Source organism: Streptomyces sp. NBC_01384 (assembly GCF_045040035.1).
GTDB lineage: Bacteria > Actinomycetota > Actinomycetes > Streptomycetales > Streptomycetaceae > Streptomyces.
Genome location: NZ_CP109559.1, coordinates 10,191,839 through 10,249,509, shown reverse-complemented (window position 1 = coordinate 10,249,509; position 57,671 = coordinate 10,191,839). Strand labels below are relative to the sequence as shown.

General features: G+C 73.5%; 20 protein-coding genes and 2 pseudogenes (2 of these 22 running past the window's edge). 13 read left to right on the top strand and 9 right to left on the bottom strand.

Translation table 11 applies throughout. The features are described 5' to 3' along the window. Both OG747_RS46670 and OG747_RS46665 read right to left on the bottom strand, forming a co-directional pair. On the bottom strand, positions 1 to 279 hold the start of the coding sequence (locus OG747_RS46670) for an activator-dependent family glycosyltransferase (protein ID WP_405876724.1). The gene continues 1,089 nt to the left of window position 1, outside the view; the window shows 279 of its 1,368 coding nt (coding positions 1–279); it begins with the start codon at positions 277 to 279; its stop codon lies off the left edge, out of view. 62 nt (positions 280 to 341) lie between these two features. Next, on the bottom strand, positions 342 to 539 hold the full coding sequence (locus OG747_RS46665) for a ferredoxin (protein ID WP_405876726.1): 198 nt from the start codon (positions 537 to 539) through the stop codon (positions 342 to 344). Positions 540 to 894: 355 nt separating this feature from the next. On the opposite strand from OG747_RS46665, the gene OG747_RS46660 reads away from it, so the two are divergent. From OG747_RS46660 to OG747_RS46650, 3 genes are all read left to right on the top strand, one after another. Then, on the top strand, positions 895 to 2,160 hold the full coding sequence (locus OG747_RS46660) for a cytochrome P450 (RefSeq protein ID WP_405876728.1): 1,266 nt from the start codon (positions 895 to 897) through the stop codon (positions 2,158 to 2,160). A 65-nt stretch (positions 2,161 to 2,225) separates the two neighbouring features. After that, positions 2,226 to 3,446, top strand: coding sequence for a cytochrome P450 (locus OG747_RS46655; RefSeq protein ID WP_405876730.1), 1,221 nt, complete (start codon positions 2,226 to 2,228; stop codon positions 3,444 to 3,446). Between the two features lie 63 nt (positions 3,447 to 3,509). Then, positions 3,510 to 4,910, top strand: coding sequence for an acyltransferase (locus tag OG747_RS46650; RefSeq protein ID WP_405876732.1), 1,401 nt, complete (start codon positions 3,510 to 3,512; stop codon positions 4,908 to 4,910). A 114-nt stretch (positions 4,911 to 5,024) separates the two neighbouring features. On the opposite strand, the gene OG747_RS46645 is transcribed toward OG747_RS46650, so the two are convergent. The 3 genes from OG747_RS46645 to OG747_RS46635 form a co-directional block, all read right to left on the bottom strand. Further along, positions 5,025 to 14,600, bottom strand: a complete 9,576-nt coding sequence (locus tag OG747_RS46645) for a type I polyketide synthase (RefSeq protein WP_405885385.1) — start codon at positions 14,598 to 14,600, stop codon at positions 5,025 to 5,027. 70 nt (positions 14,601 to 14,670) lie between these two features. Next, on the bottom strand, positions 14,671 to 24,843 hold the full coding sequence (locus OG747_RS46640) for a type I polyketide synthase (protein WP_405876734.1): 10,173 nt from the start codon (positions 24,841 to 24,843) through the stop codon (positions 14,671 to 14,673). A 243-nt stretch (positions 24,844 to 25,086) separates the two neighbouring features. After that, positions 25,087 to 27,108, bottom strand: a complete 2,022-nt coding sequence (locus OG747_RS46635) for a transposase (RefSeq protein ID WP_405876736.1) — start codon at positions 27,106 to 27,108, stop codon at positions 25,087 to 25,089. A 141-nt stretch (positions 27,109 to 27,249) separates the two neighbouring features. Between OG747_RS46635 and OG747_RS46630 the strand changes: the two are divergent. Further along, positions 27,250 to 27,660, top strand: a pseudogene (locus OG747_RS46630) (transposase); the annotation flags it as partial. A gap of 65 nt (positions 27,661 to 27,725) precedes the next feature. On the opposite strand, the pseudogene OG747_RS46625 reads toward OG747_RS46630, so the two are convergent. Continuing rightward, positions 27,726 to 27,926 (bottom strand): annotated as a pseudogene (locus tag OG747_RS46625) (ISAzo13 family transposase); the annotation flags it as partial. Between the two features lie 78 nt (positions 27,927 to 28,004). Then, entirely contained in the window at positions 28,005 to 28,865 is an 861-nt protein-coding gene (locus tag OG747_RS46620; protein ID WP_405876738.1) for a 1,4-dihydroxy-6-naphthoate synthase, read from the bottom strand. A gap of 316 nt (positions 28,866 to 29,181) precedes the next feature. Here OG747_RS46620 and mqnE point away from each other — a divergent pair, with 316 nt between their 5' ends. From mqnE to OG747_RS46575, 9 genes are all read left to right on the top strand, one after another. After that, positions 29,182 to 30,345: an aminofutalosine synthase MqnE gene (gene mqnE / locus OG747_RS46615; RefSeq protein ID WP_405876740.1), complete on the top strand. Its 1,164-nt coding sequence runs from the start codon at positions 29,182 to 29,184 to the stop codon at positions 30,343 to 30,345. A gap of 76 nt (positions 30,346 to 30,421) precedes the next feature. After that, entirely contained in the window at positions 30,422 to 30,724 is a 303-nt protein-coding gene (locus OG747_RS46610; protein ID WP_405876742.1) for a ferredoxin, read from the top strand. A 153-nt stretch (positions 30,725 to 30,877) separates the two neighbouring features. Then, positions 30,878 to 31,642 (top strand): thioesterase II family protein, encoded by a 765-nt coding sequence (locus OG747_RS46605; protein ID WP_405876744.1) that lies wholly within the window; start codon positions 30,878 to 30,880, stop codon positions 31,640 to 31,642. 157 nt (positions 31,643 to 31,799) lie between these two features. Further along, a complete protein-coding gene (locus tag OG747_RS46600; RefSeq protein WP_405876746.1) occupies positions 31,800 to 32,702 on the top strand; it encodes a menaquinone biosynthetic enzyme MqnA/MqnD family protein in 903 nt (300 codons plus the stop codon). 67 nt (positions 32,703 to 32,769) lie between these two features. Next, a complete protein-coding gene (gene mqnC / locus OG747_RS46595) occupies positions 32,770 to 33,975 on the top strand; it encodes a cyclic dehypoxanthinyl futalosine synthase (RefSeq protein ID WP_405885394.1) in 1,206 nt (401 codons plus the stop codon). Positions 33,976 to 34,061: 86 nt separating this feature from the next. Beyond that, complete coding sequence (locus OG747_RS46590) at positions 34,062 to 35,063, top strand: ATP-binding cassette domain-containing protein (protein WP_405876748.1); 1,002 nt, start codon at positions 34,062 to 34,064, stop codon at positions 35,061 to 35,063. Beyond that, positions 35,063 to 35,920 (top strand): ABC transporter permease, encoded by an 858-nt coding sequence (locus OG747_RS46585; RefSeq protein ID WP_405876750.1) that lies wholly within the window; start codon positions 35,063 to 35,065, stop codon positions 35,918 to 35,920. Before OG747_RS46590 ends, OG747_RS46585 begins: the two co-directional genes overlap by 1 nt. 29 nt (positions 35,921 to 35,949) lie before the next feature. Next, positions 35,950 to 40,059 carry an AMP-binding protein gene (locus OG747_RS46580; protein ID WP_405885395.1) on the top strand — a complete coding sequence of 1,370 codons (4,110 nt, stop codon included), beginning with the start codon at positions 35,950 to 35,952 and terminating at the stop codon, positions 40,057 to 40,059. 89 nt (positions 40,060 to 40,148) lie between these two features. Further along, the gene (locus tag OG747_RS46575; protein WP_405876752.1) at positions 40,149 to 41,180 is read left to right on the top strand and encodes a ketoacyl-ACP synthase III family protein; all 1,032 of its coding nucleotides are present in this window, start codon (positions 40,149 to 40,151) and stop codon (positions 41,178 to 41,180) included. Between the two features lie 81 nt (positions 41,181 to 41,261). On the opposite strand, the gene OG747_RS46570 is transcribed toward OG747_RS46575, so the two are convergent. Then, on the bottom strand, positions 41,262 to 52,307 hold the full coding sequence (locus OG747_RS46570; protein ID WP_405876754.1) for a type I polyketide synthase: 11,046 nt from the start codon (positions 52,305 to 52,307) through the stop codon (positions 41,262 to 41,264). 57 nt (positions 52,308 to 52,364) lie between these two features. Beyond that, positions 52,365 to 57,671, bottom strand: partial view of a type I polyketide synthase gene (locus OG747_RS46565; protein ID WP_405876756.1) — the 3' portion only. Its footprint extends 5,040 nt past the window's final position; only the last 5,307 of its 10,347 coding nucleotides appear in the window; the start codon falls outside the window, past its right edge — the gene reads right to left on this strand; the stop codon is at positions 52,365 to 52,367.

Below are 57,671 nucleotides of genomic sequence, written 5' to 3'. Positions count from 1 at the left end.
GCGCTCGCGCAGGGTGGGCCAGTCGACCTGGCCGGGGCCCAGACGGCTCCAGTTGGCGACGTCGGCGTCCTGGGAGTCGCGGGAACCCGCCATGTCCGCGTGCAGGGCGTGGTCGCTGCCCACGGGGGCGGCCACCAGGCCGGCCGCGGTGACGGCGGGGGTCATCGACGGGGAGCCGGCCACCAGAACGTCGTGACCGGCCGTCACAAAGGCCCAGGCCAGCGGCACCATGGTGTACAGGTGAGACTTCTCCGACAGGCCGGCGAACAGAACGCGCATGGCATCCTCTCGTTCGGGGGAGGTCCGCGGCCGGGCCGCGTTGAGGTGTCAGTCCTCCCGGATCAGTCCTCCCGGAGGGTGATGGCACCCAGCGGGCAGGAGTCGTGGGCTTCGCGGATCGCCTCGTGGTGGCCGCTTCCCGGCTGCTCGATCAGGAGCAGGGCGCGGCCGTCCTCCTCGTCCTGGTCGAAGACCTCGGGTGCGATCAGCACGCACTGGCCCGCTCCCATGCACTTGTCGTGGTCGATCGCGATGTCCATGCCGGCCTTCTGCGTCGTGGGCGGTACGGGTCGTGGGCGGTACGGGTCGTGGGCGGTACGGTGCGTGCCCCGCTGCCGGGGCGCGTGCCCATCTTGGGCCGGGTGCGGGCCCGCCCGGGTCCCCGGCCGCCGCTGTCTGGGATTTCCTCCAGAGATTTCGGCCCGCCGCCGTGACCTCGCACCGGCCTGCGGCGGGCGGTACTCGGTGAATCCCTAGACTGCGCCGCCGTCTCTGGCCCCCCGCGCACGCCCCGTGCTGGAGTGGCGCGAGTGCCGGGCCCCGCCGGGGTGCCGGTCCCACGCGGTGGGCCGCGGGCCGCGGTCGCGGCCGGGCCGCACGAAAGGGGAATCACTGGTGGCGGAGCAAGGCACCTCCGACGTTCCCGACGCGCCGCGGGGAGCGGCGGATCCGCCGGTGTCCGATGCGCCGGGGCCCGGTGTGCCGGGGCCCGGCTCCGGCAGCATTCCGACGGTGGAGCCGGACGGCGGGGCGACGCTGCTCGCCTGGACCGCGCGGATGCGGGACGCATGCCCGGTGTGGCGGGACGAGACGGGCAACGTGCACGTCTTCCGGCACGAGGACGTCCAGCGGATCCTCGCCGACCCGGCGACCTTCTCCTCCGACACCGTGGGCCGCCTCTCGGGCGGTGAACGCCAGGCCCCGCGCGGCACCCTGCTGCTGCTGGACCCGCCCCTGCACGGCAAGATGCGCCGCCTGGTCAGCCGCGCCTTCACACCGGGGCTGATCTCCGGTCTCGAACCGTGGATCACCGGCCTGACCGCCGACCTGCTGGACGCGGCCGGCTTTGACCGCTTCGACCTGGTGGACACGCTCGCCAACCCGCTGCCGGTCACGGTCATCGCGCGGATGCTCGGCGTGCCCACGGCCGACCGGGACCTGTTCCAGGGCTGGGCGGACCAGCTGCTGTCGACAAACCCGGAGGACCCCGAGAGCGTCCGGCGCATGGAGGAGACCGGCCACACCATCTCGGCGTACCTGCAGAACTTCATCGACGACCGGCGCGGAAAGCCGCAGGACGACCTGCTGGGCACCCTGGTGGGCGCGGAACTCGACGACGAGCGCCTCGACGACGAGGACATCGCGAGCTTCGCCACCCTGCTGCTGCTCGCCGGGCACATCACCACCTCGGTGCTGCTGGGCAACACGCTGATGTGCCTGGACCAGGATCCGCAGCTGTTCGAGCGGGTCCGCGAGGACCGCTCGCTGGTGCCCGCCGTGATCGAGGAGACCCTGCGGCTGCGCCCGCCGTTCACCCGGATCGAGCGCGTCACCACGGCCGCCACCGAACTCGCCGGAACCAGCATCGCCCCCGGCACCCTGGTGCACCTGTGGCTGCTGTCGGCCAACCTCGACGAGCGGGTCTTCAAGGACGCGGCCGCCTTTCGCCCGGAGCGCACCAACGCCCGCCAGGCGGCCTTCGGCCACGGCATCCACTACTGCATCGGGGCACCGCTGGCACGCCTGGAGGGGCGCATCGCCCTGAACGCGCTCCTCGACCGGTTCGCACGGATCGAGGTCGACCCCGATGCCCGGCTGACCTACCACGGCACCAACGTCTTCGGCGCGCGGCACCTGCCGCTGGTCGTCAAGCGCGCCTGATCCCACCAGTCAACAGCCTTCGCCCACGGCACCCACGGCGCCGCCGGCACACCAACGGAGTGACGATGAAGACCAGGCCCGACGCACCCGTGATCCCGACGGACCGCGGCAAGTGCCCCTTCGACCCGCCCGCGGCGTACGCCCGGCTGCGCGAGGAGGCCCCGGTCAGCCCCCTCACCTTCCAGGTCGCCCCCAAGGACCCGACGGGCTGGCTGGTCACCCGCCACGACCTGGTACGGCAGATCCTGGCCGACGACCGCTTCAGCCACCGCAACGAGCTGCTCGCCCATGTGGTCGCACCGCCGTTCCCGATGACCGAGTACGCGCCCCAGCCCTCCCCGCCCGGCTCGTTCGCGAAGACGGACGCGCCCGAGCACTCCAAGTACCGGCGTCTGCTGGCCGGGCACTTCACCGTCCGCCGCATCCAGCACTTCGAGCCCGAGCTGGCCCGCATCATCGACCAGGTCCTCGACGAGATGGAGGCGAAGGGCTCGCCGGCCGACCTGGTGACGGACTTCGCCGAGGTCATCAGCGTCCGCTCGGTGTGCGCCCTGATGGGTGTCTCCGCCGAGCTGATGGCAGAGGTCTCGGAGCACTTCGCCACGATGATGAAACTGACGTACACCCTCGAGGAGTTCATCCACTGCATCGAGTCGCTGGACGCGGCGGTGCGGCCCATGGTCCGCGAGCGGCTGGCGGAGAAGGGCGACGACTTCTTCGGACAGCTGGCGGCCACCGGGGAACTCACCGAGGAGGAGCTGGTCAACCTCTCCGTCCTCACCCTGGGCGGCTCCCTCGACACGACGCCCAACATGCTGTGCCTGAGCACGTTCGCGCTGCTGGAGCAGCCCGAGCAGCTGGCCCTGCTGCGCAGCCGCCCGGAGCTGTACGAGGCCGGGGCCGTCGACGAGCTGATGCGCTATCTGACGATCTCGCAGCTGGGGTCGAGCCGTTGCGCGCTGGAGAACGTCGAGATCGGCGGCGTCACCGTCAAGGCCGGGCAGACCGTCGTGCTGTCGCTGCCTGCCGCCAACCGCGACCCCGCGGTCTTCGCCGACCCCGACAAGCTCGACGTCACCCGCATCCCGCGCAAGCACCTGGCGCTCGGCTTCGGCGCGCACCAGTGCCTGGGCCAGCACCTGGCCCGCGCCACCCTCAGGACCGGTCTGCGCAAGCTGTTCGAGCGGTTCCCGACGCTGCGGCTGGCGGTTCCCGCGGACGAGGTGCCGCTGCGCGACCGTGCCGTGCACTACGGGGTCGACCGGCTGCTCGTCGCCTGGGACTGACCGGCCGGGGCAACGACCACGACCGTGACGATCCGAGGACCTGAAAACCTGAGGAGAACGACCGTGACAACATTCCGGCGCGTCGTGGAGAGCCGGGAGGAGCGGTCCTTCCTGGTCCGCGCCGGCCGGGCCGGACGGGCCGGACGGGCCGACAACGCCCGTGTCCGGCTCAGCGGCTACGACCTGCTGACCGGCCCCTGGTACACACCGCTGACCTTCTTCTACCGCGAGACGCTGGACGGGGCTCAGCTGCGCGCCTCGCTGGCGCGCACGCTGCGCCGCTACCCGCCACTGGCCGGCCGTCTCGTCCGGGACCGGGACGGCGGGCTGAGCGCCCTGTGCAACGACGCGGGGGTCCGCTTCATCGAGGCGGTGTCACCAGAGCCCATGCGGGAGTACGGGCCCCAGCTGCGCACCGAGCCGGTGATCGGCCATCTGCTGCGCGAGGTCAGCGCGTTCCGCGTCATCGACCGGGACACCCCGCTGCTGAAGATCCGGCTGACACAGATGCGCGGCGGCGGCTCCGTCCTCGGCGTGATGATCAACCACAGTCTCGCGGACGGCGCGAACACCCTCGCGTTCCTGGAGAGCTGGTCGCGCGAGCACCGCGGGTTGCCGTACCCCGAACCGTGCCACGACCGGAGCCTGCTCGACGCGCTGGGCCAGGAGTCCGCCGACCCCGCGATCGTGGACGCGCGCGCGTTCGTCGGCGTCTCCCGGCTGCGCCTGCTGACCACGAACATCAAGGTCGGCCTGAACAAGCTCGCGACCGTCGCCACCCGCTTCGAGGCCGCCGAACTCGCCGCCATGAAACGGACCGCGCAAAAGCAGCTGACCGACACGGGCTCCTGGGTGTCCACCAACGACGTCCTGACCGCGCACATCTGGCAGGTCCTCGGCGAGCTGCGCGCCCGCCCCGACGACGCCGCCGAATGGCTCGGGATGATCATCGGAGCGCAGTCCCGGCTCGGTGCCGCGCTGCCCGCCGAGTACTGGGGCAACTGTGTCAGCAACAGCTGGACGCGGACCTCGGCAGCGGCGCTGCGCACCCGTCCGCTCGGCCGGCTCGCCCAGGACGTACGGGCCTGTCTGGACGCCAACACCGCCGACAAGCTCCGCGACGAGATCGCCTTCCTCAACTCCTACCGCAGGGCGGGCGTGTCACGGCACGTCATGTCGGTACGCGCCCCGGACGTCTTCGAGACGGCGGTCTCGATCAACAACTGGTCGCAGTTCCCGCTCTACCGCATCGACCTGGGCGCCGGCACACCGTTCTGGTACGAGTTCCCCGACCTCCCGGTGCCGACCGTGCACATCGCGCCGACGCCCGCCGAGGACGGGGGCCGGGACGTCTATCTGTGCCTGGCACAGGAGCACGCGGCCGCGGTGAGGAGTCCGGCGTGGCTGGAGCGGCTGCACGCCTACGGCACGCTTCACGGGAAACCCGCGCCCGTGGGTGAGTGACCGGGCCGCCGAAAGGGGCCACGGGCGGCGCTGGTGCCGCCCGTGGCCCCTTCGCGTGACGGCCGGTCTTCCCGATACGGCCGGTCTTCCCCGCCGTCACGAACGATCTTCCCGTTACGGCTGGTCCAGTTGCCGGCTGATGAAGTCGAACAGCTCCTCGTCCGTGGCGTCGTCCAGCTGGTCGGCCACGGACGCCCCCGCGTCCGGGGCGAACCCCGCACTCTCGTCCGCGTTCTCGACCTCCGAAAGGAGCGCCCTGAGCCGCGTCTTGAGGAGGGTCCTGATGTCGCGGTCGGGCCCGCCCTTCATGATCTTCGCGACCGTGCTGTCGACCTCCGCCAGCAGCACCGCGGCGGACTCCTGCCCGTCCCCGAAGAGTTCACCGGCCAGGTGGCGGGCGAGGTCGGCGGGCGTGGGGTGGTCGAAGACGAGGGTGGTCGCCAGCCGCAGGCCGGTGTCGCTGTTCAGCCGGTCGCGCAGCTCGACCGCGGTCAGGGAGTCGAAGCCCATCTCACGGAAGGCCCTGGCGGGTTCGATGCCCGCCACCCCGGTGAACCCGAGGGCCGCGGCGGCGACGGACCGCACATGGTCCTGGAGCAGCCGGACCCGCTCGTCGGCGGGCGCGGCGGCCAGTTCCTCCACCAAGGCGTACGAGGTGCCCCGCTCCCCCGGCGACGCGTCGGCCGCATCCGCGGTCCGCGCCTCCGGAAGGGCGGACAACAGCGGGCTGGGCCGGCTGCTGGTGAACGCGGGAAGGAACCTCTCCCAGTCCACGTCGGCCACCACCACCGTGCTGTCCCCGAGGTCCAGGGCACGTCCCAGTCCGCTCAGCGCACGGTCGGGGTCCATCACCCGCAGGCCCCGCCGGCCCAGTGCGACGGCGCCCTCGTCGGACACCATGCCTCCCCCGCCCCAGGGGCCCCAGGCGACGGCGGTACCGGCGAGCCCGCTCGCCCGGCGGCGCTCGACGAGGGCGTCCAGGTGGGCGTTGGCCGCGGCGTAGGCCGCCTGGCCACCGCTGCCCCACACACCGGCGATCGAGGAGAACACCACGAACGCCGACAGGGCCCTGTGCCCTGTCCTGTCCCGGGTGAGGGCGTCGAGATGGTCGGCACCGACGGCCTTGGCCTTCAGGACGGACGCGACGCGTTCCGGTGTCATCGCGTCGATCACGTCGTCGTCGAGGACGCCCGCGGCATGGAACACGGCCCGCACCGGGTGCCGCTCCACGACGCGGGCGAGGGCGTCGGCGTCGGCGGTGTCGCAGGTCTCGACGACGACGCGCGCGCCCATGTCCCCGATCTCGTCGACGAGTTCGGACGCACCTGGTGCGTCCGGGCCGCGACGGCTGGTCAGGACGAGGTCCTTGGCACCGCGCCGCACCAGCCAGCGGGCGAGGCGCCCGCCGAGCGCGCCGGTACCGCCCGTCACCAGCACGCAGTCCGGAGCACGCCAGCCGACGGCCGACGGCCCGAACTCCGATGGACTGCCGGGGACAGGAACGGAAACGGGAACGGGAGCGTGGGAGAGGCGGCGGGCGAAGAGCCCGGATTCCCGTACCGCGATCTGGTCCTCGCCCGAGTCCAGCACGGACGCGAGGCCCGCCAGAATGCTCCGGCCCGCGCGGCTCGGCAGGTCGAGGAGGCCGCCCCACCGGGCGGGGTGCTCAAGGGCGGCGACCCGGCCGAAGCCCCACAGGGCGGCCTGTGCCGGTTCGAGGGTCGCGTCGCCGTCATGTCCGACCGCGACCGCACCACATGTGAGCAGCCACAGCGGAGCGGTCAGCCCCGCGTCGCCCAGCGCTTGTACGAGGGTCAGCGCGGCGGCCGTACCGGGCAGGCGGGACAGCACACCGGCGACCGGTTCGCCCATGGCGGCGTCCGACAGGGCACGGGCCAGCCCCGCCCGATCCACCTGAGGCGCATACGTCACCCGCTCGATCCCGGGAACGAACTCCTCGATGCCGTCGAGCGAGTCGGTCCCCGGCGGCTGCAGCAGGAGCCAGCGTCCCGGTACGCCGACGGAGGCCGGCGGTGCGCTCAGACGCTCCCAGCCGACGCGGTAGCGCCAGCCGTCCACGACGGATCGCTCGGCCGCACCACGCCGCCATGCGGACAGCGCCGGCACGACGGCGTCCAACTCCGCCTCGCCCACACCCAGGACATCGGCCAGACCCTGCGCGTCGCCGCGCTCCACGGCCTCCCAGAAGCTCGCGTCCACGGGGTCGGCGGACGGGATGACCGCGACGGGAGCGCCCGGCTCGGGCCAGTACCACTCGTGCTGGAAGGCATACGTCGGCAGCGCGACAAACCGGGCACCGCAACCGGCGAACAGGGCGGGCCAGTCGACGGGAACCCCGTGCACGAACACGGCCGACACGGCCGACACGGCCGTATCCGCCTCCGGCCGGTCCTTACGCAGAACGGGAACACACAGGTGGTCCTGCGTGTCGCTCAGACAGGCACGCGCCATGGCGGTGAGGGTGCCGTCCGGGCCGACCTCCACGAACCGCGTCACACCACCGTGCCCGGCCAGCCACTCGATCCCGTCGGCGAACCGGACGGCCTCACGCACATGCCGCACCCAGTACTCCGGGGACTCCAACTCTCCTGCGGCAGCCGCCTGTCCGGTCACATTCGACACCACGGCCAGATGCGCCGGCGCATAGGCCACGCTCTCCGCGACCCTGCGGAACTCCTCCAGCATCGGTTCCATCAGCGGCGAGTGGAAGGCGTGGCTGACGCGCAGGCGTGAGGTACGGCGGCCGGACGCGGACAGCTCCTCCGCGACCGCCGACACCACCGACTCCACACCCGAAATCACCACCGACCGCGGCCCGTTCACCGCCGCAATCGACACCTCCGCCCCACGGCCCTCCAGCAGCGGCGTGACCTCGTCCTCGGAAGCCTCCACCGCGAACATCGCACCACCGGGCGGCAGTTGCTGCATCAGACGCCCGCGTGCCGACACCAGACGGCACGCGTCTTCGAGGGACAGCACCCCGGCCACATGCGCGGCAGCCAGCTCACCGATGGAGTGACCCACCACGAAGTCGGGGCGCACACCCCATGACTCGACGAGGCGGAACAGGGCCACTTCGATCGCGAACAGGGCGGGCTGGGTCCACGCGGTGTTGTTCAGCAGCTCGGCATCCGCGCCGAAGACCACCTCCCGCAGGGGACGGTCCAACTCGGCGTCCAGATGCGCGCAGACGACGTCGAAGGCATCAGCGAACACGGGCAAGGACTCGTACAGTTCACGGCCCATACCGAGGCGCTGCGCGCCCTGGCCGGAGAAGAGGAAGGCGAGCTTGCCGTCGCCGTGGGACGTTCCCGTCACCGTGAGGGGATCCGTTTGGCCATCCGCCAAGGCCCGCAGGTGCGCGACCAGTTCGTCGTGGTCGTGGCCGAGCACCACCGCGCGCTGCTCGAACGTCGAACGGCTCACTGCCAGGGACAGACCCACGTCAGCGGGGTCGAGATCAGGCTGCGCCTCGATGTGGGCCAGCAGCCGAGCGGCCTGCGCACGGAGTGCCTCGGAACCACGGCCCGACACGATCCAGGGGGCGACGGGGAGCGGCAGCCGGGGCACCTCGGTCGCGGCTTCTTCGACCACCGGGTCCGGCACCTGCTCCAGCACCACATGCGCGTTCGTGCCACTCAGGCCGAACGAGGACACACCCGCACGCCGGGGACGCCCCGACTCCGGCCACGCGGTCGGCTCCGTCAGCAGCCGCACCTCACCCGCGGCCCAGTCCACATGCGAGGAAGGCTCATCGACATGGAGGGTCGCCGGCAGCACACCATGCCGCATCGCCTCCACCATCTTGATCACACCCGCCACCCCCGCGGCGGCCTGGGTGTGACCGATGTTCGACTTCACCGAACCCAGCCACAACGGCCGCTCCCCCGGCCGGTCCTTCCCGTACGTCGCCAGCAGCGCCTGCGCCTCGATCGGATCACCCAGCGCGGTACCCGTGCCATGCGCCTCGACCGCGTCCACATCCCTGGCGGAGAGACCGGCACTGCTGAGGGCGGCCCGGATGACCCGCTGCTGCGAGGGGCCGTTCGGCGCGGTCAGACCGTTGGACGCGCCGTCCTGGTTGACGGCAGAGCCCCGCACCACAGCCAGGACCGGGTGACCGTTACGGCGCGCGTCCGACAACCGCTCCACCAGCAGCACACCGACACCCTCACCCCACCCCGTCCCGTCCGCACCCTCCGCAAAAGCCTTGCACCGGCCATCAGTTGCAAGCCCGCCCTGACGGCTGAACTCCACAAACGCACCCGGCGTCGACATCACCGTCACCCCACCGGCCAACGCGAGATCACACTCACCCGACCGCAACGCCGAGACAGCCAGATGCAGAGCCACCAACGACGACGAACACGCGGTGTCGACGGTCACGGCGGGCCCCTCCAGGCCCAGCACATACGACACACGCCCCGAGAACACACTCGCCGCGTTCCCCGTCCCGATGTACCCGCCGAAATCCGCATCCGACGCCGCCAGCAACGCCGGATAGTCCTGACCGTTCGTCCCCGCGAACACACCCGTCCGACTGCCCCGCAACGAACGAGGATCGATACCCGCCCGCTCCACCGCCTCCCACGACGACTCCAGCAACAAACGCTGCTGCGGATCCATCGCCAACGCCTCACGCGGCGACACACCGAAGAAACCCGCATCGAACGAGCCGACGTCCTTGAGGAAGCCGCCGCGGCGGGTGTACGCCGTGCCCTGACGCCGGGACTCGGCATCCAGGCCATAGAGCGAACCGAGGCCGTCCCAGCCGCGGTCGTCGGGGAAGTCGGCGATGCCCTCGCGCCCCTCGGACAGCAGGTTCCAGAACGCCTCCGGGGAGTCCACCCCACCTGGGAAGCGGCACGCCATCCCCACAATCACGACCGGGTCGCCCGACACCGCCACCGCGGCCCCCGAGGACACCTCCGTGACCACGCCACTCAACTCGCCGTACAGGAACTCCGCCAGAGCGACCGGAGTCGGATAGTCGAACACCACGGTGGCCGGCAGGGACAGACCACACTCCGCACCCAGGGCATTGCGCAGCTCGACCGCGATCAGCGAGTCGACCCCCAGGTCACGGAAGGCGGAGTCGGCGGGAACCGACTCCGGGCCGGAGTGACCGAGGACCGCCGCCGCGCGGGCACGGACCAGGTCCAGAGCGGCCTGGGTGCCCGCCTCGCGCGGCAGGGAGCCCAGGCTGTCGGTGCGGTCCGTCGGCGGCACCGGACGGGCGGGACGGGACGGGGCTGCCTCGGGCAGCTCCGCCAGGAGTGCGCTCGGCCGGGTCGCGGTGAAGGCCGGTGCGAACCGGCTCCAGTCGATGTCCGCGACGAACTCGCCGGCCACGCCCGAGTCCAGGGCCGTCGCGAGGGCGGCCAGGGCCAGGTCGGGGTCCAGCGGTGCCACAGCGCCCCGGCTGCGACGTCGGCCGCCGGTGGCCTCGGCGGCCATGCCGCCGCCGGCCCACGGGCCCCAGGCGAGGGAGGTGGCGGGCAGCCCCTCGGCACGGCGGCGCTCGGCGAGCGCGTCGAGAACGGCGTTGGCGGCGGCGTACGCGCTCTGTCCGGCGCTGCCCAGGACACCGGCGAGCGACGAGAACGTCACGAAGGCCGACAGGTCCTGGCCTCGTGTCAGTTCGTCGAGGTGCAGGGCGGCTTCGGCCTTGGCCCGCATGACGTGCCGTATGCGCTGGGGGTCGGTCCCGCGCAGGACACCGTCGTCGAGTACGCCCGCGGTGTGGAAGACGGCGTCGACGCGGTGGTGCGCGAGGAGTTCGGCGACCTCTTCCCTGACGGACACGTCCACGGCGGCGACGGTGACGCGGGCGCCCATCGCGGAGAGCTCGGTTTCGAGTTCCGCGGCTCCGGGCGCCTTGGGTCCGCGCCTGCTCACCAGAACGATGTCCTCGGCGCCGCGCTCGACCGCCCAGCGTGCCACGCGGGCGCCGATGGCGCCCGTGCCGCCGGTGATCAGGACGGTTCCCCGCGGCTGCCACGGCTGTGGCGGGGTGGGCCGGGTCCTCGACAGCCTGCGGCCGAAGACACCGGTGCCGCGGACCGCCACCTGGTCCTCCTCGCCGGGCGGCGCGGTGAGGACGGCGGCGAGCCGTCCGAGCGCCCGTTGGTCGAGGTCGTCCGGCAGGTCGACGAGTCCGCCCCACAGATCGGGGTGTTCGAGCGCCGCCACCCGGCCGAGGCCCCATACCGCGGCCTGCTCGGGCGAGGTGACCGCGTCGCTGCGGCCGACGGAGACGGCCCCGCGCGTCAGCGACCACACCGGAGCCACCGGACCCGCCGGACCGCCGAGGCCGATGTCCGTGAGCGCCTGGACCAGCGTGGCCGTGGCCGCTGCCGTCGCCGCCCGGTCCTGAGCCAGCGGGAGCAGGGACACCACAGCCGTGACGGGACCGAACTCGTCCTGTGTGTCCTTGAGTTGATCGGCCAGGACGGCACGGTCGGCATGGCCTGTACGGTCTGTACGTTCCGTACCGGAGGCCAAGTCCGCGACCTCGATCTGCCGCAGCTCGGCCCCCTGCGCCTCCAGCTCACCGAGTACGGCGCGGATCGTGGCGTCGGCCCGCTCATCGCGCGCTTGCGGGACGACCACCAGCCAGCGGCCCGGCGGCGGTGCGCTCCCGGCGCCGGTGGCCTGCGCCAGGGGTTTCCACGTGACGCTGTAGCGCCAGGAGTCGGTGACGTGCCGGTCGCTGCGCTTCCGGTACCAGCGCGAGAGCGCCGGGACGACCGCGTCCAGGGCGTCGGGAGCCAGGGCGAGATCTTCGGCAAGGGTGTCGATGTCCTGCCGCTCGACCGCCTCCCAGAACTCCGTGTCGACGAGGGCCGAGGCGAACGCCGGGTCCGTGCCGGGCTTCGGCCCCGGCGCGGACGGGTCGAGCCAGAAGCGCCGGCGTTGGAAGGCGTACGTCGGGAGTTCCACGGCGGCGGCGCCGGTCCCGGCGAAGAGCGCCCTCCAGTCGACGAAGGCGCCGTCCACGTGCAACCGGCCCAGCCCGCGCAGGACGGAAGCCGGCTCGGACCGGTTCTTGTGCAGGACGGGGACGCACACGTACTCCCGCGCGTCGCTCAGGCAGGACTGGGCGAGGGCGGTGAGGGTGCCGTCGGGGCCGATCTCCACGAAGTGTGTGACCCCGTGCCCGGCCAGCCACTCCACACCGTCGGCGAACCGTACGGCCTCCCGGACGTGCCGCACCCAGTACTCCGCGGACTCCAACTCCCCTGCGGCAGCGGCCTGTCCGGTCACATTCGACACGACCGGAATACGAGCCGACGCGTAGGTGACGCTTTCCGCGACCGTACGGAATTCATCGAGCATCGGTTCCATCAGCGGTGAGTGGAAGGCGTGGCTGACGCGCAGGCGTGAGGTACGGCGCCCCATAGCCGCCACCTCCCCCGCGACCGCCTCGGCCACCGACTCCACACCCGAAAGCACCACCGACCGCGGCCCGTTCACCGCCGCGACCGACACGTCCGCCCCACGGCCCTCCAGCAGCGGAACAACCTCGTCCTCGGACGCCTCGACGGCGAACATCGCGCCACCGGCGGGCAGTTGCTGCATCAGACGGCCCCGCGCCGACACCAGACGGCAGGCATCTTCGAGGGACAGCACCCCGGCCACATGCGCGGCCGCCAGCTCACCGATCGAGTGACCCACCACGAAGTCGGGGCGCACGCCCCACGACTCGACGAGACGGAACAGGGCCACTTCGATCGCGAACAGCGCCGGCTGCGCCCACTCCGTGCGGTTCAGCACCTCCGCGTCCGTGCCGAAGACCACGCCTCGCAGGCCGTCGTCCAGGTGCGCGCAGACGGCGTCGAAGGCCTCGGCGAACACCGGGAAGGACTCGTACAGCTCACGCCCCATACCGAGGCGCTGCGCACCCTGGCCGGAGAAGAGGAAGGCGAGTCTGCCGTCGCCGCGGTTCCGGCCGGTCACGACCTGCGCGGTGTTCTCGTCGTCGGCGAGGCTCCGCAGGCCGCTGAGAAGGTCTTCGCGGTTTTCGCCCAGCAGCACGGCGCGATGGTCGAACGTCGACCGGGTGGTCAGCAGTGACCAGCCGACGTTCAGCGGTGCGTGGCCGGGGTGTTCGGTCAGGAAGGCCGACAGTGTGCGGGCCTGCGCGCGCAGGGCCTCGGGTGTCCGGCCGGAGAGGGTCCACGGGAGGACCGGCGGTGTGACGGCGGGCAGCGTAACGGCGGGCGTCACCGGGGAGGCGTCGTGGTCCGGGGCCGGTTCCTGTGCCGTGGTTCCCTGTGCCAGGACCGTGGTTCCCTGTTCGAGGACGACGTGGGCGTTGGTGCCGCTGACGCCGAAGGCGGAGACGGCGCCGGTGCGGGGTCGGCCGGTCTCGGGCCAGGCGCGTGGTCCGGTGAGGAGGCGGACCTCGCCCGCCTCCCAGTCCACTTGGGCCGAGGGTTGGTCGACGTGGAGGGTGGCGGGCAGCACGCCGTGGCGCATGGCCTCCACCATCTTGATGACACCCGCGACCCCTGCGGCGGCCTGGGTGTGACCGATGTTCGACTTCACCGACCCCAGCCACAGCGGCCGCCCCTCGGGCCGGTCCTTGCCGTAGGTCGCCAGCAGGGCGTTGGCCTCGATCGGGTCGCCCAGCGCGGTGCCCGTGCCGTGGGCCTCGACGGCGTCGACGTCCTTGGCGGAGAGGCCGGCATTGGTGAGGGCGGCGCGGATGACTCGCTGCTGGGAGGGGCCGTTCGGTGCGGTGAGGCCGTTGGAGGCGCCGTCCTGGTTGACGGCCGAGCCCCGCACCACAGCCAGGACCGGGTGGCCGCCTCGGCGCGCGTCCGACAACCGCTCCACCAGCAGCACACCGACACCCTCACCCCACCCCGTCCCGTCCGCACCCTCCGCAAAAGCCTTGCACCGGCCGTCGCTCGCAAGCCCGCCTTGGCGGTCGAACTCGGCGAACACGTCCGGTGTCGACATCACCGTCACCCCGCCGGCCAGCGCGAGGTCGCATTCGCCGGACCGCAGCGCCTGGACGGCCAGGTGCAGGGCCACCAGGGACGAGGAGCACGCGGTGTCGACGGTCACGGCGGGCCCCTCCAGGCCCAGGACGTAGGAGACCCGGCCGGAGACGACGCTCGCGGCGTTGCCGGTGAGCAGGTGGCCCTCGATGCCCTCGGGCAGGTCGTGGCCGTTGGCGGAGCCGTAGTTCTGGTTGCTGCATCCGACGAAGACGCCGGTGCGGCTGCCGCGTACGGTGGCCGCGTCGAGGCCCGCCCGCTCCAGCGCCTCCCAGGAGGCCTCCAGGGTGAGGCGCTGCTGCGGATCCATGGCGAGGGCCTCGCGGGGCGAGATGCCGAAGAAGTCGGCGTCGAACTCCGTGGCGGACTTCACGAATCCGCCGCGCAGGGCCGCCGCGTCGGTGCCGGCTCCGGTCAGGTCCCAGCCGCGGTCCTGCGGGAACTCGTCCATCGCGTCCCGGCCGTCGGCCAGCAGCTGCCACAGGTCGTCGGGCGAGCGGACGTCTCCCGGGTAGCGGCAGGCCATGCCGACGATGGCGATGGGCTCGGTCGCCGCGCGCGCGAGGTGATCGTTCTGTTTGCGCAGTCGCTCGTTCTCGAGCAGCGATGCGCGCAGGGCCGCGACAACGCGTTCCTCGGAGGTGGGCATACTCAGCTCCACTGTTCTTGCTTCGGGCTTCGGCGGACGCTTCGGGCTTCGGCGGACGAGGAGAGGGAGGCGGGTCGGAGGGTCAGTGGGCCGAGTCGCCGAGGGCCAGTTGTATGAGGTCGTCGACGTCCATCGTGTGGATCAGCTCGTTGTCCTGCGCGTCGGCCCTGGTGGCGCTCGGGTCCGTTTCCTCCGGCTCGGCGAGGGCCATCACCGCGGCCAGCAGGCCGCTCTCCTTCAGCCGGGCCAGCGGGACGGTCGTCAGCTTCCTGCGCAGCGCGGCCTCGTCGGCGGCGGTGGTGCCGGACGGGTCGGCGAGGCCGTCGGCCAGGGCGTCCGCGTCCGGGGTGTCGGGGAAGAGCTCGGCACAGAGGTGATCGGCCAGGTGTTCGGGGGTCGGGTAGTCGAAGACGAGGGTGGTGGGCAGGCGCAGACCGGTGTCGCGGTTGAGCTGGTTGCGCAGTTCGACGGCGGTCAGGGAGTCGAAGCCGACATCGCGGAACGCCCGGGCGAGTTCCACGCTTTCGCCGCTCGCGCGGCCGAGGACCGAGGCGGCGTGGGTGCGGACGAGGTCGCGCAGCGCGCGCTTGCGGTCGGTCGCGGAGAGCGCGGAGAGCCGGTTCACCAGGTCCGTGCCCCCGGTCCCCGTCTCGGTCGGCGTGCCGTCCGTACCGGTGGTGGTGGCCGCCTCCGGGAGAGCGGACAGGAGCGGGCTGGGGCGGCTGCTGGTGAACGTGGGAAGGAACCTCTCCCAGTCCACGTCGGCCACCACGACCGTGCTGTCCCCGAGGTCCAGGGCACGTCCCAGTCCGCTCAGCGCACGGTCGGGGTCCATCACGCGCAGGCCCCGGCGACCGAGTTCGACGGCTCCTTCGTCCGTGACCATGCCGCCGCCGCCCCACGGCCCCCAGGCCACGGCCGTACCGGCGAGGCCCCGGGCCCGGCGGCGTTCGACCAGGGCGTCGAGGTGGGCGTTGGCGGCGGAGTAGGCGGCCTGGCCGCCGCTGCCCCACACGCCGGCGATCGAGGAGAACACGACGAAGGCGGACAGGTCCCTGTCTCCCAGGACGGCGTCCAGGTGGGTCGCACCGGCGGCCTTCGCGCCCCATACGTCGGCGAGGTACTGGTCACTGACCTCGCCGAGCGGTGTGGCATCGCCCCTGCCCGCGGCGTGGAACACCGCGTCGACCGGGTGCCGGTCCAGAAGCGTTTCGACCGCGGCGCGATCCGCCATGTCGCAGGCTTCCAGCGCGACGTGGGCGCCCAGGGTCCGCAGTTGGTCGGCGAGATCGGCGGCGCCCGGCGCGTCCGCTCCGCGGCGGCTGGTCAGGACGAGGTCCCGCGCGCCGCGCTGCACCAGCCAGCGTGCGAGGCGGCCGCCGAGGGCACCGGTTGCGCCGGTCACCAGGACGCGGCCGTGCGGGGTCCAGGACGCGGCCGGGGCTGGGGCGGACGGGGCGTGGGCGAGACGGCGGACGAGCAGTTCGGATCCGCGTACGGCGATCTGGTCCTCACCGGAGACGAGAGCGGACGCGATCCCGGCGAGGGCGTGCCGGTCGGTCTGCTGGGCCGGGATGTCGACCAGGCCGCCCCAGCGGTCGGGGTGTTCCAGCGCGGCGACGCGGCCGAGGCCCCAGACCGCGGCCTGGGACGGGTCGGCGGGCTCCGCGGCCGGGCCGCCGGCCGGCACCGCGCCCGTCGACACCGCGCCGTGCGTCACCGTCCACAGCGGAACCGCGAGGTCGGCGTCGCCCAGCGCCTGGACGAGCGCCAGTGTCGCCCCCACGCCACCGGAGGGGGCGAGGTACGACAGCACGCCCGCGATGAGTCCGCATTCGGCGGCGTTCGTCAGGACCCGCGCCAGCGCGGCACGGTCCGCCGCTTCCGCCGGGCAGGTGAACCGGTCGATCCCGGGGACGAATTCCTCGATGCCCGCGAGTACGTCCTCGCCGGGGGGCTGCAGCAGAAGCCAGCGGCCCGGCAGCGGCACGAGTGGGGACAGTACGGGCATCGGCTCCCAGTCGACGCGGTAGCGCCAGCCGTCCAGGACGGACCGCTCGACCGCACCGCGCCGCCAGGCGGACAGGGCCGGCACGACGGCGTCCAACTCCGCCTCGCCCACGCCCAGTACATCGGCCAGGCTCCGCGCGTCTCCTCGCTCCACGGCTTCCCAGAACGCCGCGTCCACCGGGTCGACCGAGGCGGTCCCGGCCGGCGAGGCGGCCGGCTCCGGCCAGAACCGCTCCCGCTGGAAGGCGTACGTCGGCAGCGCGACGGGCCGGGCGCCGGGGCCGGCGAAGAAGGCGGGCCAGTCGACGTACACCCCGTGCACGAAGGCCTTCGACACGGCCGCGAGCACTGTGTCGCTCTCGGCGCGGTCCTTGCGGAGCGTGGCCGTGAACAGCGTGCCCTCGTCACCGGGCACACAGGACTGGGCCAGGGCCGTGAGCGTGGCGTCGGGCCCGATCTCCACGAAGCGTGTGACCCCGTGCCCGGCCAGCCACTCGATCCCGTCGGCGAACCGTACGGCTTCCCGGACGTGCCGCACCCAGTACTCCGCGGACTCCAACTCGCCTACGGCAGCGGCCTGTCCGGTCACGTTCGACACCACGGCCAGCTGCGCCGGCGCATAGGTCACACTCTCCGCGACCGTACGGAATTCATCGAGCATCGGTTCCATCAGCGGTGAGTGGAAGGCGTGGCTGACGCGCAGGCGTGAGGTACGGCGGCCCATAGCCGCCACCTCCCCCGCGACCGCCTCGGCCACCGACTCCACACCCGAAAGCACCACCGACCGCGGCCCGTTCACCGCCGCGACCGACACGTCCGCCCCACGGCCCTCCAGCAGCGGAACAACCTCGTCCTCGGACGCCTCGACGGCGAACATCGCACCACCGGCGGGCAGTTGCTGCATCAGACGGCCCCGCGCCGACACCAGACGGCAGGCATCTTCGAGGGACAGCACCCCCGCCACATGCGCGGCCGCCAGCTCACCGATCGAGTGACCCACCACGAAGTCCGGGCGCACGCCCCACGACTCGACGAGACGGAACAGGGCCACTTCGATCGCGAACAGCGCCGGCTGCGCCCACTCCGTGCGGTTCAGCACCTCCGCGTCCGTGCCGAAGACCACGCCTCGCAGGCCGTCGTCCAGGTGCGCGCACACGGCGTCGAAGGCATCGGCGAACACCGGGAAGGACTCGTACAGTTCACGGCCCATACCGAGGCGCTGCGCACCCTGGCCGGAGAACAGGAACGCCAGCCTGCCGTCGGACGCGGCGCCTTCGGCGACGGTGGGGAGGTTCTCGCCGCGGGCGACGGCGGAGAGTCCCGCGAGCAGTTCTTCGCGGTCGGTGCCGCGGATTACCGCGCGGTGCTCGAAGGCGGAGCGGGTCTGCGTGAGTGCCAGCGCCACATCGGCGGTGTCCAGTTCCGGGTGGGCCTGTATATGGGCCAGCAGTTGAGCGGCCTGGCCCCGCAGTGCCTCGGAACCACGGCCGGATACGACCCAGGGGGTGACGGGGAGCTGCTGGGAGACCTCGGTCGCGGTTTCTTCGGCGACCGGGTCCGGCGCCTGTTCCAGTACGACATGGGCGTTGGTGCCGCTGAATCCGAAGGCCGAGACTCCGGCCCGGCGGGGATGCGCCGTCTTTGGCCAGTCGACGGACTCGGCCAGGAGCCTGACGTTGCCCGCGGCCCAGTCGACGTGCGAGGAGGGCTCGTCGACGTGGAGGGTGGCGGGCAGCACGCCGTGCCGTATGGCCTCCACCATCTTGATGACACCCGCCACCCCCGCGGCGGCCTGGGTGTGACCGATGTTCGACTTCACCGAACCCAGCCACAACGGCCGCTCCCCCGGCCGTTCCTTGCCGTACGTCGCCAGCAGCGCCTGCGCCTCGATCGGATCACCCAGAGACGTACCCGTGCCATGCGCCTCGACCGCATCCACATCCCTGGCGGAGAGACCGGCACTGCTGAGGGCGGCCCGGATCACCCGCTGCTGCGACGGACCGTTCGGCGCGGTCAGACCATTCGACGCACCGTCCTGGTTGACGGCGGAACCCCGCACCACAGCCAGGACGGGGTGGTTGTTGCGGCGCGCGTCCGACAACCGCTCCACCAGCAGCACACCGACACCCTCACCCCACCCCGTCCCGTCCGCACCCTCCGCGAACGCCTTGCACCGGCCGTCCGCCGCGAGGCCGCGCTGACGGCTGAACTCCACGAACGCCGCCGGGGTCGACATGACGGTGACGCCGCCGACGAGTGCCATCGAGCACTCCCCCGAGGTGAGCGCGCGTATTGCCCAGTGCAGGGCGACGAGGGACGCCGAGCAGGCCGTGTCGACGGTGACCGCGGGGCCTTCGAGGCCCAGGACGTAGGAGACCCGGCCGGAGACGACGCTCGCGGCGTTGCCGGTGCCGAGGTAGCCCTCGGTGTCGGCGTCCGCCGTGCTCAGGACGTGTGCGTAGTCCTGGCCGTTGGTGCCGGTGAAGACGCCGGTACGGCTGCCGTGCAGGGAACGGGGGTCGATGCCCGCCCGTTCCACGGCCTCCCACGACGTCTCCAGCAGCAGGCGCTGCTGGGGGTCCATCGCCAACGCCTCGCGGGGGGAGACGCCGAAGAAGCCCGCGTCGAACGAGCCGACGTCCTTGAGGAAACCGCCGCGGCGGGTGTACGTCGTCCCCCTGCGCCGGGACTCGGGGTCCGGGTCGTAGAGGGCGGCCACGTCCCATCCGCGGTCGCCCGGGAAGTCGGTGATGCCGTCGTCGCCCTTGAGGAGCATGTCCCACAGCTGCTCGGGGTTCTCGACCCCGCCGGGGAAGCGGCAGCCCATGCCGATGATCGCGACCGGGTCGTCGGCGAGGTCCGCCGGTGTTCCGGGAATCCGCTGTGCGGACTGTGCCGACCCCGTCCGGGTGGGGGCGAGTTGGGCGAGGAGGAGGTCGGCGACGGCGGCGGGGGTGGGGTGGTCGAAGACCAGGGTCGCGGGCAGGGTGAGGCCGGTCGCGTGGGTGAAGGCGTTGCGGAGTTCCAGGGCGGTGAGGGAGTCGAAGCCCAGCTCCGTGAAGGGGCGGTCGAGGCCGACCGACGCGTCGCTGCTGTGGCCGAGGACGCCTGCGACGGTCGTACGGACCAGGGCGAGGACGGCCGTGCGCCGCTGCTGTTCGGGCAGCGCGGCGAGAGCGGCGCCCGCCGGCGCCGCGGTGCCCGCCCCGGCGCCGGCGGCCTGCCGCAGCGGTGCGCGGCCGGCCAGGGAGCGCAGGACGGGGGGCAGGCCGGCCGCGTTCCGGCGCAGCGCGGGCAGGTCGATGCGCAGGGGCAGCGGGGTCGCGCCGGTGTGGGACAGGCAGCGGTCGAAGAGGGCCAGGGCCTCCTGGGTGGGCAGGGCGCCGATGCCGCTGCGGCCGATGCGGCTGCGCTGCGAGGTGTCCAGGTCACTGGTCATGGTGCTGTCCTGGGCCCACAGTCCCCAGCCGATGGCGAGGGCGGGGTGTCCTGCGGCGCGGAGGTGTCCTGCGAAGGCGTCCAGGAAGGAGTTGGCCGCGACGTAGTTGCCCTGGCCGGGGCTGCCGAGCGTGGCGGCGGCCGAGGAGAACAGGACGAAGGCCGTCAGGTCGAGGCCGCGGGTCAGCTCATGAAGGTGGACCGCGGCGTCCACCTTGGGGCGCAGTACGGCGTCGAGGCGTTCGGGGGTGAGGGAGGTGACGACGGCGTCGTCGACTACGCCGGCGGCGTGCACGACGGCGCCCAGCGGGTGGTCCTGCGGGACGGTCGCCAGCAGTTCGGCCAGGGCGTCGCGGTCGGCGGTGTCGCAGGCGGCCACGGTGACCTCGGCGCCCGCCTCGGCCATCTCGGAGACAAGTGGGAGGGCGCCGGGGGCATCCGCGCCCCTGCGTCCGGCGAGGAGCAGGTGGCGTACGCCGTGCTCGGTCACCAGGTGGCGGACGGTGGCGGCGCCGACGGTGCCGGTGCCTCCGGTCACCAGGACCGTGCGCCGCGGGTCGAAGCCGATCGCCCGCGCGGGCTGTTCGGCACCGGCTCCGGCTCCGGCTCCGGCGGGGGCGAGGCGGGGCACCAGGACCCGGCCGTCGCGGACGCAGACGTCGGCCTCGTCGTGGCGGAGGATCTCGGCGATGTCCTGCGGGGCGGGCTCGGCGGTGGCGGTGTCCATGAGCAGGAAGCGGCCGGGGTTCTCCGCCTGGGCGGAGCGCACCAGTCCGCGGACGGCCGCGGCGGGCAGGTCGGTGACCGTCTCGCCGTCGGCCGCGGCGACCGCATCGGAGGTCAGGATCAGCAGGCGGGAGCCGGTGAAGCGCTCGTCCGCCAGCCAGGTCTGCAGCAGGGTGAGGGCGGCGCCGATGGCCGCGTGGACGGCCTCGGCACTCACCCCTCGGTCACTGTGGGGGGTGCGCCAGGGCAGGGCGACGACCGGGGGCACGGGGCCGTCGGCAGCGGCGGCGAGGAGGGTGTCGAGGCCGGTGTGGACGGCGAGTTCGGGGGCGGTCGGCAGCACCGGTCCCCGCGAGGCGGTCCAGGCGAGGCCGAAGAGGTCGTCGCTCTCGGCGGCGGCCGGGGCCGGCAGGTCCGCCGGGGCCAGCGTGCGCGCGGTCAGTTCGTCCGCGCTGAGGACGGGTGCGCCGGCGGGGTCGAAGAGGCCGAGCTCGACGGTGCCGTCCTGGCGGGGGCGGATGTGGATGCGTACGGCTTCGGCGGCTGCGGCGTGCAGGGTGAGGCCGGACCAGGACAGGGCGTGGGGTGCGGGGTGTCCGGTCGCGGAGAGGGCGAGGAGAGCGCCTTCGATGAGGGCCGGGTGCAGGGCGAAGCGGCCGGCTTCGGCGCGCTGCGACTCGGGCAGGACGGCTTCGGCGTACACCTCGTCGCCGAGCCGCCAGGCGGCCGTCAGGGTGCGCAGGACGGCGCCGGGGACGGTGTCCTGGTCTTCGAGGGTGCGGTACAGCTCGCCGATGTCGATGGGGGCACCACCGACGGGCGGCCACGCGCCGGGCTCCTGGTGCTTGGTGGTTGTCTCGTGCTCCGGCTGCCGTACGAGGATGCCGTGGGCGTGCCGCTGCCAGGGGCGGTCCGCTCCGTCGTCGGCGGGGGCGGCGGGGCGGGAGTAGGCGGTGAATGTCCAGCGGCCCTCCGCGTCGGTCTCCTCGACCACGGTCTGGATCTCGCTCTCGCCTGTCTCGGGCAGGGCGAGGGGCGGTTCCACGACGAGTTCGGCCAGGTGGGGGCTGTCGAGCAGGGCGCCGGCGTGCAGGGCGAGGTCCGTGAAGACCCCGGCGGGCACGAGCGCCGTGCCGAAGGCGGTGTGGTCCGCGAGCCATGGCTGGGTCCGACGCGAGATGCGGCCGGTGGAGACGACGGCGGTCGACTCGGCGAGCGCGACGGTCGCGCCCAGCAGCGGGTGTGCCGTCGTCCTGACGGTGCCCTGGGCCACCGGGTCGAGCCAGTAGCGGCGGCGCTGGAAGGCGTAGGTGGGCAGGCCGACCGGCGGGCGGTCGTCGCCCGGGATGACGGCGGACCAGTCGACGGCGGTGCCGCGCGCGTGCAGGGCGGCGAGCGCGCCGAGCGCCGCGATCGGCTCGTCGCGGTCCTTGCGCAGGGTGGGCACGAAGAGCATCTCGTCGCCGCGGGTGACTCCGGACTGGGCGAGGGCGGTGAGGGTGGCGTCGGGGCCGATCTCGATGAACCGGCGGACCCCCCGCTCCTCCAGCCAGCGCACACCGTCGGCGAACCGCACGGCTTCCCGGACGTGCCGCACCCAGTACTCCGCGGACTCCAACTCACCAGCGGCAGCCACCTGTCCGGTCACGTTCGACACCACGGCCAGCTGCGCCGGCGCATAGGTGACGCTCTCCGCGACCCTGCGGAACTCCTCCAGCATCGGCTCCATCAGCGGCGAGTGGAAGGCATGGCTGACGCGCAGGCGTGAGGTACGGCGGCCCATAGCCGCCACCTCCCCCGCGACCGCCTCGGCCACCGCCTGGACACCCGAAAGCACCACCGACCGCGGCCCGTTCACCGCCGCGACCGACACCTCGGTCTCATGGCCCTCCAGCAGCGGAACAACCTCATCCTCGGACGCCTCGACGGCGAACATCGCACCACCGGGCGGCAGTTGCTGCATCAGATGCCCGCGTGCCGACACCAGACGGCAGGCATCTTCGAGGTACAGCACCCCGGCCACATGCGCGGCAGCCAGCTCACCGATCGAGTGGCCCACCACGAAGTCGGGGCGTACGCCCCACGATTCGACGAGGCGGAACAGGGCCACTTCGATCGCGAACAGGGCGGGCTGCGTCCACGCGGTGTTGTTCAGCAGGTCGGCATCCGTGCCGAAGACCACGCCTCGCAGGCCGTCGTCCAGGTGTGCGCAGACGGCGTCGAAGGCCTCGGCGAACACCGGGAAGGACTCGTACAGTTCACGGCCCATACCGAGGCGCTGCGCGCCCTGGCCGGAGAAGAGGAAGGCGAGTCTGCCGTTGGCGCGGCGGGCCGTGTCCGCGAGGACCTCGGGGGTGGGCTCGCCGGCGGCCAGGGCCTTGAGGCCGCGGATCAGGGCGTCGTGGTCGCCGCCGAGGACGACGGCCCGGTGTTCGAACGCGGAGCGTGTGGTGGCCAGGGCGTGGGCGACGGCGTGGTCGCTGTCGCCGGGGTGGGTTTCGAGGTGGGTGAGGAGGGTGTGGGCCTGGGCCTGCAGGGCCTCCGGGGTCTGCGCGGACAGCAGCCAGGGCACAACCGGCGGGGCGGCGGCGTCGGGGTGCGTCGTGGCCTCGGTGCGGGTGTGGTCCCCGCTCGTCCCGGTGTTCTGCCCGTTGTTCTGTCCGTCGTTCTGCTCGTCCTCGGGTTCGGCTGGGGGTGCCTGTTCCACGATGACGTGGGCGTTGGTGCCGCTGACGCCGAATGCGGAGACGCCCGCGCGTCGCGGCCTGCCGGGGTCGGTCCACTCGACCGGCGATGTCAGGAGACGGACGTTGCCTTCTGTCCAGTCGACGGTGGTGGAGGGCCGGTCGACGTGGAGGGTGCGGGGCAGCCGCTGGTGGCGGAGCGCCTGCACCATCTTGATGATGCCGCCGACACCCGCGGCGGCCTGGGTGTGGCCGATGTTCGATTTGAGCGAGCCGAGCCACAGCGGCCGCCCGTCGGGCCGGTCCTGGCCGTAGGTGGCGAGCAGGGCCTGGGCCTCGATGGGGTCGCCGAGGGTGGTGCCGGTGCCGTGCGCCTCGACGGCGTCGACCTCGCTCGCCCGCAGGCCGGCCGCGGCGAGTGCGGCGCGGATGACCCGCTGCTGCGAGGGCCCGTTCGGGGCGGTGAGGCCGCTGCTGGCGCCGTCCTGGTTGACGGCAGAGCCGCGGATGACGGCGAGGACTTCGTGTCCGCTTCGGCGGGCGTCCGAGAGGCGCTCCAGGAGGAGCATGCCGACACCCTCGCCCCAGCCGGTGCCGTCGGCGGCGTCCGCGAAGGACTTGCAGCGGCCGTCGGCGGCGAGGCCGCGCTGGCGGCTGAACTCCAGGAAGGTGACCGGGGTGGACATCACGGCGACACCGCCGGCGAGCGCGAGGTCGCACTCGTCCGCCCGCAGTGCCTGGACGGCCAGGTGCAGGGCGACCAGGGAGGAGGAGCAGGCCGTGTCCACGGTGATGGCGGGGCCCTCGAAGCCGAAGGTGTAGGAGATACGGCCGGAGGCGATGCTGGCGGCGCTGCCGTTGCCGATGTATCCGTCGAGTCCTTCGGGCGGTTCGGGGAACCGGGAGCCGTAGTCGTTGTACATGACGCCGGCGAAGACGCCGGTGGCGGTGCCCTTCAGGTCGGCGGGGCGCAGTCCGGCGCGCTCCAGGGCCTCCCAGGTGACTTCGAGGAGCAGGCGTTGCTGGGGGTCGGTGGCGAGGGCCTCGCGGGGTGACATGCCGAAGAAGCCGGCGTCGAAGTCGACGGCGTCGTGCAGGAAGCCGCCTTCGCGGGTGTAGCAGGTTCCGGGGCGGTCGGGGTCGGGGTCGTAGAGGGTGTCGACGGCCCAGCCGCGGTCCTCGGGGAAGGCGGAGATGCCGTCGGTGCCGGTGTCGACGAGCTGCCAGAGGTCTTCCGGGGTGCGGACTCCGCCCGGGTAGCGGCAGCTCATGGAGACGATGGCGATGGGTTCCGTGGCCTTCGACTCGACCTGGCGCAGGCGGCTGCGCGTGCGTTGGAGGTCTGCGGTGACGCGCTTCAGGAAATCGCGGAGCTCGCGAAGCCTGTCCTCGCTCACGGATCGGTTCCCTTCGACAGCGGGCCCATGGTCTCGCCGGTGGTGGCACGGGCAGTGGCCGTCCCGGACGGGTGCGGGCGGGACGGAACGAGGTGAGGGGGTGGAGCCTGGCGAGCGGCGCGGCGGCGGTTTCCCCGGGCGGGTCCGGCGTACCGGACGTCGGGTGGGGAGCATGCCCTTGGGCCGATTATGGGGACGGGCACGGGCCCCCCGGATCTGCCCTGAGCGGCTCTAAGAGAACTTCTAAGACTTATCCCGTATGTGCGTACGGGGGCGGCCGGTGTGCGGTCGTGTCGTTCCGGCGTGGGCCTTGGGCCGCTCGGGGGCGGGTCGGGTCTCATCCGGGGTTGCCACGGTGCAGGGTCCGGCATTTCGCCGAGCAGAGGCCGTCCGTTGCCGGGGAAGGGTGTTCCCGCGGGGTTCGGCTGCCGCGCGGGTCCGGCCCGAGGGCGCGGACTTCGGTGCGGTTGACTCGGTCAGGGCTTCTTGCAGCCCTTGGGCGAAGAGGATCTGGGCGGCCCGGGCGCGGGGGTGGTCCAGGCGGGCGGTGGCGGGGTCGTCGGGGTCGGTGAGGGTCGTGAAGGCGGCCAGGGCAGCGGAGACCATGTCGCGGTCGCCTTTCAGCCCGCAGCCGCCTTCGGCTGGGTCACAGTAATGGGTGCGCTGGCGCAGGGACTTGGTCACGCGTCGGCCGCACAGGCAGTGCTGGGACAGGGCGGTGGTGAAGGTCGAGGCGCGCAGGAGTCGTCCGCCGGTGGCGGTGCACTCGGTGGCGAGTGCGGTGATCAGCCGTCCGGGGGTGGTGGCGGAGCAGGCGCGGCCCCAGAGGCGGAACCAGGTGCGGATGTCGCAGTCCTCGATGGTCAGGTTCGGGCCGTGGGCGGCGACCAGAGCTGCGGCGGTCTTCTTCGCGCGGTGGTGGGAGGCCTCGGCCGCGCTCGCGGCCGCGGCACTGTGGCGGGCCCGCAGATCGCGGTAGCTGGTGCTGACCGTGTCGCGGCGGTAGGCCTGTTGGGGTTTTCCGGTCGCGGTGGTGCGCCGGGGGCCGGTCGGGACGACGGTCTTCGGGGGCAGGTTCGCTGCCTGCCGGCGTTCGCCTCGGGCCTGTTGGCGGCGGGAGTGCTGGTACTGCTGGGGGTTGGTGGCGCGCCGCGAGCGGTCAAGGGCGCGCTGGCGCCCTCGGGCCTTCTTGCGCGCTTTGGCCAGGGCGTGTTGCTCCTGATCGGTCAGGGTGATCCGGGAGGAGCGTACCGGCCCGTCACCCGCGTCACCGGTGGTGGGGAAGGAGACGACGGCGAGGTTGGAGACGTTGCCGTCCACCCCGCCGACGCGCTGCAGGGCGGCGGCCTGCCGGCGCCGGGTACGGGTGGCGGTGGAGGCGTAGCCGGGGGAAAGGACCATCAGATGGGCCTCATAGGCCCAGCCGCCCGGGGCGGCCGGATCCCGCCGCCGCACCAGGTCGATCTTGTGCCACAGGCTCGGGTCGTTCAGGTAGTGCAGCAGACAGGGCCAGCGGCCGGCGCCCTGCGGCAGCCGCACCGGCAGGATGATTTCCCCGCGTCCGGTGGGCCCTCCGGCGAAGACGACAGTCAGCGGCCCGGTGTGGTCGAACCAGGTCGCCGCCCTGCTGCGCGGGCGCCCCCGGGCGTCGGTGGTCCCGGTGGGGATGCCTGCGGTGGGCCGGGCGGGCGCGGGCAGACGGCGCGGCTGGGCCAGCACCCGCATACCCGGCGGGAGTTCAGCGGCCTGGGCGGGGGTGGTGAGCGGTGGCGGCAGCGCGGGATGCCGGAAGGCGTCCAGGTGTCCGGCGAGGGTGCCGTGCAGGCGGAAGGTCTCCCACTTGCGGTCGGTGGTGTGCGAACGGGCCCGACCCGGGATGCGGGTGTACTCCCACCAGGTCCCGGTCTTCGGGCGCCCGGCCCGACGCCCCGATGCGTCCGGGTGCAGGTGCCGGGCCACGCCGGTGAAGACCTCGTCGGCCTGGTGCATCACCAATGCCTTCGACACATGATCGCTCAGCCACCCCGAGCGCTCCAGATGCTGATACGCGCGGTGCTCCAGCCCGGTGCGGGACAGGCCCAGTTCAGCCCGCCAGGCCTTCACGTCGCTCTCGCGCCGCACGTCACCGGCCCAGTAGGCGTCGACCACATTCCGCGCATCACGCTGCAGAGCGCGTTTGACCTGCCACATCGCCGAAAACAACTGCTCGACCCGGCGGCGGACATCCGCATCGTCGACGACCAGCGGCAGCCGGATCACCGACACCGGCGCGTCCTTCGCCCGCCGCCACACCTCACCCCGGTTCGGCCCCCGAAACCGCCGCCCCGGCCCAGGAGCAGCCGGTGACCGACTCGCCACGCTCTCCCACTCCCTCCCTCTCTCCCGACCAGCGTCAGCGTCAGGCATATGGAACTTCGTCTCGCCACCTGCCGTTCAGCTCAGTTGAAGGCGTGGACGGGGCTGTCCGGGCCGCAGCTGCATGCCCTGATCACCCGTTTGTGGCGGCGCCGCCCGGACAGCGGGTGCGGCCGGCCCTGGTCACTTGACTTCGGCGACCGGGTGCTGCTGGTCGTTCTGGGCTACCGAACGAACCTCACCATGAAGCAGCCGGCCGCGCTGTTCGCCACCACGGACTCCACCGTGCACCGGGTCACCGCCGACCTCGCGCCGCACCTCGCCGCCCTGCTCGGCCCGCCGCCCACCGACCGGCGGGAACTGTGGCTGGTGGACGGCACCCTCATTCCGGTGCACCACCAGAAGAAGACGAAGAAGTCGAAGAACTACCGGCGCAGTGTGAATGTGCAGATCGTCTGCCGGGCCCGCGACCGCCGCATCGTCGCGGTCGGCGACGCCTGGCCGGGCAACCGCAACGATGTGGTCGTCCCGGCCTGGAGTTCGAACACGCCCTTGCGGACGGTCGTCTCGCTGACCGCGGCGGCCTGTGCCACGGCCCGGACACCGCCGTGCCCCAGGCCCTGGGCCTCCGCAGCCATCAACAGCCGTCGCTGCCGCTCGTCCAGATGTGGGAGCAACACCGCTAACTTCACGGCGAGTTGGTCACGAGTCTCGTCCGGGATGCGCATACCACACCAACGAGCTTCAGGACGGGAAGCAACACCTTGATTCCCCGCAAGCCCTTAGCGTTGGGCCGCCGGCGGGGCCTACGGCTCGGCGGGGAAGGTGAGGGCGCTGTCGGGTACGGCGGGCAGCAGGCCCTGTCGGGCGGAGCGGGCGAGGAGTTCGCGTACGGCGGCGTGGCCTTCGTCGCCGAGGTCCGCGGTGAAGGTGTTGACGTACAGGTCGATGTGCTGGTCGACGACGTCCGGCTTCATCTCCTGGGCGTGCTGGAGGACGTAGGTGCGGGAGGCTTCGGGGGTGTTCCAGGCGGAGCGTACGGAGGCGCGGATGGCCTGGGCGAGTTCGCCGAGGCGGCGTTCGCCGAGGGTGCGGCGGGCGACGATGGCGCCGAGCGGGATGGGCAGTGCGGTCTGTTTCTCCCACTCCTCGCCCAGGTCGGCGGCGCGGTGCAGGCCGTAGGTGCCGTAGGTGAAGCGGGCCTCGTGGATGACCAGGCCCGCGTCGACGAGGCCGTCGCGGACGGCGGGCATGATCTGGTGGAAGGGCAGGACGACGATCTCGCCGACGCCGCCGGGGACGGCGCGGGCGGCCCAGAGGCGGAAGAGGAGGTAGGCCGTGGAGCGGGTGCTGGGGACGGCGACGCGGGCGCCGGTGAGGGTGTCCGCGGTGCCGGGTTCCCTGCGCAGGACGAGTGGTCCGCAGCCGCGGCCGACGGCGCCGCCGCACGGCAGCAGGGCGTAGGTGTCGAGGATGTGGGGCAGCACGCCGTAGGAGACCTTGAGGACGTCCAGGGCGCCTTCCTCGGCGAGGCCGTTGGTGATGTCGATGTCGGCGAACCGCAGGTCGACTTCGGGTGTGCCGGGGAGCAGGCCGTGCGTCCAGGCGTGGAAGACGAACGTGTCGTTGGGGCACGGGGAGTGCGCCAGGGTCAGTCGTGAGGTCATGCGGCCGCCTCTTTCTCTGCCGTGGGTGGGTCCGGTGACGGCGCTCGCACGCCCCCTCTCCAGGAAACCGGGAGTGGGTGTGGGGTTTTCCCCAGACTGCCCTCCGCGAGTATGAGAGCGCCTCACCCGATGTGGCCGGATCGCCTGTGTTCCGGTCGGGAACGGTCCACGTGCCGTTCGTTTCAAGGGGGTTCGGGTCTGTCCGGGAACGGGCGGGCCGGCGGTCCCCGGGGCATGCGGACGAGTCACGTGCCACGCCGCGTGCTCACACTCATCACGTGTGCCGCCAGGCACTGACCGAGGAGGTTCCCGGGTAATGGACGCTGGGCTCAAGCGTGAGTTGGAGGAGAAGGTCTTCTCCGGTGAGCGGCTGTCCCGCGAGGACGGCATCGCGTTGTACGAGTCGGACGAACTGGCCTGGCTCGGCGGCCTCGCGCACCATGTGCGCACCGTCAAGAACGGCGACCTGGTCCACTTCAACGTGAACCGCCATCTCAACATGACGAACGTGTGCACCGCGTCGTGCGCGTACTGCTCGTTCCAGCGCAAGCCGGGCGAGATGGACGCGTACACGATGCGCATCGAGGAGGCCGTGCGCCTGGCCAAGGCGATGGAGAACGAGCACCTCTCGGAGCTGCACATCGTCAACGGCCTGCATCCGACGCTGCCTTGGCGCTACTACCCGCGCTCGCTGCGGGAGCTGAAGAAGGCGCTGCCGAACGTGTCGCTGAAGGCGTTCACGGCGACGGAGATCCATCACTTCGAGACGATTTCCGGGCTGCCCGCCTCGGACGTCCTGGACGAGCTGATCGACGCCGGTCTGGAGTCGCTGACCGGTGGCGGCGCGGAGATCTTCGACTGGGAGGTCCGCCAGCACATCGTGGACCACCGCACGCACTGGGAGGACTGGTCGCGCATCCACCGCCTCGCGCATTCCAAGGGCCTCAAGACGCCGTGCACGATGCTGTACGGGCACATCGAGGAGTACCGCCACCGGGTGGACCATGTGCTGCGGCTGCGGGAGCTGCAGGACGAGACCGGCGGGTTCCAGGTGTTCATCCCGCTGCGCTACCAGCACGACTTCGTGGACATGAAGGACGGCAAGGTCCGCAACAAGCTCCAGGCGCGCACCAGCATGGCGACGGGTGCCGAGGCGCTGAAGACGTTCGCGGTGTCCCGGCTGCTGTTCGACAACGTGCCGCACGTCAAGGTCTTCTGGGTCATGCACGGCGTCCAGACCGCGCAGCTCGCGCTGCAGCACGGCGCGGACGACATGGACGGCTCGGTCGTCGAGTACAAGATCACACATGACGCGGACAACTTCGGCACGCCGAACAAGCTGACCCGTGAGGATCTGCTCGACCTGATCCGCGACGCCGGGTTCCGGCCTGCCGAGCGCAACACCCGCTACGAGATCATCCGCGAGTACGAGGGCCCGGACCCGGCGCGGCGCGACGCGCCGCAGCCGATGCGCGTCTGACGCCGCGGTCGTCCTCCTCTCCTTCCCCGTGCACCGCGGTGCACTTCCCACAAAGAGAATCGGCAGGCAGGTGGAAATGTCTTCGCAGACGACCAACGGGCAGGCCTTCGAGGTCTGGATCGACCATGAACTGTGCACAGGCGACGGTATCTGTGCCCAGTACGCGCCCGAGGTGTTCGAGCTGGACATCGACGGCATCGCCTATGTGAAGGACCAGGACGACGAGCTCCTCCAGGAGCCCCGCGCGAGCACACGGGTGCCCCTGCAACTGCTGCGGGACGTCGCCGACTCGGCCAAGGAGTGCCCCGGCGAGTGCATCCACGTGCGCCGCGTCGAGGACTCCGTCGAGGTGTACGGGCCGGACGCGGACAGCGACTGAGCCTGCCGCCGCACCGTGGCGGGTGTAGTCGCCCTCCGTTTCCGTACCGCCGTTGCGTACCGCCGAAAACCGCATGCCTCGGCCGCGCCGGGCCCCTCCCGCATCCTCTCGTCGGCCAGGTGCGCCGATCCGTTGGAAGGACATCCGCGTCCCATGAGTTCAAGCCCCTCGGACGATCTGTGGATCCGCAGGTTCCGCCCCGCTCCCGAAGCCTCTGAGCGCCTGGTGTGCTTCCCGCATGCGGGCGGCTCCGCCAGTTTCTATGTGCCGGTCGCCGCCGCGCTCGCGCCCGGCGTCGACGTGGTCGCCGTGCAGTACCCGGGCCGGCAGGACCGGCGTCTGGAGCCGGGGCTGACCTCGGTGGCCGAACTCGCCGACCGGGTCGCCGAGGCGCTGGGGAGCTGGGACGACCGGCCGCTGACCTTCTTCGGGCACAGCATGGGAGCGGTGGTGGCCTTCGAGGTCGCCCGCCGCATGGAGCGGGCCGGCAGCGGTCCGGTGCGGCTGTTCGCGTCGGGCCGGCGGGCGCCGTCGCGCACCCGTGACGAGACGGTGCACACCCTCGGCGACGACGGCCTGGTCGCCGAGCTGCGTGCGCTCAGCGGCACCGATGCCCGGTTCCTGGAGGACGAGGAGCTGCTGCGCATGGTCCTGCCGGCGATCCGCAGCGACTACACGGCCGTCGAGACGTATCTGGCGGCGCCGGGCGACACCGTGCGCTGCCCGGTGACGGTCCTGGTCGGCGACAGTGACCCCAAGACCTCGCTGGAGGAGGCGCGTGCCTGGGGCGGGCACACGCTCGGCGGCAGCGAGCTGCGCATCTTCCCCGGCGGGCACTTCTACCTCTCCGACCGGTCGGCGGACGTTCTCGCCGTCCTCACCGAGCACTTCGCCGCGGCACCCTCCCGCAGGGCGTAGGGCCCGGCGGGAGCCCCGGCGCAGGGGCCGCACGCGTTCGGCGGGCCGGGGGCTTCCCCCCTCGCACCGCATCCACCTCCCCTTCTCCTTCCGTGCGCCGGGCACCGAGTCCGCCCCGCCGCCCCCGTCTTCGATCCGTTCCGGGAGCTGTCCACAGATGACCGAACAACTCGTCGCAGAGCCGTCGCAGGCCCTGCGCCTCACGCGCCGCCGGCCCAGGGTCGGGCACATCCAGTTCCTCAACTGCCTGCCGCTGTTCTGGGGGCTCGCCCGCACCGGCAGCCTGCTCGACCTGGACCTGCGCACGGACAACCCGGACGGCCTCAACGACGCGCTGGCCGCGGGCGATCTCGACATCGGGCCGATCAGCCTGGTCGAGTTCCTGCGGCACGCCGACGACCTGGTGGTCCTGCCGGACATCGCGGTCGGCAGCGACGGCGACGTCATGTCCTGTCTGATCCTCAGCCAGGTGCCGCTGGACCAGCTGGACGGCGAGCCCGTCGCGCTCGGCTCGACGAGCCGGACCTCGGTGCGGCTGGCCCAGCTGCTCCTCGCGGAGAAGGTGGGCGTGCAGCCCGAGTACTTCGTCTGTGAGCCCGACCTGCAGACGATGATGTCGAAGGCGCGGGCGGCGGTCATCATCGGCGACGCCGCGCTGCGCGCCTCGCTGTACGAGGCTCCCCGGCTCGGCCTCCAGGTCCACGACCTGGGCCGGATGTGGAAGGAGTGGACCGGACTCCCGTTCGTGTTCGCCGTGTTCGCCGCGCGCCGTGAGTTCCTCGCCCGCGAAGGCGCTCTGGTGCGTCAGGTCCACGCCGCCCTGCTGGACTCCCGGGACCTCTCGCTGGCCGAGGTGACCAAGGTGAGCGAACAGGCCTCCCAGTGGGTGGAGTTCGACGCCGTGACGCTCGAGCGGTACTACACGACGGCGCTCGACTTCAGTCTCGGTGCGCGCCAGCTCGCCGGCATCGAGGAGTTCGCCCGCCGGGTCGGCGGCGGGGCCGAGGGCTTCGGGCCCGATGTGGCCGTACGCCTGCTGGACGCCTCCGCCGCCGAGTGACATCCCGCCCATCCGCCGTTCCGCCATGACCCAGAACACCCTCCAGAGCCCCGGAAAGGCCGGCACCATGCCCCGACCTACCCCGTCCCCGCTGCAGTCCGTCCTCGACCGTGCCGCCGCGGGCGGGCGGATCACCCCCGAAGAGGCGCTCGTCCTCTACCGCGACGCCCCGCTGCACGCGCTGGGCGCGGCCGCCGACACGGTACGCCGCCGCCGGTACGCGGGCACCGAGCACATCGCCACGTACATCATCGAGCGCAACATCAACTACACGAACGTGTGTGTCACGGCGTGCAAGTTCTGCGCCTTCTACGCGGCTCCCAAGGACACCGCCAAGGGCTGGACCCGCGACCTCGACGACATCCTGCGCCGCTGCGCGGAGACCGTCGAGCTCGGCGGTACGCAGATCATGTTCCAGGGCGGACACCACCCGGACTACGGCGTCGAGTACTACGAGAAGCACTTCGCCGCGATCAAGGCCGCGTACCCGCAGCTGGTCATCCACTCCCTCGGTGCGTCCGAGGTCGAGCACATGGCCCGTATCTCCAAGGTGAGCGTGGAGGAGGCCATCCAGCGTATCCACACCGCCGGCCTCGACTCCTTCGCGGGCGCGGGCGCCGAACTGCTTCCCGAGCGGCCGCGCAAGGCGATCGCCCCGCTGAAGGAGTCCGGCGAGCGCTGGCTGGAGATCATGGAGACCGCGCACGGGCTGGGCGTCGAGTCGACGTCCACCATGCTCATGGGCACCGGCGAGACCAACGCCGAGCGCATCGAGCACATGCGGATGATCCGTGACGTCCAGGACCGCACGGGCGGCTTCCGCGCGTTCATCCCGTACACCTACCAGCCCGAGAACAACCACCTCAAGGGCCGCACGCAGGCGACGCTCTTCGAGTACCTGCGGATGATCGCGATCGCCCGGCTGTTCATGGACAACGTCGCCCACATCCAGGGCTCCTGGCTGACCACCGGCAAGGAGGCCGGGCAGCTGTCCCTGCACTACGGCGCCGACGACCTGGGCTCCGTGATGCTGGAGGAGAACGTGGTCTCCTCCGCGGGTGCCAGGCACCGCTCCAACCTGGCGGAGATCCTGGACCTGATCCGCGGGGCCGGCCGGGTGCCCGCGCAGCGGGCCACGACGTACGAGCACCTCGTGGTCAACGACGACCCGGCCAACGACCCCGTCGACGACCGGATCGTCTCGCACATCTCGTCCACGGCCCTCGAGGGCGGCACCGCCCACCCCGAGCTGAAGCTGATCTCCGCGAACTGAAGCGGCACGCCCGGGGCCGTTGTGCCAAGGCTCGGGCGCCGAGCGGCCGGCACACCACCAGACGCACAGACAGGATGGAGAAGCCCATGACGGGCGCCATTCACGCCGAGGGCCTCGTCAAGACCTTCGGTAAGCTCCGGGCCCTCGACGGAGTCGACCTCGAGGTCCCGCAAGGCAGCGTTCTGGGGCTCCTGGGCCCCAACGGAGCAGGCAAGAGCACCATCGTCCGTGTCCTGACCACACTGCTGCGCCCCGACGCGGGCACCGCGACGGTCGCGGGCCACGACGTGGTCCGCGCACCGGACCAGGTACGCCTGTCGATCGGCCTGTCGGGGCAGTCCGCCGCCGTCGACGACCGGCTGACAGGCCGTGAGAACCTCCGCATGATCGCCGAGTTGTACGGCATGCGGACCCGGGCGGCCCGGCAGCGGACGGACGAACTGCTCGCCCAGTTCGACCTGACCGGCGCCGCCGGCCGCATGTCCTCCACCTACTCCGGCGGTATGCGCCGGCGCCTCGACCTGGCCGCCGCACTGGTGGTCCGGCCGTCGGTGATGTTCCTCGACGAGCCGTCGGTGGGACTCGACCCCACCAGCCGCCTCATGCTGTGGGACGCCATCGACCGCCTGGTCGACGCGGGCACCACGCTGCTGCTGACCACGCAGTACCTGGAGGAGGCCGACCGGCTCGCCCAGGACATCGCCGTCGTCGACCACGGCCGGATCATCGCCCGCGGCACACCGCGCGAACTCAAGACGCGCACCAGCGGGCAGCAGATCGAGGTGACCGTGGAACGCGGCGAACAGATCCACGCCGCCGCCGCCCTCATCGGCCGCTTCGGCACCCGCAAGCCGGACATGGACCGGGCCAGATCCCTGGTCTCCGCGCCGGTGGAGGGCGGCGTCCGCCTGCTGAGCGAGGTCATCCACGCCCTGGACAGCGCCGGGATCGAGATCAGCGACATCAGCCTGCGCCGCCCGACGCTCGACGAGGTCTTCCTGGCCCTCACCGCGCCGGCCCGCGCCGACACCCCCGAGCCCGCGATGGCCGCCGCCGGCGCGTCCAGCGCGTCCGGCGAGAAGGAGTGATGACCGTGTCGGTGACGGTACAGTCCGGCCCCGCGGAGCTGCTGCGCCCCAAAACCGCGGTGAAGGCGGTCCGTGACGTGGCGGTGGTCGCACGCCGCAACCTGACCAGGATGATCCGCATCCCCGAGGTGCTCATCCTCGGCCTCGTGCAGCCCATCGTGTTCGTGCTGCTCTTCGCGTACATCTTCGCGGGCTCCTTCAGCCTGCCCGGCGCGGGCGGCACGGCGGCCTACCGGGAGTACATGATGCCGGGCTTCTTCGCCCAGACCATCGCCTTCGCCACCGCCAGCAACAGCAGCGTGAGCATGGCCAACGACCTGCAGAGCGGCATGATCGACCGGTTCCGCTCGCTGCCGATGGCCCGCGGCGCGCTGCTGACCGGCCGCACCGTGGCCGACATGGTGCAGAACGTCTTCGTGATCGTGGTCATGGTCGGCTGCGCGCTGATCGTCGGCTGGCGCATCCACCACGGATTCCTGCGCGCGGGCGCGGCCTTCGCACTGCTGCTGCTCATGGGCTACGCCCTGTCGTGGGTGGGGGTGGTCATCGGTCTGTCGGTGCGCGCACCGGAGGCCGCCGCGACCGGCAACTTCCTGTGGCTGTTCCCGCTGACGTTCCTGTCCAACGCGTTCGTCGCGCCGTCCACCCTGCCGGCCCTGCTGCGGTGGGTGGCGGAGTGGAACCCGATCAGCGCGACGGTGCAGGCGACCCGTGAACTGTTCGGCAACCCCGGGCTGAGCGTGTCGAACGCCTGGCCCGCACACCACGCCCTGCTCGTGTCCGTCGTCTGGTCGGTCCTGATCGCGCTGGTGTGCCGGACGCTGGCGGTGCGCCGCTACCGCTCGTCCGCCGGCTGACCGTGGGGAGTTGAAGGAGGGTGAGTGAGATGTTCCGCGCCGATCTGATCCGGCCGCTGCACGAACTGCTCGCCGGACACGCCGCGCGGCGGCCCCAGCAGACCGCGTTCTGCGACGGGCTCCGCTCGGTGACGTACGCCGAACTCGACCGCCGCACCGCCCGGGTGGCCGGCCATCTCGTGGGGCTGGGCCTGGAACGCGGCGCACGCGCCGTGATCTATCTGCCCAACCGCGTGGAGACGGTGGAGAGTTACCTCGCCATCACGCGGGCGAGCGCGGTCGGCGTTCCGCTCAATCCGCGCTCGACCGACGCGGAACTGGCCTATCTGCTGGACGACTGCGCGGCCCGGGTGGTGATCACCGGGGCCGCGCAGCTGTCCCAGGTGCGCCGGGTCCTGGCCGAGCGCCCGGGCATCTCGGTCGTGGCCGTCTCGGACTTCCCCGAGGGGGAGGACGAGGACCTGCCGCGGTACGAGACGCTGGCGACGACCTGGTCGCTGCGCGATCCGCCGCGCGACGACCTGGGCCTGGACGAGCCCGCGTGGATGCTCTACACCTCCGGCACCACGGGCCGGCCCAAGGGGGTCCTCTCCACGCAGCGTTCGTCGCTGTGGGCGACCGGCGCGTGCAACGCTCCGGTCCTGGGGCTGTCGCCCGAGGACCGGGTGCTGTGGCCGATGCCGCTGTTCCACGCCGTCGCGCACAACGTGGGGGTGCTGGGGGTGCTGGCGGTCGGCGCAACGGCCCGGATCACCGACGGGCTGGCGGCGGACGAGATCCTGCGCACGGCCCGCGAGGAGCGGTCCACGTTCCTGGTCGGGGTGCCGACGATGTACCACCACATGGTCGAACAGGTGCGCTCCGGCGACTTCGACGCGCCCCACCTGCGGGTGTGCATGGTCGCGGGCTCCTCGTGCCCGGTGAGCCTGCACGAGGGCTTCCGCGCCGCGTTCGGCATCGCCCTGCTGGACAGCTACGGCAGTACCGAGACCGGCGGTGCGATCACCACCAACCTTCCCCAGGGCCCCTACGTGCCGGGCTCCTGCGGGCTGCCCGTGCCGGGACTGACGCTGCGTCTGACCAACCCGCGCACCGGCGCCGAGGTCCCCGACGGCGACGAGGGCGAAATATGGGTGTCCAGTCCCGCGCTGATGCTCGGCTACCACGGGCAGCCCGAGGCGACCGCGGCCGTGCTGTCCGACGGCTGGTACCGCACCGGTGACCTCGCCCGCCAGGACGACGCCGGGTATGTCACCATCACCGGCCGTCTGAAGGAACTCATCATCCGCGGCGGCGAGAACATCCACCCGGGCGAGGTCGAGAAGGTCCTCGCCCAGGTGGAGGGTGTCGCGGACGCGGCCGTGGGCGCGAAGCCGCACGAGGCGCTCGGCGAGGTACCGGTGGCGTATCTGGTGCCCGGGCCCGGCGGCATCGACCCGGACGCGGTGCTGGCCGCGTGCCGGGCACACCTGTCGTACTTCAAGGTGCCCGAGGAACTCCACGAGATCGACGCCGTCCCCCGCAACCCCGCCGGGAAGATCGCCCGCAAGCGCCTGGGCGGCCTGTCGGGCCGGCTGCTGTGGCGCAGGTCCCCGACGTCGGCGCAGGCTTCACGCCGCTACGAAGGGGCCCTGGAACTGGGCCTGCTGGGCGCCGCACACCCGCTGCTGGAGGCCACCGTCGAGCTCCCGGACACCGACGGTGTGCTGTTCTGCGGCCGTCTGTCGGGCACGGAACGCGACCCGCTGCTGTCGCGCACGGTGGCCGGCACCGCCGTCGTGGCGCCCGCGGTGCTCACCGAACTGGCCCTGCACGCCGGGGGGTACGCCGGCTGCGGACGGCTGCTGGAACTGAGCACCGACGAGCCGCTGGTGCTGCCCGAACGGGACGGCGTCCAACTGCGGGTGGCCGTCGGCGCGGCCGGTGCGCAGGGGGTGCGTACGGTGGCCGTGCACGCGCGCCGGGACGGCGGCGGCGCGGCCGGACGGCCGTGGACCTGCCACGCGTCCGGCACGCTCGCACCCGGCACCGGTCCCTCGCCCGCCCGGGAGCCGGCCGTGTGGCCTCCGGCGGGCTCCCGGCGCGTCCCGCTGGAGGAACTGCCGGCGGACGGCGGCGACACGGACACCGGCGCGGCCGGTTCCGGTAGCGGCCTGCCGCGGGAGCTGCGCTCGGTGTGGCGGCACGACGGCGATCTGTTCGCCGAGGTCGCGCTGCCCGACGAGAGCCGCGAGCAGGGCGCCCGGTACGGGCTGCATCCGGCGCTGCTGGACGCCGTGCTGCGGCCCGCGCTGCTGCGCGCCGCGGTGGATCCGGCCGCCCGGGAGTCCGCACCGGACGGCGAGGGCCTGTGGTGGCCGGACTCCTGGCACGGGGTGGCCCTGCACGCCTCGGGGGCGTCCGTGCTGCGCGTACGCCTGCGGCCGCGGCCCGACGGCGGATTCTGCCTGGAGGCCGCCGACGCGGCCGGCGAGCCGGTGCTGAGCGTGGAGTCCGTGACCTCCGGCCGCCTGACGCGCACCGCCCTGGCCCGGGCGTCGGCCGCCCAGCAGGACGGTCTGTTCGCGCAGGTGTGGGACGACGTGCACCTCGCGCCGGCCGCTGAGAAGGACGAGCGCAAGGACGAGCGGTGGGTGGTCGTCGGTGACGATCCGCTGCGCGCCCGTGCGGGTTTGATGGCCGCCGGACGCTACTCGGAGACCCATCCGGACCTCGACGCCCTGGCGAAGGCCGTCGCGGGCGGCGCCGCACCCCCCGACGTGGTGATCGTCTCCCGCACCACCACCGGGGCCGGGGCCGGCGCGGACACCGCGGGCGCGGTGCGCCGTGCCGTACGCGAGGGCCTGGACTGGGCGCGCCGGTGGGCCGATCCGCTGTTCGCGGACACCCGTCTGGTCGTGCTGACCCGAGACGCCGTGCCGGCCTGGGACGAGTCCTGCTCGCCGGACCTGCCCGGCGCCGCCGTGTGGGGACTGGTCGGCGCGGCGCAGGACCGGGCGCCCGGACGCTTCGTGCTGGTGGACACCGACGCCTCCAAGCGTGCCTGGCGCGTCCTGCCGGACGCCGTGGCCTCGGGCGAGCCCCGCCTTGCCCTGCGCGGCCGGGCCGCGCGCGTGCCGCGCACCGAACGCCTCCTGCCCGGCGACGGCACCCAGGTGTCCGCGCCGGGCGGCGTCGGCCCGCTGCTCGTCGCGGGCACCGCGGCAACGGCGCTGGCCCGGCACCTGGTTGGCGAACACGGCGTGCGTGACGTGCTGCTGGCCGGGCCGGCCGTCGCGGACGACGCGGCACAGCTGCGCGCGCAGGGAGCGCACGTGTCCCTGGCCGCGTGGGACACGGACGACCCGGCGGCGTCCGTACGCGCCCTCCGGCAGGCCGGGCCGTCGGCCGTGCTGTTCACGGTGTCCGTCGACACCGCGGCCATCGCCTCCGAAGGGCCGGACGGCAACGTCGACACGGTGCTGCGGCCCGTCGTCGACACCGCGCTCGCCCTCGGCGACGGGCTCGCGCCCGGGGACGTGTCCGCGTTCGTGCTCAGCTCCCCCGCCACCGCCCCGGCCGCCCCCGGGCTCGTCGCCGAGGCGGTCGGCGCGTTCCTCGACGCGTGGGCGACGCACCTGCGCGCCACGGGTGTGCCCGCCGTGTCGGTGCGCGGGGCCGACCCGCACGCGCGGGAGGCCCGGGACCTGTTCGACGTGGCGCGCTCACTGGGGCGGGCCACGGTGATCGCCGCGCGCCCCGCCCTGGACGGCGTCCCCTCCCCCGGCCCGCTCACCGGCTCCGCCGCGCTGCGGCGGGGCCTGGTGCGCGCCGCCGTCCGCCGCACCGCCCGGGACGCGCTCGCCGATCCGTCCGGACTGCGCCGGCAGCTGGCGGCCCTGTCGGACCCGGAGCAGGAGGAGGCCGTCCTGGACCTGGTACGCGCTCACTTCGCCGCGTCCCTCGGGCTCACCGGCGGCGCCCAGGTGCCGCCCGACGACGAGACGCGCAACCTCGGCTTCGACTCGCTGACGGCGCTGACCGCACGCAACGCGCTGGCCGAGGCCACCGGGCTGTCGCTGCCCGCGGCCGTGGTGTTCGACTTCGCCACGCCCGCCGGGCTCGCCCGCCATCTGAAGAAGGAGCTGCTCGCCCGCTGACGCGGCAGTTCCTGCCGGGCGGCGCGGTACCGGACGGTGCCGCGCCGCCCGGCGCCGTCATGACGCCGAAAGCTGACAGGAGAGGACCGATGAGGGTCGAGAACGTTCACATCGAATCGCTGGGAGTCGTGCTGCACGAGTGGGCCGACGCCCAGCAGGCCGTGGCCGAGGGAAAGCTGGACGCCGAGATCCAGGCGGCGAACGGGCTGACGGGCACTCATGTCGCCGGTGACGTCCCGGCCATGGACATGGCCGTGCAGGCCGCCCGGACCGCGCTGGACCGCTCGAAGATCGACCCCGAGGACCTGGGGGCGCACATCCACAGCGCCGTCCACTACCAGGGGCCCGACGGCGCCTATCCGCCCGGCTACATCCTGCGGGAGCTCGGCCTGGGCACGATTCCCGCGCTCTACCTCCAGCAGGGCTGCGACGGCATGCTCAGCGCCCTGGAGGTGGCGATCGGCAAGCTCACGGGAGCCGCCGAGGCGGGGGCGGTCCTGCTGACCACGGGTGAGAACTTCTCCTCGCCGGACACCGACCGCTGGAAGGGCTTCGGCCAGGCCTACATCCTGGGCGACGGTGCGGCGGCGGCGCTGGTGAGCGACGAGGACGGCTTCGCCGCGGTGCGCTCCCTCAACTCGGGTGTGCTGCACGAGCTGGAGCGCTGGCACCGCGGCAACGGTCCGCTGCTGCTGCGCGAGGGCACCGGGGCGGTGTCCGACATGGTCGAGCGGGCCCAGCAGTTCACCGACCGGATGCCCCTGTCGGAGACGATGGAGAAGCTGACCCTCTTCGACCTGGACATCATCCACCGGTCGCTGGTGGACGCCGGCCTGAACGCCTCCGACCTCGCCAAGGTGGTGCCGATCAACATGGACGGCAGGATGATCGAGTACTCGATCATGATGCCGCTGGGCCTGCCGATGTCGCGCTGCAGCTGGGACTTCGGCAGGGCGGTGGGACACGTGGGCGGCGCCGATGTGTTCATCACCCTGGAGCACCTGGTGCGCACCCGCGAGGTGGTCCCGGGCGACCACGTCCTGCTGGTCTCCCAGGGACCGGGCTGGATCTGCAGCGCGGCCGTGCTCACCATTACCGACACCCCGCACTGGGCGCACTGAACCGCACCCTCCCCCTCAGCAGGAACCGCAGAACCGCAGGACCCGATGGGGTCCTGCGGTTCTGCGGTTCTGGGGTGCGTCTCAGTGCGCCAGCCGCTTCAGCCAGTCGTCGGCGGCGGCCGCCGTGGTGCGGGCGTGGGCCTCCATCATCGTGAAGTGGTTGCCGGGGACGTCGACCACGGTGTGCGCCCGCTCCCAGGACGCCTGCCACTCGTGGAGCTCCAGAGGGCCCCTCGCGTCGGCCGGCACCGGGGGCTCGCTGGAGCGCACCAGCAGGACCGGGCTGTCGAGGGGACCGGGCTCCCATTCGCCGATCATGGCGGCGTACCAGCTCATGGCGGTCAGCCGGTCGGTGTCCATGTGGGCGAACATCGACTCGCGGTCGAACATGCCGCCCAGCATCTGCTGGGAGAACCGCAGGAACGGCGAGTCCGCGCGCGGCATGTAGGTGTCGAGCAGGACCACGGCCGCCGGGGGCCTGCCCTGCTCGTGGAGGTGGCGGGCGGCGGCCAGCGCGAGGATGCCGCCCGAGGAGGAGCCGACGAGGACGACGGGGCCCTCACCGGCCGCCTGGGTGACCGTCTCGGCCTGGAGCGCGGCGACGGCGTCGAACGAGGCGGGCAGCGCCTCACCGGTGCCGAAGCCCTGCGTGGGCAGCGCCCACACGTCGCGCCGGCCGCGGAAGGCGGAGGCGAACCGCGCGTACTGGTGCACGCCCGCCAGGGCCACGTAGGAGCTGAAGCAGACGAACGGCGTGCCGGCCTCGCCCTTGGAGAGCCTGACCGGCCCGGGCACCGCGGTCAGCTCCCGCGGGGAGGCGAAGGTCGGCCGCAGTTCGGCGGCGGCCTGCAGCAGGGCGAACCCCTCGTCGACCCGGCCGCTCCGGCAGGCCCGCTTGAACAGGCCGCTGAGCGTGTCCTCGGCGCGCGGGGCGGGAGCGTCGGCCGGCGGCGCGGCGGCGCCGCCCGCCGGCGCCGTCTGCGGCGCATCCAGCAGCCGTTCGTCGAGGTGGGCGGCGAGCAGTTCCGGGGTGGCGTGGTCGAACAGCAGGGTCGGCGGCAGTTTCAGGGCGGTCGCGGTGGCGAGGTGGTTGCGCAGCTCGACGGCGGTCAGGGAGTCGAAGCCCTGTTCGGTGAAGAGCCGGTCGGCCTCCACCGCCTCGGCGGACGCATGTCCGAGGACCGCCGCGGCCAGTTCGCGGACCAGGCCGACCAGCGCGGTGCGGCGCTCGGCGGGGGCGAGTCCCGCCAGCCGTGCGGACGCGCTCACCGCCGCCGGGGCGCCCGCCGCGGTGCGGCGGGCGGCGGGCCGCTCCGCGGGCCGCAGCAGGGCCTGCAGGGCGCCGTGTCCCGCGGTGGTGTCCATGGCGATGAGTGCGGGGTGGTCGGTGGTGAGCGCGGTGTCGAGCAGGAGGAGGCCGTCCTTGGCGGACAGCGGCCGCATGCCGCCGCGGGCCATGCGGCGCCGGTCGGTCTCGGAGAGGCCGGACGTCATGGCACTGCTGCCCTCCCACACTCCCCACGCGAGGGAGGACGCGGGCAGGCCGAGGGCCCGGCGGTGGGAGGCGAGCGCGTCGAGGAAGGCGTTGGCGGCGGCGTAGTTCGCCTGGCCCGGGGAGCCGAAGGTGCCCGCGGCGGAGGAGAACAGCACGAACGCGGACAGGCCCAGGCCCGCGGTGAGTTCGTGCAGCAGCCAGCCGCCGTCGGCCTTCGGGCGCAGGACCCGCTCGAAGCGCTCGGCGTCCAGGGCGGTGACCGCTCCGTCGTCCAGGACGCCGGCGGCGTGCACCACACCGGTCAGCGGCACCTCGGCGGGGACGTGGGCGAGGAGTTCTTCGACCTCGGCGCGTTCGGCGGTGTCGCAGGCGACGAGGGTGACGCGGGCGCCCAGTTCACGCAGATCGTCCACAAGGTCGTCCGCGCCCGGTGCCGCCGGGCCGCCGCGGCTGGTGAGCAGCAGGCTGCGCACGCCGTGGGCGGTGACGAGGTGCCGGGCGACCGTGCTGCCCAGGGCGCCGGTGGCGCCGGTGACCAGGACGGTGCCGGACGCCAGGTCGGGTGCGGCGCTGCCGGGGCCGACCGGGGCCAGCCCCGGCAGCAGGACCTGGCCGGCGCGCACCGCGCTCTGCGGGAGGCCGGCGGCGACGGCGGCGAGGAAGGCACGGTCGTCCGCCCCGCCGGACACGCCGCCCGTGTCGCCCGTGTTGTCTGTGTTGTCTGTGTTGTCTGTGTCGTTGGTGTCGGGCAGGTCCACGAGCTGGAAGCGGCCGGGGTGTTCGCTCTGCGCGGAGCGGACCATGCCCCACAGGGCGGCGGCGGCCGGGTCCTGGACACCGACACCGACACCGACACCGACGCCGTCGTCGGCGGCATCGGCGTCGGCGTACGCGGCCACGGCGGACCGGGTGACGAACACCAGGCGGGAGGCGGCGAAGCGCTCGTCGGCGAGCCAGCCGCGGATGTGGTCGTGGGCCGGTGTGAGCACCGAGCGGACGGCGCCGGGGACGCCGTGTCCCTGGGTGCGGTGGCCCTCCGGGGCGATCAGCACGACGTCCGGCAGGGTCATACCGGTGTCCACGGCCTTGCCGAGCGCGTCGAGATCGGCGTAGGTCTCCAGGTGGACGCCCGCGGCGTCGATGGTCTGGGCCACCCGGTCGTCGCCCTCGCCGAGGATGATCCAGCGGACCGATTCGGGACGGGGCGCGGTGGGGGCGGGCTGCGCGGGGCTCCAGGCCAGGCGCAGCAGTCCGGGCGCCCGGCCGTCGTGTTCGGGCAGCCGTGCGGCGGGGACGGCGCGCAGGGTGACGGACTCGGCGGAGGCGACGGGGCGGCCGGCGGTGTCGCAGGCGAGGACGGAGAAGCCGTGGTCGTGACCGGCCGGTGCCAGCCGTACCCGCAGAGCGGTGGCGCCCTCGGCGTGCAGGGTCAGGCCGCTCCACGCGAAGGGCAGCATCGCCTCCCCGGCGTCCTTCTCGCCGGTCGTGCCCGGGAGTTCGACGAGGAGCGCATGCGTGGCCGCGTCGAGCAGGGCGGGGTGCAGGCCGAAGCGTGCGGCGTCGGCGCGGTACTCCTCGGGCAGCGCGACCTCGGCGAACACCTCCTCGCCGCGCCGCCACACGGTGCCCAGGCCCTGGAAGCTGGGCCCGTAGGCGAACCCGGCGGCGGCGAAGCGCTCGTAGTGTTCGCCCGTGGCCACGATGTCCGCGCCCTGCGGGGGCCAGAGGGTCAGGTCGGTGGCGGGGGCGGCCGGTGTCTCGGGGGCGAGGGTGCCCTGGGCATGCCGCTCCCAGGGGGTGCCGGCGCCCGCGGGGCGTGCGTACACGCCGAAGGTACGCCGGCCCCGCTCGTCGGGCGCCTCGACGGCGACCTGGAGCTGGACGGCGCCCTCGCGGGGGATCACCAGGGGGCTGTGCAGGGTGAGTTCGGTGAGGTGGCCGCAGCCGGCGTGGTCGCCGGCGTGGACGGCGAGGTCGAGATAGCCGGTCGCGGGCAGGATGACCTCGCCGAGCACGGCGTGGTCGGCGAGCCAGGGGTGGGTGCGCAGCGACAGGCGTCCGGTGAGCAGGAGGGTGTCGGAGCCGGCGGGGCGGACGGCGGCGCCCAGGAACGGATGCGCGGCCGTCTCCAGGCCTGCGCCCTGAAGGTCGCCGGTCCACGGCGCGCTGGGCAGCCAGTAGCGCTCCCGCTGGAAGGCGTAGGTGGGCAGGGGGACGGGCCGGGCGCCGGTGAACAGGGCGCGCCAGTCGGGTTCGGTGCCGTTCGTGAACAGCCGGCCCAGTGCGGTCAGGACGCCGCGGACCTCGGGGACGTCCTTGCGGACGGCCGGGGCGAGCAGGGCCTCGGCGCGGTCGGGGTCCTCCAGGGCCGCCTGGGCCATGGCGGTGAGCGTGGCGTCGGGGCCGATCTCCAGGAAGCGGGTGGCGCCCAGGTCGTCGCGGGTGCGGCGGACGGCGTCGTGGAAGCGGACGGGCTCGCGGACGTGGCGCACCCAGTACTCGGGGTCGGTCAGCTGCTGGGCACCGGCCGGTTCACCGGTCAGGCCGGAGACGACGGTCAGGCGCGGCGCGGTGTAGGTGAGCTGGGCGGCGACGGCCCGGAAGGCGTCGAGCATCGGTTCCATCAGCGGTGAGTGGAAGGCGTGGCTGACGCGCAGCCGGGAGGTTTTGCGGCCCATCGCGGCCACCTGGCCGGCGACGGCGGTGACGGCGTCCTCGGTGCCGGAGACGACCGTGGCGAGGGGCCCGTTGAGGGCGGCGACGGCGATCTGTGTCTCCCGCCCGGCGAGCAGCGGCAGCACCTCCGCCTCGGAGGCCTGCAGGGAGACCATCGCGCCGCCCGCGGGCAGTTGCTGCATGAGCCGGCCGCGGGCGGCGACGAGCGTGCAGGCGTCCTTGAGGGAGAGCACGCCGGCGACGTGCGCCGCGGCGATTTCGCCGACGGAGTGGCCGGTGACCTGGTCGGGCACGACGCCCCAGGATTCCAGCAGGCGGTAGAGGGCGACCTCGAAGGCGAACAGGGCGGGCTGGGCGTGCTCGGTGCGGCCAAGGACCTCGGCGTCGGCTTCGTCTCCGAGGACGAGGTCGCGCAGCCCGGGCAGGTGGGCGCAGGCCGCGTCGAAGGCCTCGGCGAAGGCGGGGAACTCCTGGTGGAGTTCGCGTCCCATGCCGGGGCGCTGGGCGCCCTGGCCGGTGAAGAGGAACGCGGTCCTGCCGCCGCCGCGCGCGATGCCGGACGGTGTCTGCGGTCCGCTGCGCCCGGCGGCCAGGGCGGTGAGGCCTGCGGTGAGTTCGGTCCGGTCGGTGCCCAGGACGACGGCCCGGTGCTCGAAGGCGGTACGGGTGGCCGCGAGGGACAGGCCCACGTCGCGGGGGTCCGCGTCCGGCCGGTCGGCGAGGTGGGCGAGCAGGCGGCTCGCCTGGTCGCGCAGGGCGGCGGCGCTGCGGCCGGTGAGCACCCAGGGGGTGACGGATCCGCCGCGGCCGGTGCCGGTCTGCTGCGCCGTCTCGGCGGGCGGGGCGGCTTCGATGATGATGTGGGCGTTGGTGCCGCTGATGCCGAAGGACGAGATGCCGGCGCGGCGCGGGTGTCCGGCCCCGGCGGCGGGCCAGTCGACGGCCTCGGTCAGCAGACGCACCTCGCCCGCCTCCCAGTCGACGTGGGTGGAGGGCCGGTCGACGTGCAGAGTGGGCGGCAGGATTTCGTTCTGCAGGGCCAGGACCATCTTGATGACACCCGCCACCCCCGCACCGGCCTGCGTGTGGCCGATGTTGGACTTCACCGACCCCAGCCACAGCGGCCGCCCGGCGGGCCGGTCCTGCCCGTAGGTGGCGAGGACGGCCTGGGCTTCGATCGGGTCGCCGAGGGTGGTGCCGGTGCCGTGCGCCTCGACCACGTCCACCTCCGCGGCGGCGACGCCCGCGTCCGCGAGGGCGGCGCGGATCACCCGCTGCTGCGAGGGACCGTTGGGGGCGCTGAGGCCGTTGGACGCACCGTCCTGGTTGACCGCGCTGCCGCGGACGACGGCCAGCACGGGGTGGTGATTGCGGCGGGCGTCGGAGAGGCGCTCCACCAGGAGCATGCCGCCGCCCTCGGAGAAGCCGGTGCCGTCGGCCGCGTCGGCGAACGCCTTGCACCGGCCGTCGGAGGCCAGGCCGCGCTGCCGGCTGAAGTCCACGAACAGGCCGGGGGTCGACATGACGGTGACGCCGCCGGCCAGGGCCATGTCGCACTCGCCGGTGCGCAGGGATCGTACGGCCAGGTGCAGGGCGACCAGGGAGGCCGAGCAGGCGGTGTCGACGGTGACCGCCGGGCCTTCCAGGCCGAAGGTGTAGGAGAGGCGGCCGGACAGGACGCTGGCGGAGTTGCCGGTGCCGAGATGGGCGCCGGCGTCCTCGTCGTGGGCCAGCGGGCGGGAGGTGTAGTCCTGGTAGTTGGTGCCGGCGAAGACGCCGGTGCGGCTGCCGCGCAGGGTCTTGGGGTCGATGCCGGCGCGTTCGAACGCCTCCCAGGAGACCTCCAGCAGCAGGCGCTGCTGCGGGTCCATCGCGACGGCCTCACGCGGCGAGATGTTGAAGAAGGCCGGGTCGAAGTCGGCGAAGGAGGAGAGGAATCCGCCGGCGCGGGTGGAGACGCGGCCGGGCTGTCCGGGTTCGGGGTCGTAGAGGGCGTCCAGGTCCCAGTCGCGGTCGTCGGGGAAGGCGGTGATCGCGTCGGTGCCGTCGGCGAGCAGCTGCCAGAACTCCTCGGGCGTGTTCGCCTCGCGGGGGAAGCGGCAGGCCATGCCGACGATGACGACCGGGTCGTCCTCGGTGTCCGTGCCCCGTGCCGCGAGCGCCGTGGTGGCCGTGGTGGCCGGCGCGGAGGCGGCGGGGGCGGTGGGGGCGAAGGCGGCGCTGAGGTGGTCGGCGAGGGCGGCGGGCGTGGGGTAGTCGTAGACGAGGGTGGTCGGCAGTCGCATGCCGGTGGCCTCGCCCAGGGTGTTGCGCAGTTCGACGGCGGTGAGCGAGTCGAAGCCGAGTTCGCGGAAGGCCCGGGTGGGTTCGACGTCGTCGGGGCTCGGGTGGTTGAGCACGTAGGCGATGTGGGCGCGGACGAGGGTGAGCAGGGCGTGCCTGCGGTCGCTCTCGCCGAGCGGGGCGAGCTGTTCGGCGAGGCCGCCCGCGTCCGCGTGCTCCTGGTCGGGTCCGGGGCGGGGGGCGGCGGTCAGGGTCTGGCGCAGTTCGGGCAGGGCGGCGTAGAGGCGGCGCGGGCGGCCCTTGAGGAGTTCGGCGCCGAACAGCTCCCAGTCGGTGTCGGTGACGACGAGCGTGGTGTCGTCGTGGTCGAGGGCGTGCTGCAGCGCGGTGACGGCGGTGGCGGGGTCCATGAGGCGTACGCCGTGGCGCTCCAGGCGTTCGCCGATGCTGCCGGAGGCCATGCCGCCGAACGCCCAGCCGCTCCAGGCGACGGCGGTGGCGGGCAGGCCGCGGGAGCGCCGGTCCTCGGCGAGGGCGTCGAGGAAGGCGTTGCCGGGGGCGTAGTTGCCGTGGCCGGGGCTGCCGAAGACGCCGGAGGACGAGGAGAACAGGACGAAGGCCGACAGGTTCATGCCGGCGGTGGCGGCGTCGAGGTTGAGGGCGCCGCCCGCCTTCACGCGCAGGACCTGGGAGAGGCGTTCGGGGGTGAGGGAGGTGATGACGCCGTCGTCGAGGACGGCGGCGGTGTGGAACACGGCGGTCAGGGGCCGCTGGGCCGGTATGGCGGCGAGCAGGCGCGCGAGGTCGTCGGGGTCGGCGATGTCGCAGCGGACGAGTTCGGTGCGGGTGCCGAGGGCGGCGAGTTCGGCGGCGAACTCCTGGGCGCCGGGCGCTTCGGGTCCTGAGCGGCTGACGAGCAGCAGGTCACGGGCGCCGGAGCGGGCGAGCCAGCGGGCGACGTGGCGGCCGAGGGCGCCGGTGCCGCCGGTGACCAGGACGGTGCCTTCCGGGGTCCAGCGGCGGCCGGCGGGCAGTGACCCGGTGGCGGCGTGCAGCAGCCGGCGGCCGAGGACGCCGGTGGTGCGGATCGCGACCTGGTCCTCGTGGTCGCGGCCGGCGAGCACCCCGGTGAACCGGTCGGCGGCCCGGTCGTCGAGGGTGGCGGGCAGATCGACGAGACCGCCCCAGGAGTCGGCCTGTTCGAGGGCGACGACGCGTCCGAATCCCCACACCAGCGACTGGGCGGGGGCGTCGGTCCCGGTGTGCGGGGCGGTCGCGACGGCGCCCCTGGTGGTGAACCACACCGGGACGTGCGCGGCGAGGTCGTCCAGTGCCTGGACGAGGGTGACGGTCCCGGCGAAGCCCCGGGGCACGGCGGGAAACGCGGGCAGGGGGTCTTCGTCGAGGGCGAGCAGGCTGACGATTCCGGCCGCGCCGGTGACGGCGTCGGTGAGCTGGGCGGCGAGGGCGGCGCGGTCGGCGGCGCAGTCCACCGCGACGGTGACGGGGCTCGCGCCGGCACGCTTGAGGGCGGCGGCGAGGGCGGTGGCCTCTGCTTGGTCCTCGCGGCCGGCGGGGACGACGAGGGGCCAGGTGCCGGTGAGGGCGGGCGCGGGCGCGTCCTGGAGGGGGTGCCAGGCGATGCGGTAGCGCCAGGAGTCGGCGACGGCTCCCTCGGTGCTGCGCCGGCGGTAGTGCGCCAGCGCCGGCAGGAGGCAGGAGACGGCGTCCTCGTCGAGGCCGAGGGCGGCGGTGAGTATCGCGTGGTCGCCCTGTTCGACGGCCTCCCAGAACGGTGCGTCGGCGGTGACGGGTGCGGCGGAGGCGGAGGCCAAGGCGGCGGCCCGGGTGAACTCGGGCCAGTAGCGGCGGCGTTGGAAGGCGTAGACCGGCAGGTCGACGCGGCGGGCGGGGCCGGCCTGGGCGGCGCTGAAGTCGACCTGGCAGCCGCGCACGGCGAGTTCGGCGAGGGCGAGCAGGAAGCGGTCCGGGCCGCCCTCGCCGCGGCGCAGGGTGCCGGTGACGGCGGTGCCGGTGACGGAGAGGGTGTCCAGGATGTCGCCGACGGTGGTGGTCATCACCGGGTGGGGGCCGACCTCGACGAAGACGCGGTGGTCCGCGGCGGCCAGCGCCTTGACGGTGTCCTCCAGGCGGACGGCCTGGCGGACGTTGCGGTACCAGTAGTCCGCGTCCAGTGCGGTGGTGTCCTCGATCCGGCCGCCGGTGACGGTGGAGTAGAACGGTATGTCGGCCTGGCGCGGGACGATGGGCGCGAACCCGGCGAGGAGGGCGTCGCGCACCTCTTCGATCCGGGCGGAGTGCGAGGCGTAGTCGATGGCGACGCGGCGCGCCCGTACGCCCTCGTCGGTGAGGTGGGCGTGGAGCGCGGTGAGCGCCTCCTCGTCGCCGGAGACGACGACCGCGCGGGGGCCGTTGATGCCGCCGACGGACAGCCTGTCCTCCCAGCGGGCCAGGTGGCGTTCCACGTCGGCGAGCGGCAGCGGTACGAAGAGCAGGCCGCCGCGGCCGGCGAGCGGGCGCAGGGCGCGGGCGCGGGCGACGACGACCTGGGCGGCGTCCTGCAGGGTGAGGGCGCCGGCGATGTGGGCGGCGGCGATCTCGCCCTGGCTCTGGCCGGCGACGGCGACGGGGTGGACGCCGCAGGACTGCCACAGGCGGGCGAGCGCCACGCACACCACGAACAGGGTGGGCTGGACGATGTCGAGGCGTTCCAGCGGCGGGGCGCCCTCGGTGCGGCGCAGGACGTCGAGGACCTTCCAGTCGGTGAGCGCCTCGACGGCGGCGGCCACCTCGGTGAAGTGGGTGCGGAATCGTTCGTCGCCGTCGAGGAGTTGGGTGGCCATCTCCTCCCACTGCGGGCCGTGTCCGGGGAAGAGGAAGACAGCTCCGCCCTCGGTGTCGGCGGCGCCGCGGACGACGCGGGGTGCGGGGGTGCCCTCGGTGACGGCGTCCAGGCCGGCCAGGAGTTCGTCGTGGTCGTGGGCGACGACGACGGCGCGGTGTTCCAGGGCGGGCCGGGTGGCGGCCAGGGACCAGGCGATGTCGGCGGGCTGCTGGGTGCGTCCGTCGCCCGTGCGCAGGTGCTCGGCCAGGCGCTGGGCCTGGGCGCGCAGTGCGGTGTGCGTGCGGCCGGACACCGGGAAGGCGAAGGGTCCGGTGGCGGACGACCCGGTGGCGGAGGGGCTGGTGGCGGAGGGGCTGGACACGGACGAGCCGGTGGCGGGGGCGGCCGGCTGCGGGCCGTCGGGGCCGGGCTGCTGCGACTCCTCGGGCGCCGGGGGCTGTTCGAGGATGACGTGGGCGTTGGTGCCGCTGACGCCGAAGGAGGAGACGGCGCAGCGCAGCGGCCGGTCGGCGGCCGGCCAGGGCCGGGCGGCGGTGAGCAGTTCGACCCTTCCGGCGGACCAGTCGACGTGGGTGGAGGGCTCGTCGACGTGCAGGGTGGCGGGCAGGTGCCGCTCGCGCAGGGCGAGGACCATCTTGATGATGCCGGCGACGCCGGCGGCGGCCTGGGTGTGGCCGATGTTGGACTTCACCGAGCCCAGCCACAGCGGCCGCCCGTCGGGCCGGTCCTGGCCGTAGGTGGCCAGCAGCGCCTGCGCCTCGATGGGGTCGCCGAGGACGGTACCGGTGCCGTGCGCCTCGACGGCGTCCACGTCCGCCGGGGCCAGGCCCGCGGAGGCGAGCGCCTGCCAGATGACGCGTTCCTGGGAGGGGCCGTTGGGGGCGGTCAGGCCGTTGGAGGCGCCGTCCTGGTTGACGGCGGAGCCGCGCACGACGGCGAGGACGGGGTGGTTGTTGCGGCGGGCGTCGGCCAGGCGCTCGACGACGAGGACGCCGGCGCCCTCGCCCCAGGCGGTGCCGTCGGCGGCGTCGGCGAAGGCACGGCAGCGGCCGTCGCGGGAGAGCCCGCGCTGCCGGCTGAACTCCAGGAAGACCGTGGGCGTCGACATGACGGTGACGCCGCCGGCGAGCGCGAGGTCGCACTCGCCGGCGCGCAGCGCCTGCACGGCCAGGTGCAGAGTCACCAGCGAGGACGAGCACGCGGTGTCGAGGGACACCGCGGGGCCTTCCAGCCCGAGGGTGTAGGAGATGCGGCCGGACAGGACGCTGGAGGAGTTGCCGACGCCGTCGTCGCCCGCGTTGTCCGACAGGCTCAGCAGGGTGGTGTAGTCCTGCAGGTTGGTGCCGGCGAACACGCCGGTACGGCTGCCGCGCAGCGCCACCGGGTCGATGCCGGCGCGTTCCAGGGCCTCCCAGCAGATCTCCAGCAGGAGCCGCTGCTGCGGGTCGGTGCCGACGGCCTCGCGGGGCGAGATGCCGAAGAAGCCGGCGTCGAAGTCCCCCACGCGGTCGATGAATCCGCCCCTGCGCGTGTAGCTCTTGCCGGGCACCCCGGGCTCGGGGTCGTACAGCGCGTCGGTGTCCCAGCCGCGGTCCGGGGGCCACTCGGTCATGGCGTCGGCGCCCGACCGCAGCAGCCCCCACAGGCCCTCGGGGTCGCTCACGCCTCCCGGGAAGCGGCAGCCCATGGCGACGATCGCGACGGGTTCCCGGCCCCGTGCCTCCGCCTCGCGCAGTCGCTGCCGCGTCTGGTGAAGATCGGCCGTGACCTTCCTCAGGTAGCCGAGGATCTTCTCCTCATCGCTCATGCGTCATTCACCCGTTCCCCGGTCCCGTATCCGTGCGCCGGTGCCGCAGCACCCCGCTCAGGAGATTCCAAGATCGTTCTCGATGAAGTCGAAGATCTCGTCCGCCGCGGCGGAGTTGATCCGGTCGCTCACGTCGTCCGTCGCCGTGACGGCGGCGGGTGCCGCGGTCCCGTCCGCGCCGCCGAAGCGGGCGAGGAGCGACCGCAGCCGTACGCCGATGCGCTCCCGCTTCGCGTCGTCGTCCGGCAGGCCGGTCAACGCGGCCTCCAGACGGTCGAGTTCGGTGAGCACCTGGCCCGCGCCGTCCACGCCGTCGGTGAGCCTGCCGCGCAGGTAGACGGCGAGGGCCGAGGCGTTGGGCTGGTCGAACAGCAGCGTGGCGGGCAGCGCGAGGCCGGTGACGGTGCCGAGCCGGTTGCGCAGCTCGACGGCCATCAGCGAGTCGAAGCCGAGGGCGTTGAAGGCCCGGGTGGCGCCGACCCTGTCGGTGGAGGCGTGTCCGAGAACGCCGGCGACCTGGGTGCGCACCAGGGTCACGAGCGTCCTCTCCTGCTCGGCGGCGGACTGCCCGGCCAGCCGGGCGCGCAGCGTCCGGGCGGCGTCGTCCTGCCCCGCGTCCGCCGGGCGGGCGGCCGCCAGGTCGCGCACCTGGGGCAGGTCGGACAGGAGCGGGCTGCGCCGGGCCGAGGCGAAGCCGGGCACGAAGCGTGCCCAGTCCACGTCGGCGACGGCCAGGGCCGCGTCCGGGCGGGCCACGGCCCGCCCGAGGGCCCGCGGAGCGCGCTCGGGGTCCAGCGGGTTCATGCCGCTGCGCCGCATGCGCCCTTCGGCCTGGGTGTTCTCCGCGGCCATGCCGCCGCCGGCCCACGGGCCCCAGGCCAGGGAGGTGGCGGGCAGTCCCGCGGCCCTGCGCCGGTGGGCCAGGGCGTCCAGGTAGGCGTTGGCGGCGGCGTAGTTGGCCTGGCCGAGGGTGCCGAGGGTGCCGGACACCGAGGAGAACAGGACGAAGGCGGACAGGTCGCGGCCCTGGGTGAGGTCGTGGAGGTTGCGGGCGGCGGCCAGCTTGGGGCGCAGCACCCTCTCCAGGCTCTGGGGCGAGAGGGTGTCGATGAGCCGGTCGTCGAGGACGCCCGCGGTGTGCACCACGGCGTCCACCGGATGTTCGGCCAGGAGGGCGGCCAGCGCGTCGCGGTCGGCGACGTCGCAGGCGGCGATCACGAGTTCGGTGGCGGTGCCGTCCAGTGCGGCCTTCAGGGCGGCCGCGCCCTCGGCGCCGCCGCCGGAGCGGCTGACGGCCAGCACGCGGCTCGCGCCCTGCTCGGCGAGCCAGGCGGCGGTGCGCACGCCGAGGGCGCCGGTGCCGCCGGTCAGCAGGACGGTGCCCTTCCAGGACGGTTCGGCGGCGGGACGGGCGGGGCCTTCCACGCGTACGAGGCGGCGCAGGAAGGTTCCGGAGCCGCGCACCGCGACCTGGTCCTCGCCGTCGCGTCCGGCGAGGACCGTGCACAGGCGGCGGGCGACGTCCTGGGCGAGAGGCGTGCCGGTGCCGGCGGGGAGGTCGACCAGGCCGCCCCAGCTCCGCGGGTATTCCAGGGCCGCGCAGCGGCCCAGGCCCCAGACGGCGGCCTGTTCGGGCGCCTCGGGCGCCTCCTGGGCGTGGACGCCGACGGCGCCCGCGGTCAGGCACCACAGGGGCACCGCGGAGAGTGCGGCCACGCCCTCGGCGCCCTCGGAGAGTGCCTGCACGAGGGCGGCGGTGGCGGTGAGGCCCCCCGGTGTGGACGGGTGGCCGGGCAGCGGCGTCACGTCGGCGGCCAGCAGGGAGAGCACGCCGCGGACCTCCAGGCCGCCGGCCGCGTCGGCGGCCGTGGCCGTGGCCAACTGTCCGGCCAGGGTGGTGCGGTCGGCCGTGGCGCAGTCGACGGGGACGGTCACGGCGCGGGCGCCGTGCGCGCCGAGGGCGGCGGCGACGGAGGCGGCCCAGGCGCCGTCCGCCAGGTGTGCGGGGACGGGCAGCAGCCAGGTGCCCGTGAGGGCGGCGGCCTCGTCGGAGGCGGGCTTCCAGACGATGCGGTGCTCCCAGCTCTCCTCCCGCGAGGCCTGCTTGGCCTCGCGGCGCCAGGACGCGAGCGCGGGCAGGACGGCACTGAGCGGGGCGTCCCCGTCGAGGTCGAGGCGGGCCGCCAGCTGTTGCGGGTCGGCCTGCTCGACGAGGTCCCAGAACGGGGTGTCCTCGGCGGGCGCGGCGGGCGGTGCGGAGGACTGAAGCCAGTAGCGCTCGCGCTGGAAGGCGTAGGTGGGCAGTTCGGTGCGGCGCGCGTCCCGGCTGTGCAGCCGGGTCAGGTCCGCCTCGCCGCCGCGGGCGTACAGCAGGCTCGCGGCGAGCAGGGCGCTGCGGCGCTCGGGGCCCTCGCGCCGCATCAGCGGTACGGCGGCGGCGGCCGCGGGGTCGGCGGCGCTGTCGAGGACCATCGTCGTCAGCGTGGCGTCGGGGCCCAGTTCGAGGTAGGTGGTGACGCCCTCGGCCTCCAGGGTGCGCACGCCGTCGCAGAAGCGGACCGCCTCGCGCACGTGCCTGCTCCAGTAGGCCGCCGAGCGCAGGTCGTCGCCGGCGGCGAGGCGGCCGGTGACGTTGGAGACGACGGGCAGCACCGGCACGGCGTAGTCGACCTGCGCCGCGACCTGTTCGAACTGCGCGAGCATCGCGTCCATACGGGGTGAGTGAAACGCGTGGCTGACCCGCAAACGCCTGGTCTTTCGGCCGCGGTCCGCGAACTGGGCGGCGATCCGCGCCACGTCATCCGCGTCTCCGGACAGGACGAGTGAGGCGGGGCCGTTGAGGGCGGCGGTGGAGACACGGTCGCCGACGCCGTCGGGGCCGTCGAGGAGGGGTCGTATCTCCTCCTCGGTGGCCTCGACGGCGATCATCGCGCCGCCCTCGGGCAGGGCCTGCATCAGGCGGCCGCGGGCGGCCACCAGGGCGCAGGCGTCGGGGAGGGTGAGGATGCCCGCGGCGTGGGCGGCCGTCAGTTCGCCGATGGAGTGGCCCATGAGGGCGTCGGGGCGCTCGCCCCAGGAGAGGGCCAGGGCGTGCGCGGCGGTGCCGACGGCGAACAGCGCGGCCTGGGTGTAGGCGGTCTGGCCGAGGAGTGCGGCCTCGGGCGAGCCTTCTTCGCAGAAGACCACCGGGCGCAGCGGCGGGCCGTCGAGGTGCCGGTCGAGTTCGGCGCAGACCGCGTCGAACGTGTCGGCGTAGACGGGATGGGCGTCGTACAGGTCGCGGCCCATGCCCGGGCGCTGGGCGCCCTGGCCGCTGAAGAGGAACGCGGTCTTGGCGCCGGTGTGGGCGACGCCGGTGGCGAGGTCGGGGGTGTTTTCGCCCTGTGCGGCGGCGGCGAGTGCGGTGAGCAGTTCCGCGTGGGTCTCGGCGACGGCGACGGCGCGGTGGTCGAGGGCGTGCCGGGTGGTGGACAGGGAGTGCGCGAGGTCGCGCAGGTCGGTGTCGGGGTGGGCGAGGAGATGGGTGCGCAGCCGGGCGGCCTGGGCGCGCAGGGCCTGCGGGGTGTGCCCGGCGAGGGCGAACGCGCGCGGCTGGGCGGCGGGTTCGGGCCGGTCTGCGGCGGGGTGGGGGGCGGGCGGTTCCTCCAGGATGACGTGCGCGTTGCTGCCGCTGATGCCGAAGGAGGAGACGCCGGCCCGGCGGGGCCGCCCGGTGTGGGCCGGCCAGGTCCGGGGTTCGGTGAGCAGTTCGATGGCGCCGCTGGACCAGTCGATGTGCGGGGAGGGCGCGTCGACGTGGAGGGTGCGGGGCAGTTCGCCGTGGCGCATGGCCATGACCATCTTGATGATGCCGGCGGCGCCCGCCGCGGCCTGGGTGTGGCCGAAGTTGGACTTGGCGGAGCCCAGCCACAGCGGCCGCCCGTCGGGCCGGTCCTGGCCGTAGGTGGCCAGCAGGGCCTGGGCCTCGATGGGGTCGCCGAGGGTGGTGCCGGTGCCGTGCGCCTCGACGGCGTCCACCTCGGCCGCCGCCAGGCCCGCGGAGGCGAGGGCCTGGCGGATGACGTGCTGCTGGGAGGGGCCGCTGGGGGCGGTCAGGCCGTTGGAGGCGCCGTCCTGGTTGGTCGCGGAGCCGCGCACCACGGCCAGCACGGGGTGGCCGTTGCGGCGCGCGTCCGAGAGGCGCTCCAGCAGCAGGACGCCGACGCCCTCGGAGAAGCTGGTGCCGTCGGCCGAGGCGGCGAAGGCCTTGCAGCGGCCGTCGGCGGCCAGGCCGTTCTGCGCGGTGAACTCCGTGTAGGTGCCGGGGGTGGCCATCACGGTGACGCCGCCGGCCAGCGCCATGCCGCATTCGCCCTGGCGCAGCGCGTGGGCGGCCAGGTGGAGGGCGACCAGCGCCGAGGAGCAGGCGGTGTCGACGGTCATGGTGGGGCCTTCGAGGCCGAAGGTGTAGGCGACGCGGCCGGAGATGACGCTCCCGGAGACACCGAGGCCGATGTAGCCCTCCATGCCTTCGGGGATGTCGGCGAGGCCGGAGGCGTATCCGGAGCCCATGGCGCCGACGAACACGCCGGTGCGGCTGCCGCGCAGGGACAGCGGGTCGATGCCGGCGCGTTCGAAGACCTCCCAGGAGGACTCCAGCAGGAGCCGCTGCTGGGGGTCCATCGCGAGGGCCTCGCGGGGTGAGATGCCGAAGAGGGAGGCGTCGAAGTGGGTGGCTCCGTAGAGGAATCCGGCTTCGAGGCCGGGCAGGCGCTCGAGGTCCCAGCCGCGGTCGGCGGGGAAGGCGGAGATGGCGTCGCCGCCCTCGGCGACGAACCGCCACAGGTCCTCGGGGGAGGTGACGCCGCCGGGGTACTGGCAGGCCATGCCGACGATGACGACGGGGTCGTCGTCGCGGGCGGCCACCGTGGCGGCGGCCGTGTGGGTGGTGGTGCCGCCGAGTTCCTCGCGCAGGTGGCGGGCGAGGGCGGCGGGGCGGGGGTGGTCGAAGACGAGGGTGGCGGGCAGCCTGAGGCCGGTTTCGGCATTGAGGCGGTTGCGCAGTTCGACCGAGGTGAGCGAGTCGAAGCCGAGGTCGCGGAAGGACTGGTCGGCGCCGATGGCGCCGGCCGCGTCGTGGCCGAGGGCGGTGGCGGCGTGCCGGCGGACCAGGTCGAGCAGCAGCCGTTCCTGCTCGGCCGCATCGAGGCCGGCCAGCCGTGCGGCCAGCCGGGGTGCGCCGCCGGCGGTGGCCTCGACGGTGCGGCGGGCCGGGGCCGGTACGAGGCCGCGCAGCAGTACGGGCAGCCGGCCGGCGGTGGCAGCGGCGCGCAGGGCGGCGGCATCCAGCCGGAGCGGGGCGAGCAGTGCCTCACCGCTCGCCAG

Bases quoted from the DNA above. Each gene is read 5' to 3' on its own strand.
- OG747_RS46665 (WP_405876726.1), bottom strand. From the start codon at position 539: ATGGACATCGCGATCGACCACGACAAGTGCATGGGAGCGGGCCAGTGC.
- OG747_RS46570 (WP_405876754.1), bottom strand. From the start codon at position 52,307: ATGAGCGATGAGGAGAAGATCCTCGGCTACCTGAGGAAGGTCACGGCC.
- OG747_RS46620 (WP_405876738.1), bottom strand. From the start codon at position 28,865: ATGACCTCACGACTGACCCTGGCGCACTCCCCGTGCCCCAACGACACG.
- OG747_RS46575 (WP_405876752.1), top strand. From the start codon at position 40,149: ATGAGGGTCGAGAACGTTCACATCGAATCGCTGGGAGTCGTGCTGCAC.
- OG747_RS46590 (WP_405876748.1), top strand. From the start codon at position 34,062: ATGACGGGCGCCATTCACGCCGAGGGCCTCGTCAAGACCTTCGGTAAG.
- mqnC (WP_405885394.1), top strand. From the start codon at position 32,770: ATGCCCCGACCTACCCCGTCCCCGCTGCAGTCCGTCCTCGACCGTGCC.
- OG747_RS46585 (WP_405876750.1), top strand. From the start codon at position 35,063: ATGACCGTGTCGGTGACGGTACAGTCCGGCCCCGCGGAGCTGCTGCGC.
- OG747_RS46610 (WP_405876742.1), top strand. From the start codon at position 30,422: ATGTCTTCGCAGACGACCAACGGGCAGGCCTTCGAGGTCTGGATCGAC.
- OG747_RS46655 (WP_405876730.1), top strand. From the start codon at position 2,226: ATGAAGACCAGGCCCGACGCACCCGTGATCCCGACGGACCGCGGCAAG.
- OG747_RS46600 (WP_405876746.1), top strand. From the start codon at position 31,800: ATGACCGAACAACTCGTCGCAGAGCCGTCGCAGGCCCTGCGCCTCACG.
- OG747_RS46580 (WP_405885395.1), top strand. From the start codon at position 35,950: ATGTTCCGCGCCGATCTGATCCGGCCGCTGCACGAACTGCTCGCCGGA.
- OG747_RS46605 (WP_405876744.1), top strand. From the start codon at position 30,878: ATGAGTTCAAGCCCCTCGGACGATCTGTGGATCCGCAGGTTCCGCCCC.
- mqnE (WP_405876740.1), top strand. From the start codon at position 29,182: ATGGACGCTGGGCTCAAGCGTGAGTTGGAGGAGAAGGTCTTCTCCGGT.